The organism is Rahnella rivi (assembly GCF_019049655.1).
In the GTDB taxonomy this organism is placed as follows: domain Bacteria; phylum Pseudomonadota; class Gammaproteobacteria; order Enterobacterales; family Enterobacteriaceae; genus Rahnella; species Rahnella rivi.
In genome coordinates this window covers 1-57671 of sequence record NZ_JAFMOX010000048.1, presented here as the reverse complement: position 1 = coordinate 57671, position 57671 = coordinate 1, and the positions used below count along the sequence as shown (strand labels likewise).

The 57671-nt window shown below is 53.6% G+C and carries 56 protein-coding genes, 6 tRNA genes, 1 rRNA gene and 1 pseudogene (1 of these 64 running past the window's edge); 29 read left to right on the top strand and 35 right to left on the bottom strand.

The genetic code is table 11. The annotated features are described in order from the left end of the window. From J1779_RS04820 to J1779_RS25490, 8 genes and pseudogenes are all read left to right on the top strand, one after another. Positions 1-191, top strand: the 3' portion of a protein-coding gene (locus tag J1779_RS04820) for a tail protein X (RefSeq protein ID WP_217202988.1). 13 nt of this gene lie to the left of the window's left edge; 191 of the gene's 204 nt are visible here — the last part of the coding sequence; the start codon falls outside the window, past its left edge; the stop codon is at positions 189-191. Positions 192-193: 2 nt separating this feature from the next. Further along, positions 194-403 (top strand): HP1 family phage holin, encoded by a 210-nt coding sequence (locus tag J1779_RS04815; protein ID WP_217202987.1) that lies wholly within the window; start codon positions 194-196, stop codon positions 401-403. Further along, on the top strand, positions 387-896 hold the full coding sequence (locus tag J1779_RS04810; RefSeq protein ID WP_217202986.1) for a lysozyme: 510 nt from the start codon (positions 387-389) through the stop codon (positions 894-896). The genes J1779_RS04815 and J1779_RS04810 overlap by 17 nt, the downstream gene beginning before the upstream one ends. Beyond that, a complete protein-coding gene (gene lysB / locus J1779_RS25495; protein ID WP_238485067.1) occupies positions 893-1315 on the top strand; it encodes an Rz-like lysis system protein LysB in 423 nt (140 codons plus the stop codon). Before J1779_RS04810 ends, lysB begins: the two co-directional genes overlap by 4 nt. Beyond that, positions 1200-1442: an Rz1-like lysis system protein LysC gene (gene lysC, locus J1779_RS04805; protein ID WP_238485066.1), complete on the top strand. Its 243-nt coding sequence runs from the start codon at positions 1200-1202 to the stop codon at positions 1440-1442. The genes lysB and lysC overlap by 116 nt, the downstream gene beginning before the upstream one ends. Then, the gene (locus tag J1779_RS04800) at positions 1405-1872 is read left to right on the top strand and encodes a phage tail protein (RefSeq protein ID WP_217203020.1); all 468 of its coding nucleotides are present in this window, start codon (positions 1405-1407) and stop codon (positions 1870-1872) included. Before lysC ends, J1779_RS04800 begins: the two co-directional genes overlap by 38 nt. Then, on the top strand, positions 1865-2314 hold the full coding sequence (locus tag J1779_RS04795) for a phage virion morphogenesis protein (protein ID WP_217202984.1): 450 nt from the start codon (positions 1865-1867) through the stop codon (positions 2312-2314). Before J1779_RS04800 ends, J1779_RS04795 begins: the two co-directional genes overlap by 8 nt. Before the next feature lie 219 nt (positions 2315-2533). Next, positions 2534-2972: pseudogene (locus tag J1779_RS25490) on the top strand (phage virion morphogenesis protein). A 154-nt stretch (positions 2973-3126) separates the two neighbouring features. Here J1779_RS25490 and J1779_RS04785 read toward each other — a convergent pair. Continuing rightward, positions 3127-4368 (bottom strand): hypothetical protein, encoded by a 1242-nt coding sequence (locus tag J1779_RS04785; RefSeq protein WP_217202983.1) that lies wholly within the window; start codon positions 4366-4368, stop codon positions 3127-3129. 186 nt (positions 4369-4554) lie between these two features. Here J1779_RS04785 and J1779_RS04780 point away from each other — a divergent pair, with 186 nt between their 5' ends. From J1779_RS04780 to J1779_RS04705, 15 genes are all read left to right on the top strand, one after another. After that, positions 4555-5196, top strand: a complete 642-nt coding sequence (locus J1779_RS04780) for a phage baseplate assembly protein V (protein WP_217202982.1) — start codon at positions 4555-4557, stop codon at positions 5194-5196. 17 nt (positions 5197-5213) lie between these two features. Further along, a complete protein-coding gene (locus J1779_RS04775; protein ID WP_217202981.1) occupies positions 5214-5564 on the top strand; it encodes a GPW/gp25 family protein in 351 nt (116 codons plus the stop codon). A gap of 4 nt (positions 5565-5568) precedes the next feature. Further along, positions 5569-6477: a baseplate assembly protein gene (locus tag J1779_RS04770; RefSeq protein WP_217202980.1), complete on the top strand. Its 909-nt coding sequence runs from the start codon at positions 5569-5571 to the stop codon at positions 6475-6477. Then, the gene (locus J1779_RS04765) at positions 6470-7000 is read left to right on the top strand and encodes a phage tail protein I (RefSeq protein ID WP_217202979.1); all 531 of its coding nucleotides are present in this window, start codon (positions 6470-6472) and stop codon (positions 6998-7000) included. The genes J1779_RS04770 and J1779_RS04765 overlap by 8 nt, the downstream gene beginning before the upstream one ends. Positions 7001-7014: 14 nt before the next feature. Then, complete coding sequence (locus J1779_RS25485) at positions 7015-9405, top strand: phage tail protein (RefSeq protein ID WP_238485065.1); 2391 nt, start codon at positions 7015-7017, stop codon at positions 9403-9405. 1 nt (position 9406) lies between these two features. Further along, positions 9407-9970 (top strand): tail fiber assembly protein, encoded by a 564-nt coding sequence (locus J1779_RS04750; protein WP_217202978.1) that lies wholly within the window; start codon positions 9407-9409, stop codon positions 9968-9970. A 63-nt stretch (positions 9971-10033) separates the two neighbouring features. Next, on the top strand, positions 10034-10177 hold the full coding sequence (locus J1779_RS04745) for a hypothetical protein (RefSeq protein WP_217202976.1): 144 nt from the start codon (positions 10034-10036) through the stop codon (positions 10175-10177). Between the two features lie 155 nt (positions 10178-10332). Continuing rightward, entirely contained in the window at positions 10333-11520 is a 1188-nt protein-coding gene (locus tag J1779_RS04740) for a phage tail sheath protein (protein ID WP_217202975.1), read from the top strand. Positions 11521-11531: 11 nt separating this feature from the next. Further along, the gene (locus J1779_RS04735) at positions 11532-12050 is read left to right on the top strand and encodes a phage major tail tube protein (protein ID WP_217202974.1); all 519 of its coding nucleotides are present in this window, start codon (positions 11532-11534) and stop codon (positions 12048-12050) included. A 54-nt stretch (positions 12051-12104) separates the two neighbouring features. Continuing rightward, entirely contained in the window at positions 12105-12416 is a 312-nt protein-coding gene (locus J1779_RS04730) for a phage tail assembly protein (RefSeq protein WP_217202973.1), read from the top strand. Further along, complete coding sequence (locus J1779_RS04725) at positions 12413-12568, top strand: GpE family phage tail protein (RefSeq protein WP_238485070.1); 156 nt, start codon at positions 12413-12415, stop codon at positions 12566-12568. Before J1779_RS04730 ends, J1779_RS04725 begins: the two co-directional genes overlap by 4 nt. Continuing rightward, positions 12561-15008 (top strand): phage tail tape measure protein, encoded by a 2448-nt coding sequence (locus tag J1779_RS04720; protein WP_217202971.1) that lies wholly within the window; start codon positions 12561-12563, stop codon positions 15006-15008. Before J1779_RS04725 ends, J1779_RS04720 begins: the two co-directional genes overlap by 8 nt. Positions 15009-15020: 12 nt before the next feature. Beyond that, positions 15021-15485 (top strand): phage tail protein, encoded by a 465-nt coding sequence (locus tag J1779_RS04715; protein WP_217202969.1) that lies wholly within the window; start codon positions 15021-15023, stop codon positions 15483-15485. Further along, positions 15482-16645, top strand: coding sequence for a phage late control D family protein (locus J1779_RS04710; RefSeq protein WP_217202968.1), 1164 nt, complete (start codon positions 15482-15484; stop codon positions 16643-16645). The genes J1779_RS04715 and J1779_RS04710 overlap by 4 nt, the downstream gene beginning before the upstream one ends. Before the next feature lie 85 nt (positions 16646-16730). Beyond that, positions 16731-16949: a DNA-binding transcriptional regulator gene (locus J1779_RS04705; protein WP_095922618.1), complete on the top strand. Its 219-nt coding sequence runs from the start codon at positions 16731-16733 to the stop codon at positions 16947-16949. A gap of 694 nt (positions 16950-17643) precedes the next feature. Here J1779_RS04705 and J1779_RS04700 read toward each other — a convergent pair. From J1779_RS04700 to trxA, 17 genes are all read right to left on the bottom strand, one after another. Next, a tRNA-Pro gene (locus tag J1779_RS04700) sits at positions 17644-17720 on the bottom strand. Positions 17721-17781: 61 nt separating this feature from the next. Then, positions 17782-17867 (bottom strand) — tRNA-Leu (locus tag J1779_RS04695). A gap of 31 nt (positions 17868-17898) precedes the next feature. Next, a tRNA-His gene (locus J1779_RS04690) sits at positions 17899-17974 on the bottom strand. Positions 17975-18046: 72 nt separating this feature from the next. Next, positions 18047-18123: transfer RNA gene (locus J1779_RS04685), tRNA-Arg, on the bottom strand. 143 nt (positions 18124-18266) lie between these two features. Further along, a complete protein-coding gene (gene thrP, locus J1779_RS04680; protein WP_056772293.1) occupies positions 18267-19661 on the bottom strand; it encodes a bifunctional threonine/serine APC transporter ThrP in 1395 nt (464 codons plus the stop codon). A 241-nt stretch (positions 19662-19902) separates the two neighbouring features. Continuing rightward, complete coding sequence (gene wecG, locus J1779_RS04675) at positions 19903-20646, bottom strand: lipopolysaccharide N-acetylmannosaminouronosyltransferase (protein ID WP_217202967.1); 744 nt, start codon at positions 20644-20646, stop codon at positions 19903-19905. Next, positions 20636-22009: an ECA oligosaccharide polymerase gene (gene wzyE, locus J1779_RS04670; RefSeq protein WP_122096511.1), complete on the bottom strand. Its 1374-nt coding sequence runs from the start codon at positions 22007-22009 to the stop codon at positions 20636-20638. The genes wecG and wzyE overlap by 11 nt, the downstream gene beginning before the upstream one ends. Further along, positions 22006-23088, bottom strand: coding sequence for a TDP-N-acetylfucosamine:lipid II N-acetylfucosaminyltransferase (locus tag J1779_RS04665; RefSeq protein ID WP_217202966.1), 1083 nt, complete (start codon positions 23086-23088; stop codon positions 22006-22008). Before J1779_RS04665 ends, wzyE begins: the two co-directional genes overlap by 4 nt. Beyond that, positions 23085-24335: a lipid III flippase WzxE gene (wzxE, locus tag J1779_RS04660; protein ID WP_136375572.1), complete on the bottom strand. Its 1251-nt coding sequence runs from the start codon at positions 24333-24335 to the stop codon at positions 23085-23087. The genes J1779_RS04665 and wzxE overlap by 4 nt, the downstream gene beginning before the upstream one ends. Position 24336: 1 nt before the next feature. Next, positions 24337-25467, bottom strand: coding sequence for a dTDP-4-amino-4,6-dideoxygalactose transaminase (gene rffA, locus J1779_RS04655; RefSeq protein ID WP_217202965.1), 1131 nt, complete (start codon positions 25465-25467; stop codon positions 24337-24339). Positions 25468-25471: 4 nt separating this feature from the next. Next, positions 25472-26197, bottom strand: a complete 726-nt coding sequence (rffC, locus tag J1779_RS04650; protein ID WP_217202964.1) for a dTDP-4-amino-4,6-dideoxy-D-galactose acyltransferase — start codon at positions 26195-26197, stop codon at positions 25472-25474. Then, complete coding sequence (wecC, locus tag J1779_RS04645; protein WP_217202963.1) at positions 26164-27426, bottom strand: UDP-N-acetyl-D-mannosamine dehydrogenase; 1263 nt, start codon at positions 27424-27426, stop codon at positions 26164-26166. Before wecC ends, rffC begins: the two co-directional genes overlap by 34 nt. Next, entirely contained in the window at positions 27423-28553 is a 1131-nt protein-coding gene (gene wecB, locus J1779_RS04640) for a non-hydrolyzing UDP-N-acetylglucosamine 2-epimerase (protein ID WP_056772316.1), read from the bottom strand. The genes wecC and wecB overlap by 4 nt, the downstream gene beginning before the upstream one ends. Next, positions 28550-29602: an ECA polysaccharide chain length modulation protein gene (gene wzzE, locus J1779_RS04635; protein WP_217202962.1), complete on the bottom strand. Its 1053-nt coding sequence runs from the start codon at positions 29600-29602 to the stop codon at positions 28550-28552. The genes wecB and wzzE overlap by 4 nt, the downstream gene beginning before the upstream one ends. Before the next feature lie 42 nt (positions 29603-29644). After that, positions 29645-30730, bottom strand: coding sequence for a UDP-N-acetylglucosamine--undecaprenyl-phosphate N-acetylglucosaminephosphotransferase (wecA, locus tag J1779_RS04630; RefSeq protein ID WP_217202961.1), 1086 nt, complete (start codon positions 30728-30730; stop codon positions 29645-29647). 298 nt (positions 30731-31028) lie between these two features. After that, positions 31029-32288, bottom strand: coding sequence for a transcription termination factor Rho (rho, locus tag J1779_RS04625; RefSeq protein ID WP_056772325.1), 1260 nt, complete (start codon positions 32286-32288; stop codon positions 31029-31031). Positions 32289-32699: 411 nt separating this feature from the next. Further along, positions 32700-33026 carry a thioredoxin TrxA gene (gene trxA / locus J1779_RS04620; RefSeq protein WP_013577537.1) on the bottom strand — a complete coding sequence of 109 codons (327 nt, stop codon included), beginning with the start codon at positions 33024-33026 and terminating at the stop codon, positions 32700-32702. A 118-nt stretch (positions 33027-33144) separates the two neighbouring features. On the opposite strand from trxA, the gene rhlB reads away from it, so the two are divergent. Both rhlB and gppA read left to right on the top strand, forming a co-directional pair. Beyond that, positions 33145-34437, top strand: a complete 1293-nt coding sequence (gene rhlB / locus J1779_RS04615; protein WP_056772328.1) for an ATP-dependent RNA helicase RhlB — start codon at positions 33145-33147, stop codon at positions 34435-34437. A 6-nt stretch (positions 34438-34443) separates the two neighbouring features. After that, positions 34444-35937: a guanosine-5'-triphosphate,3'-diphosphate diphosphatase gene (gene gppA, locus J1779_RS04610; protein ID WP_122096505.1), complete on the top strand. Its 1494-nt coding sequence runs from the start codon at positions 34444-34446 to the stop codon at positions 35935-35937. Between the two features lie 61 nt (positions 35938-35998). Here gppA and rep read toward each other — a convergent pair whose 3' ends face one another. Then, on the bottom strand, positions 35999-38023 hold the full coding sequence (gene rep, locus J1779_RS04605) for a DNA helicase Rep (protein ID WP_183850347.1): 2025 nt from the start codon (positions 38021-38023) through the stop codon (positions 35999-36001). A 175-nt stretch (positions 38024-38198) separates the two neighbouring features. Here rep and ppiC point away from each other — a divergent pair, with 175 nt between their 5' ends. Next, positions 38199-38480: a peptidylprolyl isomerase PpiC gene (gene ppiC / locus J1779_RS04600; protein WP_056772340.1), complete on the top strand. Its 282-nt coding sequence runs from the start codon at positions 38199-38201 to the stop codon at positions 38478-38480. Positions 38481-38569: 89 nt separating this feature from the next. On the opposite strand, the gene ilvC is transcribed toward ppiC, so the two are convergent. Then, positions 38570-40045: a ketol-acid reductoisomerase gene (gene ilvC / locus J1779_RS04595; protein WP_056772344.1), complete on the bottom strand. Its 1476-nt coding sequence runs from the start codon at positions 40043-40045 to the stop codon at positions 38570-38572. A gap of 186 nt (positions 40046-40231) precedes the next feature. On the opposite strand from ilvC, the gene ilvY reads away from it, so the two are divergent. After that, on the top strand, positions 40232-41113 hold the full coding sequence (ilvY, locus tag J1779_RS04590) for an HTH-type transcriptional activator IlvY (protein WP_136375578.1): 882 nt from the start codon (positions 40232-40234) through the stop codon (positions 41111-41113). A gap of 52 nt (positions 41114-41165) precedes the next feature. Here ilvY and ilvA read toward each other — a convergent pair whose 3' ends face one another. The 7 genes from ilvA to J1779_RS04555 all read right to left on the bottom strand — a co-directional run bounded on the left by ilvA (position 41166) and on the right by J1779_RS04555 (position 49114). Next, positions 41166-42710 carry a threonine ammonia-lyase, biosynthetic gene (ilvA, locus tag J1779_RS04585; protein WP_122096503.1) on the bottom strand — a complete coding sequence of 515 codons (1545 nt, stop codon included), beginning with the start codon at positions 42708-42710 and terminating at the stop codon, positions 41166-41168. Positions 42711-42715: 5 nt separating this feature from the next. Continuing rightward, on the bottom strand, positions 42716-44566 hold the full coding sequence (ilvD, locus tag J1779_RS04580) for a dihydroxy-acid dehydratase (protein ID WP_217202960.1): 1851 nt from the start codon (positions 44564-44566) through the stop codon (positions 42716-42718). Between the two features lie 73 nt (positions 44567-44639). Then, positions 44640-45569 (bottom strand): branched-chain amino acid transaminase, encoded by a 930-nt coding sequence (locus J1779_RS04575; RefSeq protein ID WP_056772355.1) that lies wholly within the window; start codon positions 45567-45569, stop codon positions 44640-44642. An 18-nt stretch (positions 45570-45587) separates the two neighbouring features. Further along, entirely contained in the window at positions 45588-45851 is a 264-nt protein-coding gene (ilvM, locus tag J1779_RS04570; protein WP_013577547.1) for an acetolactate synthase 2 small subunit, read from the bottom strand. Further along, positions 45848-47494 (bottom strand): acetolactate synthase 2 catalytic subunit, encoded by a 1647-nt coding sequence (gene ilvG / locus J1779_RS04565; RefSeq protein WP_217202959.1) that lies wholly within the window; start codon positions 47492-47494, stop codon positions 45848-45850. Before ilvG ends, ilvM begins: the two co-directional genes overlap by 4 nt. 147 nt (positions 47495-47641) lie before the next feature. Further along, a complete protein-coding gene (gene ilvL, locus J1779_RS04560) occupies positions 47642-47743 on the bottom strand; it encodes an ilv operon leader peptide (protein ID WP_015699153.1) in 102 nt (33 codons plus the stop codon). 132 nt (positions 47744-47875) lie between these two features. Beyond that, a complete protein-coding gene (locus J1779_RS04555) occupies positions 47876-49114 on the bottom strand; it encodes an MFS transporter (RefSeq protein WP_056772359.1) in 1239 nt (412 codons plus the stop codon). Between the two features lie 365 nt (positions 49115-49479). Between J1779_RS04555 and J1779_RS04550 the strand changes: the two genes are divergently transcribed. After that, positions 49480-51015: a YifB family Mg chelatase-like AAA ATPase gene (locus J1779_RS04550; protein ID WP_217202958.1), complete on the top strand. Its 1536-nt coding sequence runs from the start codon at positions 49480-49482 to the stop codon at positions 51013-51015. Positions 51016-51040: 25 nt separating this feature from the next. On the opposite strand, the gene J1779_RS04545 is transcribed toward J1779_RS04550, so the two are convergent. Beyond that, the gene (locus J1779_RS04545; protein ID WP_056772365.1) at positions 51041-51379 is read right to left on the bottom strand and encodes a MaoP family protein; all 339 of its coding nucleotides are present in this window, start codon (positions 51377-51379) and stop codon (positions 51041-51043) included. Positions 51380-51497: 118 nt separating this feature from the next. Here J1779_RS04545 and hdfR point away from each other — a divergent pair, with 118 nt between their 5' ends. Further along, a complete protein-coding gene (gene hdfR, locus J1779_RS04540) occupies positions 51498-52322 on the top strand; it encodes an HTH-type transcriptional regulator HdfR (RefSeq protein WP_056772412.1) in 825 nt (274 codons plus the stop codon). A gap of 11 nt (positions 52323-52333) precedes the next feature. Here the strand turns inward: hdfR and yjfF are convergent, their stop codons facing one another. From yjfF to rrf, 7 genes are all read right to left on the bottom strand, one after another. Continuing rightward, positions 52334-53320: a galactofuranose ABC transporter, permease protein YjfF gene (gene yjfF, locus J1779_RS04535; protein ID WP_056772370.1), complete on the bottom strand. Its 987-nt coding sequence runs from the start codon at positions 53318-53320 to the stop codon at positions 52334-52336. Further along, on the bottom strand, positions 53320-54339 hold the full coding sequence (gene ytfT / locus J1779_RS04530; protein ID WP_122096498.1) for a galactofuranose ABC transporter, ATP-binding protein YtfT: 1020 nt from the start codon (positions 54337-54339) through the stop codon (positions 53320-53322). The genes yjfF and ytfT overlap by 1 nt, the downstream gene beginning before the upstream one ends. A 10-nt stretch (positions 54340-54349) precedes the next feature. After that, on the bottom strand, positions 54350-55834 hold the full coding sequence (gene ytfR, locus J1779_RS04525; protein WP_056772377.1) for a galactofuranose ABC transporter, ATP-binding protein YtfR: 1485 nt from the start codon (positions 55832-55834) through the stop codon (positions 54350-54352). Positions 55835-55941: 107 nt separating this feature from the next. Further along, positions 55942-56898 (bottom strand): galactofuranose ABC transporter, galactofuranose-binding protein YtfQ, encoded by a 957-nt coding sequence (gene ytfQ, locus J1779_RS04520; RefSeq protein ID WP_056772381.1) that lies wholly within the window; start codon positions 56896-56898, stop codon positions 55942-55944. A 405-nt stretch (positions 56899-57303) separates the two neighbouring features. After that, a tRNA-Trp gene (locus tag J1779_RS04515) sits at positions 57304-57379 on the bottom strand. 52 nt (positions 57380-57431) lie between these two features. After that, positions 57432-57508 (bottom strand) — tRNA-Asp (locus J1779_RS04510). 87 nt (positions 57509-57595) lie between these two features. Continuing rightward, a 5S ribosomal RNA gene (gene rrf / locus J1779_RS25820) occupies positions 57596-57671 on the bottom strand; the annotation flags it as partial.

The window sequence follows — 57671 nt, the reverse complement described above, 5'->3', positions numbered from 1 at the left end:
CGCAGCAGGGCGACACGCTCGACGCCCTGTGTTATCGCCACTACGGGCGCACCGGCGGCGTGGTTGAGTCCGTGCTTGCTGCCAATCTCGGGCTGGCTGAGCTGGGCGAAATTTTGCCACATGGCACCGTGGTGATTTTGCCCGCCGTTGACGCCGCGCCGGTTTCTGAAATCGTCCAGCTATGGGACTGAAAATGGAAAAAATCACATCACAGATTGCCTACGGCCTTGCTATGTCACTGGCGTTTATTGGTGCGCTGACTCCGCAGGATATTGCGTTTCTGGTGGGGGCTCTGGTGGCCGTAGGGACATTCTTTGTTAACTGGTATTACCGCCGCAAAAGCTACAAGTTGCTGGAGCGTAACGGCCTGAGCCGGAGGGTTTTCGATGAGCTCAATCGCTAAGCGTTGCAGCGTGGCCGCAGTGCTGGCTCTGGCCGCATTGATGCCCGATTACCGTTATGTAAAAACCTCCGATGAGGGGCTGGCACTGATTGCTGACCTTGAGGGGTGTCGCCTGAGTCCGTACCAGTGCAGCGCAGGCGTATGGACATCAGGTATCGGCCACACTGCGGGGGTGAAACCGGCAAATAACATCACTGAACATGACGCCGCCCGCAATCTGATCGCCGACGTCATCATGACCGAACGCGCCGTGGATAAGTGTATGCCGGTGGCCATGCCGCAGCCGGTATATGACGCGGTGGCCAGTTTTGCGTTTAACGTCGGCACCGGCGCAGCCTGTCAATCCACACTGGCCAACTTCATCAGGCTTGGTGATTGGGCGAAAGCCTGCCAGCAGCTCCCGCGCTGGGTGTATGTCAACGGCGTGAAAAATACGGGGCTGGAAAACCGGCGCGCGCGCGAGCTGAAACATTGCCTGAAGGGGGTGCCATGAAATTTATCATTGCCGCGTTACTGCTCTCTCTGGTGGCATCCCTTGCCGGTTGGCGATGGGCGAATAATAGGGTCACTGAGGCAAGCCGCACCATTGCGCAAATGCAGGGGGCGCTTGCGGCCAACGCTGCGACCATCAGCAAGCTGCAAGCCAGCGGTCAGCGTAACGAGCGGGCGCAGGTGGTACTGCGTCAGCAAATCACCGCAGCGGGTCAGCTTGCCAGCCGTCGTAATCAAACCATCACGAGGTTACTGAATGAAAATGAAACCCTGCGCCGCTGGTATCAGTCTGCTTTGCCTGACGATGTTGTCCGGCTGCACACGCGATCCGAATTTACCAACCCCGGCGATTATTTACGTTGGCTGTCCGAAAGTCAGCAGTTGCCCGATACCGGCCAGTCGCCCGAAAACCAACGGTGATTTAAGTGAAGACAATCGCCAGCTTGAGGGCGCGCTGGTGAACTGTGCGCTGCAAGTCGAGGCCGTTAAACAGTGTCAGGAGTCCCATGATGTTAAAGCCCGCCAGCCTGAGAAAGGCGCTTTTTAAATCCGTGCCGTTGCTGCGAGATAACCCGGACATGTTGCACATGTTTGTGGACGGCGGCGTTATTAACGCCACGCTGGCCGCGTCGCTATCATTTGAGAACCGCTATACGTTGGATATTGTGGTAACGGATTACACCGGTGATATCAACCTGCTGATTGTGCCAGTCAACGTCTGGTTGCGTGAGCATCAGCCGGACATTATGACCACCGAGGAAGGGAAAAAACGCGGCTTCACCTTCGTAGCGGATATTAACAGTGACGACAGCAAAGACGTCCGCATGAGCCTGCAACTGACCGAGCGCACAATCGTCAAAGAGGTTGACCGCAGGATAAACGTTACGCCACTGGACGAGCCCCCGCCGCCGGTGCCGGTACACAGGCCTATGGAGTTGTATGTGCATGGCGAGCTGGTGAGTAAATGGGATGAATGAGCTCAAGCCTTTTGACGATAAGTTATCCGGGCTGCTGGAAAGCCTGTCACCGGCTGGCCGTCGCAAGATGGCCACAGAGATTGCCAAGAAACTGAGAGCCAGCCAGCAGCAGCGCATCAAACGACAAAAAGCCCCGGACGGTACGCCGTATGCATCCCGAAAGCGTCAGCCTATAAAGGCTAAAAAGGGACGGGTAAAGCGCGAAATGTTTGCCAAGCTGCGCACAGCCCGGTACCTCAAGGCCAAAGGCTCGGGGGATGCGGCGACGGTGGAGTTTGCCGGAAAGGTGCAACGCATTGCGCGCATCCATCAGGAGGGGCTGCGTGACAAACCAAACCGTCATAGTAAGCCTGTGCAATACAATTCCCGACCACTCTTAGGGTTTAGCGGAGCTGATAGCCAGATTATTGAGGATGTGATCATGTCTCACCTTAGCCAGTAAAACACGCTGTTGTACAGCCCGCCATCCTGCGTCGTTGCACTGTCGCCGGTTAACTCCGGCGGCATCCTTTCTGGTATGAAAACACGTCGTTATTATTCGAGAACCGTTGCACGCTGGATATTGTGGTAACGGATTACACCGGTGATTTAAACCTACTGATCGTGCCGGTTAACCGACCTATGGAATTGTATGTGCATGGACAACTTGTGAGTAAATGGGATGAATGAGCTTAAGCCTTTTGACGACAGGTTCACGGGATTGCTGGCCAGCCTTTCCCCCGCTGGCCGTCGCGATTGCTAAAAAACTGCGTGCCAGCCAGCAGCATATTAAGCAATAAGAATCACCGAACGGCTCGCCCTATGCCAAGCGAAAGCGTCAGCCTGTCAGTGGGCAGCGCGGGAGGGTCATGCGGGGAATGTTCGCCAAATTGCGTAAGGCTCGATACCTTAAGGCGAATGGCAGCAGTGGTCGGATTTGCTAGGAGGGTGCAGCGGATTGCTCGTATTCATAAGAAAGGGTTGCCGGATAAACCAAAAAATATAGTGATTCAATGAGATACGAAGCCCGTCAGTTGTTAGGGTTCAATGAGGCTGAACAACAACTTATTAAAGAAACTTCTTTACACTTTATTTTTACTCATAGCAGTATAACGCATTAAAATATCACCCCCCCTCTAGAGGAGGATGATTGATATTTTAGATTCGCCCGCATCACCTAACCACGAGGAGTTCAACACCCTTCTTTTACACGCCAAAAATAAGTCGACTTACTTAGGTGAGAAATAACAATAAAGCCGTCATCTAAAAAATCAATTAATAATCCACCCTATCCCTTAGGATTTTATCTTTAAATCTTTTGAAGTAATGTGATCCATACCGTTCGAATTCATCAACGTGATAAGGCAATATCTCATTTAAGAAATGCCCTGTTACTTGATCAATATATTGTTTGGTTTTGTCTAAATACTCCCTGCTGATACCGCAAGAGCTTTTCAAATGACTTCTTAAGTGGCGCATTCTATCTAGTGCATACGGATGTGTTTTTGCATGAGATTTCCCTTGTGGAGAAAAATATTCACCAACTTGCTCTAGTACGTAAAAAAAATAAAAGCATGTAAATGCTGCGTCTGCAAGGCTACTTCTATAATTATTATCCCCTTTAATGTTTTTTATTGAATGCCAGTCAGCATCGTACTCTTCCTTGAATCTATGTTTGTAATGAGGAAAAATACTAGAGTTATCTGAATTAAGTAAATATTCATCTACAAGTTTACTTTCTTTAAGGTGTCCAAGTAAATGATGCGCGTACTCATGGCCCAAAATAAAATTATATTGCATGGTTGTGATTTCTTGAAGATGGTTTTCAATATATTCAGGGAAATCACCTCTTGGGTCTAAGTCGAAATCGAGGGACTCATGTCCATAGTAAACCCTCAGTGCTATGACATACGCAGTAAAGCATTCTTGATCAGTGAAATCTAAACTTTGACCAAATAGGAATATATTGAAAAAATACAATGCATAGATAAGCTTTTCAGAAACAATTATAATATTTCCTTTATCAACTGGCATGCAAATAGCATTGGCTCGACTTATCATAGCAGTCCCTACAGGGACCTTGAATAATTTATCATGATTGCCCTTTGAAACGTTATTTATATAAAGGTTTTGTCTGTCATTCCTATTATACCATTTTGATAAGGTCATGCCCTCTGAGTTGTTGAATCTCTTCTGAAAAACACGAATCAATCTAGGATTATCTAATATTGATTCGGCTCTAATTTTCAACAAGTAATCATCTAGTGCCGATGGTTTTACTATCCTATCTAAATCGGCTTCGTTGCATATTACTTTATACACTCCCCACAAATCACCAAACTTTTGATCTTCAGCTGTATTTATGGGGCCAAAATCTGTCACGTGAAAAATCCCACCCTTATCATCAATAGGTATTATTACGCCTGTTTTTGTTCTTATGGCGCCGGGTATTTTTGCCGCCATTTTATCAAATGTATCTTTCTTTTCTTTAATCGTTATTTTTTTCATCGTTGTCATACGAGTATCCACTCCGCGTGGTTTTATATGAATAAACTAAGGGGTTTAATGTGATTTCTTGTTAATTATGTATTTTTCTAATACTGGTATTTTGATGATAATTTAACTCGATTACATTGTTGTATCAATGACTATCATACGCGCGAACTCTGTTTTTTGATTTTATTCTAGTGCACCCTTCCTCTCATGAAAACACTCGAAACCCTTTCCGAACTTTCCCGCGCCGTGCGCGACATTATCCGCATTGGCGTAGTTGCCGAAGTGAATACAACGCTGGGTGTATGCCGCGTCCAGTCCGGTGAACTTGTGACGGACTGGCTGCGCTGGCTGACGCCCCGCGCTGGTGGTGCGCGCACGTGGTGGGCTCCCTCCGTGGGTGAGCAAGTTTTGCTGCTTTCCCTAGGGGGTGAGCTTGATATCGGATTCGTGCTGCCGGGCATTTACAGCGATGACTTTCCCCCTCCGTCCGTTTCCGCAGAGGCGTATCACGTCAGCTTTTCTGACGGCGCTCAATTCCAGTATGAACCGGCCAGCGGTGCGCTGACGGTGAGTGGTATTCAGACCGCTGATGTATCCGCCACAAAATCTATTCAGGCTACCGCGCCCAATGTGACGGTGACGGCCAGCAGCAAAATCACGCTCGATACGCCGGAGGTGGTGTGTACCAACAAACTGACTACCGGCTCATTAGAGGTGAAAAAAGGCGGTGCTATGAAAGGCAATATCTCGCACAGCGGCGGCGCATTAACCTCCAACGGTGTGCAGGTTGATACCCACACACACGGCGGCGTCCAGACCGGTGGCGGAAACACCGGTAAACCGAATTGATAGCTGAGGTTTTGATAATGACTAACGCGAAATATCTCGGCATGTCACGCCAGTCAGGGCGTTCGGTTGAAGACATGGCGCACATCAATCAGTCAGTCAGTGACATCTTGCGAACGCCGTTAGGCTCTCGGGTCATGCGCCGAAATTATGGCTCGCTGCTTTCCGCGCTGACCGACCAGCCGCAAAACGCGGCGCTGCGGCTGCAAATCATGGCCGCGTGTTATTCGGCGATCCTTCGCTGGGAACCGCGCGTCAGCCTGACCGGCATCACCTTTGAAACCACTTACAGCGGGGAAATGGTGGTCAATATTACCGGCAACCGCACTGATTCCCCCGGCGGTTTCTCTTCTTCCATCTCACTGAGTTAACGCTATGGCCACGATTGATTTAAGCCTGCTCCCCGCGCCGGATGTGGTCGAGGAGTTGGACTATGAAACCTTGCTGGAAGAACGCAAAGCCACGTTGCTGTCACTTTATGACGAGAGCGAACGGGAGGCCGTCGCCCGCACCTTGGCGCTGGAATCTGAGCCTATCGTCAAACTGTTGCAGGAGAACGCTTACCGCGAGGTGATTTTGCGTCAGCGTGTCAACGAGGCGGCGCGCGCCAATATGCTGGCCTACGCCACCGGCGCTGACCTCGACCAGCTCGGCGCAAACTATAACGTTGCGCGGCTGGTTATCACGGAGGCTGATGATACGGTGCTGCCGCCGGTTGCCGAGGTACTGGAAAGTGACAGTGATTTTCGTGTGCGTATTCAGCAGGCTTTCGAGGGGCTGAGCGTGGCCGGTTCAACGGGCGCTTATCAGTTCCATGGCCGCAGTGCTGACGGTCGGGTTGCGGATGTGTCAGTGATTAGCCCGGGACCTGCCAGCGTGACGATTTCTGTGCTTTCGCGTGAGGGTGACGGCACGGCCAGCGCGGAGCTTATCGCGATTGTGAATGCGGCGCTCAACGCCGAAGACGTGCGCCCGGTTGCTGACCGCGTGACCGTACAGTCAGCAAAGATTGTGCCTTATCAGATTATTGCCGAGCTCTACGTTTATCCGGGGCCGGAATTAGAGCCCGTTAGGCTGGCCGCGCTGGATAAGCTTAACGCTTACACGCAGGCACAGCACCGGCTGGGGCGTGATATTCGTCTCTCTGCGATTTATGCCGCGCTGCACGTTGAGGGCGTTCAGCGTGTCGAGCTTACGCAACCGGTGGCCGATCTCGTACTGGACGACACGCAGGCGTCATTTTGCACCGAATCCTCCATCACTATCGGAGGGACTGATGAGTAATGCAAGGCTCTTGCCCGTCGGTTCATCGCCGCTTGAGGTTGCCGCCGCTGCGGCCTGCGCCGAGCTGACCGCTGTCCCCGTCCCGCTGCGCGATTTATGGAACCCGCAAACCTGCCCGGCGAAATTCTTACCCTATCTGGCGTGGGCATTTTCCGTTGACCGGTGGGATGAGAAATGGCCGGAGGCGACCAAGCGCAGCGTTATCCAGTCGGCTTATTTCATCCATACCCATAAAGGCACCATTAGCGCGATCCGTCGGGTGGTTGAGCCGTTGGGATACGTCATTAACATTTCTGAATGGTGGGAAACCAGCAGCCCGCCCGGGACGTTTCGCCTCGATATCGGCGTGCTGGAAAGTGGCATTACCGAAGAAATGTATCAGGAGATGGAGCGGTTGATAGCCGACGCCAAACCGGCCAGCCGCCACCTTGAAACGCTGACCATCATTCAGGATATCCCCGGCCATATTTTTGTTGGTGCGCTTTCTTACGACGGCGACGTCATCACCGTTTATCCGGCCTAAGCAGAGGACAACTCATGGCGACTTATAAAGCATTACTGACTACCGCCGGCGCGGCCAAAATCGCCGCCGCCACGGCAGGCGGAACGCAGGTCAAAATCACGCGCATGGCCGTCGGTGACGGGGGCGGAAAACTCCCGACGCCTGACCCAAAACAGGCCAAACTTGTTAATGAAGTTTATCGCGCCAATCTCAACCGGCTAAGCATCGACGCCAAAAACAGTAATTATCTGGTGGCCGAACTGGTGATCCAGCCAGATGTCGGCGGCTTCTGGATGCGTGAAATGGGCTTATACGATGCTGACGGCGTGCTGATTGCTGTCAGCAATATGGCGGAAAGCTATAAACCCAAGCTTGCCGAAGGGTCAGGCCGGTTGCAGACCCTGCGCATGGTGCTCATCGTTAGCGAAATTGAGTCCGTCGCGCTGAGCATTGACGGCTCGACGGTCATGGCGACAAAAGATTATGTAGACGACAAGCTGACAGAGCATGAGAAATCACGCAACCACCCCGACGGCACCACGACGGCAAAAGGTTTTGTGCAGCTTAACAGCTCGGTCAGCAGTGCCAGCGAAACGCTGGCGGCGACGCCAAAGGCGGTGAAAGCCGCGAATGACAACGCCAATACCCGCGTTCCCAGCACCCGAAAGGTGAATAACAAGCCGCTGACGGCTGATATCACCCTGTTACCGGCGGACGTCGGGGCGTTTAGTAACACATTGCCTATTGTCGATAACACCAAAGTCACCAGACTCACCGACCCGTCACTGGTCGCAAAATCAGGGGCTGTCACGCTGGCAGGGTATTTTGATGATCATCCACTCGGTGGTAAGCCCAATCAGGCCGCTGATACGCTGGTGACTTTTCGCCGTGCGTACAACGCCGGGGCTGCGGTGACTCAGTATCTTCACAGCACCAACGGTACTATCTACGTTCGTACAGGCGCTGTAAGTGCCGCCGAGGAAAGCGGCTGGCTATGGAAGCAGGCCGGTGCAACAACGCTGCCATTCGGTTGGCGTAAGGTATTTGACTCAGCCAACCCGCCGACGGCGGCGGATGTGGGCGCACTTGCTTCAACCGGCGGCGTGGTTACTGGCGAAATTAAAGGCACCTCTGCGGTATTTTCAGGGTCGCTAACACAACGGGAAAACATCGTAGGTTATCGGCAATTGATCTCCAGACGAGATGCGTTTTCAGCTTACACAACTTATAACCGGCTTGATCAGGTGGAAGGTGTGCGGCCTAGCTCAGTGATCGCTGTTGGTGATATTACCGCCCGCCTTACAACAGCGGCGGGCGATCCATACGGTCGCATTCTCGCCGGGGTAAGTTTTCAGTACAACACCACCGGTGGCGGAAGGTTAGTGCTCAATGCCAGAAATGACGCTGGGTTGGTTAAATCCTCTATCACCTTAGATGGTGATACCTCCAACACAACAATCGCCGGTGATGTCGATTTCAACGGGCTGGTGAAATTCAACCGGCATGACGCAGCATGCCAATTTAGCTCGGCGAATGCGGTACATCCGTTAATGAATGTCAGCTACTCCAATGCAGGAAACTTTGGCTTTTGGGATGCCACTAACGGTAAGTGGGCTCTTCGTAAAAGAGCGTCAAACCTGACAGACGGCACTGCGGATAATTGGGTGATGGATGGCGGTCTTGAAGTCACCGGTTCCTATGGCCTGACATTATCAACGGCGCTGCCTGTAAGCAGTGGCGGCACCGGTGCCAAAACAGCAGCTGATGCAGTAAAAAATCTTGGCGCACTCCCTGCAAACGGTACTGCTGTAGCAGCGACTAAACTCGCCACCGCCCGCAAAATTGCCGGTGTAGCCTTTGACGGCACCAAAGACATCAATCTCACCAACTCGAGTGTCGGGCTTGGGAATGTCGGGAATTTTGCCGCCGTTCAGCAAGGCGGCGGTGTCGGTATGGGTACAAATAAAATCTATATCGGCTGGACGGGTGCGAAGGTAAAAATTCAGGTAGACGCCTCTGATATGGGGGAGGTTTACACAACGCAGAACAAACCGCCTTTTGTTGATGCTTATTCTAAGACTGAAAGTAATGCGCATTATATTGCGCGTGATAGCGTTAAAACTGCCGGATTTGCGAGCGGAAACGTGGCTAATCCCTATATGCGGCATGAGGCAAGTGACGTGGTGGTTTATCTTGCGGATCGGAACTGGTCGGATAGTCGTTTTGTTTACGACGTGCAGCGTGGCAGTCAGGCGCTAGAGAATGCGGGCTGGACTGCTCAGCAGAACTGGGAAGCGCCGACGGGTTGTTTCATGACGGGGTTAAATATCAGACCGGACATGGGCGACTGCCGAATGATGGGGAAATACTACCGCGCGTTAATGATTAGATCGGCCAGTGGAAGCTGGCGACAGGTGGGGAACTAATATGATTACGTTCAAAAATATCAAAATCTCTAAGCAAGTTTTTGAGGAAGGTTTGGCAGTCCCCGTTGTCTATTTCGAAGATGAAGACGGTAATGATTGGTACACATTACGCGACGAGAAATGGGCGGGTAAAAACGCATTTATTGCCGTGGGTCAGGATGGGTTTATTAATACATGGTCGGAGAACCCGAACTTTTTAACGCTATCAGAAGGTGTGAGTGTTTATGAAGTTTCAGCTAAAAATTTACCGGCAGATATTGGAGAGCAAACCTACAGCTATCAGGACGGGAAATTTATTAAGTTTGAGCCGGTAGCGTCAGAAGTGGCTGAGCAGAAAAGAAATAACTTGCTGAGCAACGCGACCACCGCCATTACGCCGTTACAGGATGCTGTAGATATTGATGACGCCACAGACGCTGAACTGCTCCAGCTCAAAGCATGGAAAACGTATCGGGTTGCCCTTAACAGGCTGGATTTAACCACTGCACCTAATATCGCTTGGCCAGAAATGCCGTCGTTAGCAACGATCGGTGAAAACGATCAGTCTGCACTTATTGATCAGTAATAACTATTTGAAAGGTGTGGGTATTAAATCAACAATCCCTTAATAGTTAATTAAGGGGTGAACGTGGAATTAAGTAAAGAAGAGGCCGAATTGCTGGCGTGGTTCATTGGTCTGCACTGGATTGAATTTTCTGAACGTGCAGAGGAAATGGTCAGCGTCTGCGCACTGCATCGGTTGGCTGAGAAATTAGGCCTGAATAATACGTAATTCATCAATAACAACCTAGCCCGGCAATTGCCGGGCTTTTTAATGCCGCGCTTTTTATATGTGCTGTTGTACTAACCCCCTCCCAACGCTCACGCCTCGCCCTGCCCACCGTTAAACAACAAAATTGATTTGCCTATTTTAACGGAGCTAACCCGATGAGTGATTTTCACCACGGCGTGCAGGTCGTCGAAATTAACGACGGAACGCGCGTTATTACCACCGTATCCACGGCCATTATCGGCATGGTCTGCACGGCCAACGACGCTGACGAAAAAGTCTTCCCACTCAATACGCCAGTCCTTATCACCGATGTGATCGCCGCGCAGGGCAAGGCGGGAAAAACCGGCACCCTGTTACCGGCGCTGACGGCCATTGGCGACCAGTGCAAACCGGTCACGGTCGTGGTGCGCGTTGCTGAATCAGAAGAGGAAGATACTGATGATGCCGCTGCCGAAACGCTGTCTAACATCATCGGCGGTGCGGATGAACGCGGGCAGTACACCGGCATGAAAGCCCTGCTTACCGCCGAAGCAGTCACCGGCGTAAAACCGCGCATTCTCGGCGTGCCCGGTCTGGACTCGCAGGAAGTGGCCACGGCACTGGCCACCGTCTGCCAGTCGCTGCGCGCATTCAGTTACATCAGCGCATGGGAATGCAAAACCATTTCCGACGCCATTAAGTACCGTGACAACTTTAGCCAGCGCGAACTGATGCTCATCTGGCCGGACTTTATTGCATGGGATACCACAGCGAACGCCAGCACTACGGCCTACGCCACCGCCCGCGCCTTGGGGCTGCGCGCCAAGATTGACCAAGACACCGGCTGGCACAAAACCCTGTCAAACGTCGGCGTTAATGGCGTGACCGGTATCAGCGCCTCGGTGTTTTGGGATTTGCAGGCGTCGGGGACTGACGCTGACCTGCTCAACGAGGCCGGAGTCACTACGCTTGTGCGCAAAGACGGCTTCCGCTTTTGGGGAAACCGTACCTGCTCTGATGACCCGCTTTTCCTGTTTGAGAACTACACCCGCACGGCGCAGGTGCTGGCCGACACGATGGCCGAAGCGCACATGTGGGCAGTGGATAAACCGATGACCGCCTCACTTATCCGCGACATCATCGACGGCATTAACGCCAAATTCCGCGAGCTCAAGTCTAACGGCTACATCATCGACGGCAGTTGCTGGTTTGATGAATCCGCTAACGATAAAGACACCCTGAAAGCCGGGAAACTCTATATCGACTATGACTATACGCCGGTGCCGCCGCTGGAAAGTCTGACACTGCGTCAGCGCATCACCGACACCTACCTTGTGAATCTGGCCGCATCCATTAACAGCTAAGGGCAATCAATATGGCACTTCCTCGCAAACTGAAATATCTCAACCTGTTTAACGACGGCCTGAGTTACATGGGCGTGGTGCAGTCGGTCACGCTGCCAAAGCTGACCCGCAAGCTTGAGAACTATCGCGGCGGCGGGATGAACGGCTCCGCGCCGGTGGATTTTGGGCTGGATGACGACGCTCTCACCGTTGAATGGTCAATTGGTGGGCTCCCGGACAGCGCTCTGTGGGCGCAGTATGCCGCCGCCGGTGCTGCGGATATTCCGTTGCGGTTTGCCGGGTCTTTCCAGCGTGACGACACCGGCGACGTCTCCGCCGTGGAAATTGTTATGCGTGGCCGTCACAAAGAAATCGATACCGGCGACATGAAACAGGGCGAAGACACCGAAAGCAAAATCACCACGCAGTGTACGTATTACAAGCTGGTGGTTGACGGAAATACGCTGATTGAAATCGACACCGTGAACATGGTCGAAATCGTCAACGGTACCGACATGCTGGAAAAACACCGCCGCAATATCGGGCTGTAATGTTTTGGTGGCCGGTGCGCTGGCCACGTTCCCTTACCAACTCTGAGAAAAACCATGAAAAAGACCGACACCGTTACCGCAGACAATACCCAAGAAAACGCCAACGTCGTTACGCTGGATACGCCAATCAAACGCGGCGACACCCTGATCACCGAAGTAAACGTGATCCGCCCGAACGCCGGTGCGCTGCGCGGCGTCAGTCTGGCCGACGTGGCCAGCTCAAACGTGGACGCGCTGCTGATGGTTCTGCCGCGTATAACCTACCCGACGCTGACAAAAGAGGAGTGCGCCGCGCTGTCGCTGCCGGATATGGTCGGGCTGGCCGGAAAGGTGATTAATTTTTTGTTGCCGAATTCGGAACGCTGACGTTTCCACCGCGGCTGTCGGTTGATGACCTGATGGCCGACGTGGCGGTGGTCTTTCACTGGCCACCGTCAGAACTCTATCCGCTGAGCCTTCCCGAGCTCGTCACATGGCGCGCTAAAGCGCACGAACGAAGTGGACACGCCAATGAGTAACAATGTGACATTGCAGGTTTTACTCAAGGCTGTTGACCAAGCGACCCGCCCGTTTAAATCCATCCAGACAGCGAGCAAGTCGCTGTCTCAGGAAATCCGAACCACCCAACAGTCCATCAGGCAGCTAAACGCCCAAGCCGGGCAGATTGAGGGGTTTCGAAAAACGAGCGCACAGCTTGCCGTCACCGGCCAGTCACTTAAAAACGCCAAGCAGGAAGCCGCCGCGCTTGCCCTCCAGTTTAGAAACACCGCCAATCCGACGCGCGCGCAGACGCAGGCAATGGAAGCGGCCAAGCGTACGGCCTCCGAACTTCAGCTCAAATACAACGGCCTGCGGCAGTCCGTTCAGCGTCAGCGACAGGAGCTGTCGCAGGCGGGTATCAATACCCGTGATTTGTCAGCCGACGAGCGCCGACTGCGCACCTCGCTGAGTGAGACTAACGCACAGCTTAATCGTCAGCGGGAGGCGCTGGCTCGGGTCAGCGCGCAGCAGGCAAAACTCAACGCGGTAAAAAATCGTTATGAGTCGGGTCAGCGGCTGGCCTCCGGGGCGCGCAGTGCGGGGATGGCCGGTGTGGGCGTTGCCGCCGCCGGTCTGTACGGTGAGGCTAAATTTATTGCGCCGGGTATCGGCTTTGACAAACAAATGTCAGGAACGCAGGCCATTCTCGGTTTGAATAAGGGCGAGGAAAAGCTCGGCCAAATCCGCAAACAGGCGCGCGATATTGGTGCGACAACGGCGTTTTCTCCGGGCGACGTTGCCCGTACGCAGACCACGCTTGCCCGCTCCGGGTATGACGCTGATTCGGTGCTGGCGGCGACGGGTTCGACGGTTAACCTCAGCCTAGCGGCAGATGTCGATATTGCCGAGGCAGCGGACATCATCACCAATATGCAGTCTGCGTTTAACCTGCCGACCACGCAGATTGAGCGTGTCGCAGACGTCATGACCAAAGGCTTTACCTCATCCAACACCGGCCTGATTGAGCTGGGCGAAGCAATGAAATATGTCGCCCCTATCGCGGAGGCGGCGGGTGCCAGCATCGAGGACACCACCGCCTTGCTCGGCATTCTTGCGGATAACGGCATCAAAGGCTCAATGGCCGGTACCGGCGCGAGTGCCATTTTCAGCCGATTACAGGCACCGGTGGGACAGTCTCCGGCGGCGCTCAACGAGCTGGGGGTGAAAACGCGCGACGGCAAAGGGGACATGCTCCCGGTCGAGAAAATCCTTAAATCCATCAACCAGTCGTTTAAGAAAAATAAGCTCGGTACGGCGCAGAAAGCGCAATACCTGAAAGTCATCTTCGGTGAAGAAGCCATGAAAGGCGCGGTCAAGCTGGTGGCCGCAGCCGGAAACGGCAGTCTCGACGCGAAGCGCAATGCGATACAAAACTCATCCGGCACTACGGAGCGTATTGCAAAAGTCCAGACCGACAACCTCGACGGCGATTTAAAAAACCTCGCTTCGGCGTGGGAAGATTTGCAGATTGAGGTTTTCGAAAAACAGGACACCGCGCTGCGACGCCTGACCACCTCTGCGACCGAGTGGCTTGGCAAGGTCGGCCAATGGACGAAGGAAAACCCGGAGCTGACAAAAACCCTATTTGCCGTCACCACCGGTGCGCTGGCGATCCTTGGCGTGCTGGGTGGTATTGGCCTCATCGCGTGGCCGGTCATTGCCGGGGTAAACGCGATTATCGCCGTTGCCGGAACGCTGGGCGTGGCGTTCAGCACGGCGGGAGCAACCATTGTGACCGCGCTGGGGGCGATCACCTGGCCTGTCGTTGCCGTCGGTCTGGCCATCGTGGCCGGCGCGCTGCTCATCCGCAAATATTGGGAACCTATCAGCGCCTTTTTCGCCGGTGTGGTTGAGGGGCTGGGCGTAGCATTTGCGCCGGTAAAAGAGCTCTTTGCCCCGCTTAAACCGGTCTTTGAATGGCTGGGTGAGAAGCTCAAAGCGATCTGGCAATGGTTCAAAGATTTGGTTGCGCCGGTGAAGTCCACGAAGGAAACCCTCGACGGCTGCAAAAATGCCGGTGTGCTGTTCGGACAGGCGGTAGCCAATGCGCTTACCGCGCCGCTGCGGGCGTTCAACAAACTTCGGGAGGGCGTGGACTGGCTGCTAAACAAGCTTGGCCTCATCAAAGATGAATCTGCCGATCTGGATAAGAACGCTGACAAAGCACAGCAGCGCGCGAAATATGATGCCGGGCGCGAGCCGCAGTCTTTGCCGCCGGGTGGCCTGCTCGGCGGCGGTTATGCACCGGTATCCGCAGGCGGTGGCCGAAGCTATACCGACAACAGCAAAAACAACTACCAGATTTCCGTGGGCGCCGGAATGGGTGCGCAGGATACCAGCCGCCAAGTTATCGACGCACTGGACGCCCGCGAACGTCAGCGCCGGGCAGAGCTGCGCTCCCGCCTTGGATACGATTAAGGAGAATTTCGCATGATGTTAGCGCTTGGGTTATTTGTGTTTCAGCTACAAACCGTCCCTTATCAGAGCCTGCAACGCAGCGTTGATTACCGCTGGCCGTCAAACAGCCGTATTGGCCAGCGTCCCGCGCTGCAATTTCTGGGCGTGAACGAGGAAAAAATCACCCTGTCAGGCGTACTGATGCCTGAAATCACCGGCGGAAGACTGTCCCTGCTGGTACTCAACCAGATGGCCAATGAGGGTAAGGCGTGGCCGCTGCTGGAGGGTTCGGGCACAATTTATGGGATGTTCGTCGTTGAGAGCCTCAGTGAAACCCGCAGTGAATTCTTTGCCGACGGCAGCGCGCGCAGCATTGAGTTTACGCTGACGCTCACGCGCGTGGATGAGTCACTGACCGCCATGTTTGGTGATTTGCAGCAGCAGGCTGATGGATTGCTGAATAAGGCCAGTGCGGCCACGCAGGGAGTGCTGTCATGATAACGGGGCTGACGGTGGACGCCGGGGCAACGATGGCACCGGCATTTATGCTGACGCAGGCGGGCAATGATATTACGCAGGATATCAGCGCCCGGCTGTTGTCGCTGACGCTGACCGATAATCGCGGATTTGAGGCTGACCAGCTCGATATCGAACTCGACGACAGCGACGGACAGGTAGAAATGCCGCCGCGCGGTGCGGTGCTCTCCCTGTTCTTGGGCTGGCAGGGCTCGGCGCTGCTGGGTAAGGGAGAATTTACGGTGGATGAGATTGAACACCGTGGCGCGCCGGATACGCTGACTATCCGGGCGCGCAGCGCTGACTTTCGCGGCACCCTGAATTCACGGCGTGAAATGTCCTACCACGACACCACGCTCGGTCAGGTGGTTGAGCAAATCGCCGCGCGCAATAAGCTGACGGCCAGCGTGGCCACGCAACTGAACGCCATCAGTATTCCGCACATCGACCAGTCTCAGGAATCTGACGCCAAGTTTTTAACCCGTCTGGCCACGCGCAACGGGGCTGAGGTCTCAGTGAAAGCCGGTAAGTTACTTTTTCTGAAAGCAGGGAGCGGCACCACCGCCAGCGGTAAACCTATACCGGCCATGACGATTGAACGCGCCGACGGTGACCGGCATCAGTTCGCCATTGCTGACCGGGGTGCATACACCGGCGTAACGGCTAAATGGCTGCATACCAAAGACCCTAAGCCCAAAAAGCAAAAGGTTAAAATTCAGCGAAAGCCCAAGTTTAAACAGCTGCGCGCACTGCAACATCCCAAAGCCAAACCGGTTAAAGCCAAAGCATCGGCAGTCAAAACACCCGAAGCCAAAGAAGGTGAATACATGGCCGGTGAAGCGGATAACGTTTTTGCACTGACCACCATCTATGCCAGCAAAGCGCAGGCCATGCGCGCAGCGGCGGCAAAGTGGGATAAGTTGCAACGCGGTGTGGCGGAGTTCTCCATTAGTCTCGCCATGGGGCGCGCGGATTTATATCCTGAAACGCCGGTGCGGGTTAAAGGGTTTAAGCACGTCATAGACGAGCAGTCATGGATTATTGCTAAGGTGGTTCACTCACTCAGTAATAGTGGCTACACGACGTCACTAGACCTTGAGGTGAGGCTTTCAGACGTAGCGTTTGATACACAGGAGGAATAACAGCTTAATCACTTAACTGTTTGTTTTAAATGAATTTAATGGTTAAAATCAACGCATCTTAAAGTGATTCATTGAGGTGGTGATCATGTTCCATTGTCCAATCTGCAAATACGCCGCACATACCCGTTCCAGCCGTTACCTGAGTGAGAACACCAAGGAACGTTATAACCAATGCCAGAACATAAATTGTGGCCATACCTTCAAGACAATGGAGTCATTCGACGGCTCAATTATGAAGCCGGGGCATATCAACGCAGTGATGCCCCACCCAACCTCACATGGTCAACAAAACTTCCTGATGTAGCATGAAAAAGCCCCGCAATGCGGGGCTTTTTTTCTTAACGTGGTCAATGCGTGGACATTGAAAGAAATAAATCCTTTTATTTCAATTAACTAAAAACATATAAATGGCCCCTTCGGGAGCCTTTTTTATGCCTGCGCTAAATTTCAGGCAAAAAAAACACTTGTCTGAAGGACAAGTGTCTAAAAACAATCAGGTCTAGGACAACAGATTTAGTGCCTCACTCAACGTTTTGCCTTCTGGGTGATAGCGCTTGCGCGTTATCGGTCAGGATGACAATAGGCACTGTAAATTGGCTCTGCATCATTCCCAGGTTTATGAAGCCGGAGCAAACATAATGGGTGGAATGAGCATCTACGGCGGGAATATTGCAGGACGCGTGCCAGAATGGCAAGCATCTGTTTATAATTTTTTATGACACTGATAATTAACAACTTTATTTTTATAACACACCGGTACTCTGTTTCTCAGAAGGCGGATACGCTCCGGCAATCCCCTATTCTGTCGCCAGTGAACGACGCAGGAATGTCAGCTTCGATGAGTCTTTATTTATCAATAAGATAAGTGTCTCCTGAAAGAGACAGAGAAAAGTGCGTATGTCGCAGATAAACAACAAGACCAGGAAGAGACGTGAGAGCAGTTTTTTAAAAGCAGAAAACAAAAAGCCCTGCATTTCTGCAGGGCTCTTTATTTGAATTGGTCGGCGAGAGAGGATTCGAACCTCCGACCCACTGGTCCCAAACCAGTTGCGCTACCAAGCTGCGCTACTCGCCGATGTCGTGCATCTTACTACTTCTTGACGCTAACTGCATCATTTAAATGCATTTTGTGTGTGTGGTGCGAAGGGAGGGACTCGAACCCTCACATCCAAAGGACACTAACACCTGAAGCTAGCGCGTCTACCAATTCCGCCACCATCGCATGTCACATTCACAAAATCATTTAAAAAATTTGGGGTGGCTAATGGGGCTCGAACCCACGACAACTGGAATCACAATCCAGGGCTCTACCAACTGAGCTATAGCCACCATTTCAAACTTTTCTACATCGTGGACTGCTTAACTTCAAACAAGACCACCGCAACTCTAGCGCAAACTTAATGGTGCGCCCGACAGGATTCGAACCTGAGACCTCTGCCTCCGGAGGGCAGCGCTCTATCCAGCTGAGCTACGGGCGCTTAGCGCCGTTGCGGGTGGGGATACTACGGTTTTAACGCATGGCTGTCTAGTGCTTTTTTTCAGAAATATTGCGTTTGATTACGCTTTGTCCAATACGCATTAAAAGTAAGCGCCCAACCTCCCCCACCCATGACTTAAGACGTTATTTTGCCTTTTCTGCCGTCAGCGCAGCACGCTTATGCATGCCGAGGCCGAAGTATATCAGTGACACTCCCGCGATGAAAATCCCGCCTACCAGCAAAGAAATTCGCGTATCCGGGTTAATTGCCATACCCACGAGCACGCAGGCCAGGAAAATCAGCGTCAGATAATTGGTATAAGGGAAGAGAATCGATTTAAACGGGTGGTTCTTCAATTTCTCTTTATGCGCTTCACGAAAACGCAACTGACTAATCAGTACCACAAACCACGGCACCATTCCCGGCAGAACACTGGCGCTGTAAACGTAAACAAAGACTTTCTCCGGATTCGGGATCAGGTAATTCAGGCACGAACCGACCAGCAAACACAAAATCGTGATCGCGATACCGTAAACAGGGACGCCGCTTTTTGAGACGTTGCTCAGGAATGCGGGCAGTTGGCGATTCTTCGACAACGCATAGAGCATGCGCCCGCAGCTGTACATTCCGCTGTTACAGCCGGAGAGCGCCGCCGTCAGCACCACAAAGTTGATGATACCTGCCGCCGAGGCAATGCCTATCTTCGCGAACGTCAGGACGAACGGGCTGCCGTGCGTGCCCATTTCGTTCCACGGGAAGATGGTGATGATGACGAAAATGGCACCGACGTAGAAAATCAGGATCCGCCACAGGATGTTATTGATGGCGCGTTTAAGCGTCACCTGTGGATTTTTCGCTTCACCGGCGGTAATTCCCACCAGTTCGACGCCCTGATAGGACGCCACGACGATACACAGCGCAAACAGGAAACCTTTCCAGCCTCCGGCGAAGAAGCCGCCGTGCGCAGTCAGATTCGCAAAGCCTACCGGCTCACCGTGATTACCGAAGCCGAAGAAGATCACCGCCAGACCGACCACAATCATCACAATAATGGTGGTGATTTTGATCAGCGCAAACCAGAACTCCATCTCACCGTAGAGTTTCACCGCGGCCAGGTTGGCCGCTGCGACAATCGCCACGGCCATCAGCGCCGGGATCCACTGCGGTAATTCCGGGAACCAGTATTGTGCATAAACGCCGATCGCGGTGATTTCAGAAATCCCCACCGCAATCCACATAAACCAGTAACTCCACGCAGTCAGATAGCCATAGTAAGGCCCGAGGTATTTATGTGCGTAGACCGCAAACGAACCGGCCACCGGCTCCAGATGCAGCATTTCGCCCATCGAACGCATGATAAAGAAGACAAAAATACCGGCCAGAATGTACGCCAGTAAAACAGAAGGCCCCGCCCATTTCAGGGTGCTCGCCGCGCCCATAAAGAGCCCGACACCGATGGTACCGCCCAGGGCAATCAGCTCAATGTGTCTGGCTTCCAGCCCCCGGTGTAGCCCACCCTTTTCTTCTTGATTCGCCATAATTCCTCTGTTTCTCAGTGTTGTGTTTGCCTTCCGGAATGACCGGAATGTTATTTTTTTATTGTGATAATGCCCGCATGGGGCGGAAAAACGGCGTTATGGTTCCGCATTTCAGGATGAGTTGCAAACCACAATTGAGAAAGATACGCATCAGTAGACACGGAGGGATGTAAGAGAGGGTAAGCGAAGGTGAGAAATGAGAGGTAAAACGCCGCGCTGAAAATCAGTCGCGGCGCAAGTTTTACAGACGGCCTGTGTAGTAATAACGGACGAATTTGAGGAGTTTCAGTTGACGGCGCAGACGGCTGGGTTGGGAAATCAGGCGATACAGCCACTCGAGCCCCATCTTCTGCCAGATCTTAGGGGCACGCTTCACATGGCCGGTAAACACATCATAAGTGCCACCGATGCCCATATACAGCGCATCCGGATGAACCCGGCGGCAATCACGCATCAGGATTTCTTGTTTCGGCGAGCCCATTGCCACCGTCACAATGGCCGCCCCGCTGGCTTTGACTCTTTCGAATAACGCCTCGCGCTGGTCGGGAGTGAAATATCCGTTCTGGCTGCCCGCAATATTAACGTTCCACTGCGCACGCAGTTTGTCTTCGGTTTGTTGCAGGATCTCCGGTTTGCCGCCGATCAGAAACACCGGCGTACCTTCCGCGCCTGCACGCTGCATCAGGCCTTCCCACAAGTCTGCCCCGGCAATGCGCGACACCCTGGCCTGCGGATATTTCTTGCGGATAGCGCGGACGATGCTGATACCGTCGGCGTATTTGTATTCGGCTTCACCTATCAGCGTGCTGAGCTCCGGATTACTTTCAATGGTCAGCACTTTTTCAGCATTTATCGCCACCAGCGCACCGGTTTTCACCTGACGACCGGCAAACAAATAATCAATGAAATGCGCCATATCGCGAAAGCCCCAGAGGCGTATCCCGCGAATGTCATAGTGTGGAATAGTATTATTTTCAGAGTTCATTAGCTTTCCCTACAGCGACCGTCGCGACACGGTGTTCCCGGCGCGGCATCTTGGCGCGGATAAGCCCTGCGGCGTCCAGCATCCAGTACAACATTTTGGCCGCGACCAGACAGGCCCCGAACACGACACAGAAAAAGACCACACGGGAAAAGAACGAGTCCACCCCTTCCCTGGCCAGCACGATAATATTGAAAACGGCACCGAAACAGAAACTTTGCAAAATGGCTGCTTTATATATGTTGGTGTCGGCTTTGCCTTTCTCATACAACCAGTCAAACCATTTGATGATCATCCCCACTGCGACAGCCCCCAGCGGAATAAACCATACGCCGCCCATGACGACCAGTGAACCAATCAGCGTCGGGGAGATCGCCAGGCCGGAATGGTTATCCAGCACTTCCCAGGTGAAATAGTTGGCGGAGTTGAGAACAATGCTCGGGCGGTCATGCCATAACCAGCTTGGGATAAACACGTAGAAATCTCGCACGATAGGCGCCAGCCCCTGGAAGCTGATTTTGTCGTAATTCTGCAACAGCAGCCCCAGGTTTTCCCACGGTGAGAACGTATCGCGCGTCAGGTACAGGAAAGTATAAAACGCCTCCGGCCCGCTGACGTTCAGACCGTAGCGCTTCAGCGCCAGCCAGAACATCCCGACAATTCCGAGCACGCCTGCCGCCGCCAGCATCCACAACGATATCCATCCACGGACAATGCCGATAAACAGAAACAGCGCGAAGGCGATGATGATATTGGCTCGCGTGCCGCCCACGATCACATACGTGAGGAAACCAAAGGCAACGGTGCTGGCGAGGAAAAACAGCCAGCGGCGGACGTCGGGTTTGAGGAAAAACAGCACCAGCATGGCCGGAATGAAGAAATAGAAGAAGCGTTTGAGCGCCACGCCCGAGACGTCACTGGAGAAAATCTGGCTGTACGACTTCAGCTTAAACAGTAAAAAACCGTTATGCATGAAGAAGATCGACACCGTCACCACGGCAATCAGCGCCAGCAAAATCCAGGTCAGGTGAGTTTCCACCCGGTTCATGGTAAATATCGGGCGCGACGGGCCGTCATGTTTCGCCTTCAGCCGCGTTTTATAGCAGACATAGTAAATGCCGTAGAAGCAGGTCGCGGCCAGCATGGCTTGCAACAAGTTTTCCACCGGCACCACTTTGACGTCAAACTGGAAAACCAGCAGGCAGGTCAGCGGAAATCCGAAGTAAAACGTCAGCAGATACAGCAGCGAAAACAGGACGTTGAAATTGAACCGCACCCGGCGAAATTCTTTGTAGGTCAGCGTCAGTATAAACAGCAGCGAAAGCGCATAAACCACAGACAGGCCGCCTAACTGTGCCAGCGTCATGATGCTTCCCCCGCCGCCAGCAACAACGCCTGTTGCCAGCCCGTGACGTAGTTTGGATTGAAGAAAGCGATGTTCTGCCGGTCAGTATTGAGCAACTGCCTGCGTGCCTCTGCCACGGTTTTCGCATCCAGAGCATCACCGTAGAACAGCACCGGAAGATGCTGTTCCGCCAGATCCTGCCAGAACGGGTTCTGGCGGCTGACCACAAAGGGTACGCCGAACTGAATCAGTAAACACTGCGTACCAATCGCCTGCTGACGATCGAAAATAAAATAGCCCAGCGAGCAGCGGCGCAGCACGTTGAGGTAATCCTCAAAGGCCATCGCATCCGTCAGCAGTTCCACCTGAGCAGGGGCAAACAGTGTCAGCGCTTCGGCCCGCACCTGTTCGATATAAGTCTGATTATTGGCCGGATAGCCCATCGGGATAATCACGCGGATATCTGCGCCGAACTGCTGATGCAGCGAACGCAGCGCTTCAATGTGGCGATTACTGCGATCGCCGGAATTCCCGACCAGCACCGTCATCGGCCCTTCGGGCTCCGGGATGTCAGACGGCTGCGTCAGCGCAGGATCCATCCGGGTCGGGAAGTAGAGCAACGACGACGGCACCCGCGGGTGACGTTGATGAAAATGAATCAGGTCACCGCGCGTACCGAAAACATGTCCAATACGGCCCTGAGCCAGACGGCGCAGAAGATAGAACAGACGGAATTTCAGGCTACCCGCAGATTCATACAAATCTGCGCCCCAGATATGCCAGGTGACCTGCTGCGATTTGATTTTGCCGGTCAGAATAGCCAGCCAGAGCGTCGGGTTAAATTGCCCGTGAAAGAAAAAATGGTGCATCCGTTCTTGCGCGCGGGTGATCACCGCGGCCGCCAGCGATTTTTTATCCGGATAAACGCGGATATCCAGACGCGAGAATTCAGCAAACGCTGACGCATCTTTCGCGGCCACCATAAAATGGCAGATCAGTTTTTCAGGCGCGCACTCAGCCAGTACGTCATTAAAGAAGCGCAGTACGGTGACATTATGGTGGGGAATGTCAGATCCCAAAACGTGAATCAGCGTTGTCATGCTCGTCTACGATAAAGAAGGAATACGGTGCAACACAGGGCAAAATAGACGATGTAAGTCGCCATATAGGCCTGAGCCGCGCCCAGAGAACCGTGAATCGGGATCAGCCAGTGTGAAAATCCGGTCAGTAATGCGAACTGGCTGATTTCAGTCAGCACGTAAAAACGCAACGACGCACGGGCAATCACCAGATAACCAAACACATACGAGCCGACTTTCAGCACATCACCGACCAGCTGCCAGGCAAACAAATCGCGCATGGCCATAAACTGTTTGGAGAACAGCAACCAGATGGCGAAATCGCGCAACAGCCAGACCGAAAAACTGACGGCGGCCACGGCGGGCAGCACGAATTTCAGCGACCTGACGATCTCCTGAGAAATCGCCTGCTTATCCTTGAGTCGCGACAGCGTCGGCAACAAATAAACGCTGAAAGAGGCGGTGATAAATTGCAGGTACGCATCAGAAATACTGCTGACACCCTGCCAGATCCCCACTTCTTTCCAGCTGTAATGCTCCGCGAGAAGATTTCGCATCATCACGTACGCCACCGGAATAGTGACAGAGGTGATCAGCGCCATCAGCGTAAATTTGCCCAGATGGCTGGCGATAAAGCGATCCCAGCCCGGTTTCAGATACCGCAGCGGAAAGGGTTTACGCCGCCACAGCATGCCGCCGGCAGGCAGAATCACCAGCGCAGGCACCAGCGCCAGCCCGGCCAGCGCGCCCTCATAGCCACCCAGTTTGAAACACAGGGCGAAGGCCAGTAACCCGATCAGGCTGCCGCCGATCACGGCCAGCGCGTTGCCTGCCGCATCGCGATAGCCTTTGAGGATCGCCTGAAAATAGTTGGCGTAGGCGATGCCCATCTGGATAAAAGCCACGGCGCGAACCACGGCCTGATAGCGATCGTGCCCGAACAGGCCAACGCTGACCGGCGCCGCGGCCAGCAAAAAAACCGCGGCCAGCAGCGTCGAAAACCCTAAAATCAGTGATGACGACGTGCCCAGCACGGCATTGAGGCGCTCAGGATTTTCATGGTGTTCGGCGACGTATTTGGTGACGCCATTGAAAATTCCGGCGCCGGACAATACACCGAGCACCGTGACCATCTGACGGAAATTGCCTGCCTGACCGACGCCCTCAGGGCCGAATGCTACCGCCAGCAGTTTCACCACCAGCAGCCCGGCACCGATTTTGATGAGCGTGGAACCGGCGGTCCAGACCGATGCTTTTGCCAGCGACATATCAGGCGAAGTATTGCAGCAAGGCCGCAATCACCGTGCGCTGCGTGTCATCGCTCATGTTGTAGAACAACGGCAGGCGCACCAGACGTTCGCTTTCCTGGGTGGTGAAGCGATCGGTGCCGTTAAAACGGCCAAAATCTTCCCCCGCCGGACAGGCGTGCAGCGGAATGTAATGGAATACCGTCAGAATATCCGCGGCCTTCATGTGGCGGATAAAGGCATCGCGATCCTCAATATCTTTCAGACGCAGATAGAACATGTGGGCGTTTTGCACACAATCCTGCGGAATACTCGGCAACTGGACGCGGCCGGCATCAGCCAGATCCTGCAATGCCTCGTAATATTCATTCCAGACACAAAGGCGGCGCTGATTAATCTTTTCGGCAGCGTCCAGGTTTCCCCACAAATACGCCGCCTGCAAATCGGACATCAGATAGCTGGAGCCGATATCGCGCCATGTGTATTTATCCACCTGTCCGCGGAAGAACTGGCTGCGGTTAGTGCCTTTTTCGCGGATGATTTCTGCACGGTCAATCAGCGCCGGATCGTTAATCAGCGTTGCACCGCCTTCCCCGCCTGCCGTGTAATTCTTGGTTTCGTGGAAACTGAAACAGCCAATATGGCCGATGGTGCCCAGCGCTTTGCCCTTGTAAGTCGACATGACGCCCTGCGCCGCATCCTCCACCACAAACAGACGGTGTTTCTCAGCCAGCGCCATAATCGTGTCCATTTCACAAGCCACGCCGGCGTAATGCACGGGCACAATCACTTTAGTTTTGTCGGTGATCGCCGCTTCAATCAGGCTTTCGTCAATGTTCATGGTATCGGGGCGGATATCCACAAAGACGATTTTTGCGCCGCGCAGCACAAACGCATTGGCGGTAGAAACGAAGGTGAAACTCGGCATGATGACTTCGTCGCCGGGCTGGATATCCAGCAGAAGCGCGGCCATTTCAAGCGAGGCGGTACAGGACGGCGTCAGCAACACTTTCGGGCAATTAAAACGCTGCTCAAACCATTTCTGGCAACGCAGGGTAAACCCGCCATCGCCGCACAATTTGCCGCTGCTCATTGCCTCACGCATAAAATCAATTTCAGTACCGACGATCGGCGGCGCATTAAAAGGGATCATTGTTTCACCTGTACAGCCAGTACGCCGCGCGGGTGATTTTGCCACCGCTGGCGAGATATAGGTTTAAGGCCGCGAGGTTGCCGGTCTGGGTGGCGACGTGTAAACGCGACACTCCCTGTTCAGCACACCACTGTTTCGCAGCCGCCATTAATATTCTGCCCACTCCCCGCCCCTGACACTCAGGTCTGACGGCCAGCAGGCCAATTCTTGCTTCATCTGTCGACAGCTTTCGCAGCGTCACAAATCCGGCGTCCTTCCCCTGATCCTCCGCCCACAGGCAAAGATGATCAAAGTTGCCGAGCACCGCTTTTTCCGCCCACATCGCATAGAAACGGGCGCTGTCATCCGGCTGATACCAGGGTGCGCGAAAACGGCTGAGGTGAAACGCCTGGCGGGCGATCGCCACCACATCGTGGATCTCTTCCGGCACTGCCGGGCGCCCTGCGGCCAGCGCGCTATCCTGCGCCACCACATCGATACACACATCAGTTTCGCCTTCCGCCAGACGAAAGCCCAGCGCAGAGAGCGCATCCAGCGTGGGCAGCTGGTCGGCGGCAACTTTCACCTGCACCAGCGCATACGCTGCCAGAGCCTGCGCCGTGACGTCGCCCGCAGAATCATCGAGCGTCAGCTTCGCGCTCTGCAACCGGAAGAATTCACTCTCCCAGCTGAGGGGGTCAAGCGTGCCGCGCAGGCTTATCGCCATACGCCTTTTGTATCCACGATCCATGCCTGATCAACCTGAGCAGCGGGGATCGCTTTAAAGGACGCATGATCAACCAGCATGACCAGCAGATCAGCACTTTCCAGCGCCTCTTCCAGAGAATGCAGGGTGACTTTTTCGGCCAGGGAAACGGGAAGCTGATGAACATTCGGTTCGACAGCCCAGGTTTCGCCGGCATGCCAGTCAGCAATCAGATGCGTAACTTCAACCGCAGGGCTTTCGCGCAAATCGTCGATATTGGGTTTAAATGCCAGGCCAAAGCAGGCGATTTTCACATCGGCGGCACGTTTTCCGGTGGCGGTCAGGCAATCTGCCAGCGCCGCTTTCACGCGATCGACCACCCAGTGCGGTTTACTGTCGTTCACTTCGCGGGCGGTGCGGATAATCCGCGCCAGCTCAGGGTTTTGCGCGACGATAAACCACGGATCAACGGCGATACAGTGACCGCCCACGCCAGGGCCTGGCTGCAAAATATTCACGCGTGGATGGCGGTTCGCCAGCGCAATCAGCTCCCAGACGTTAATCCCCTGCGCATCGCAAATCAGCGATAACTCATTGGCAAAAGCGATATTCACATCGCGGAAGCTGTTTTCAGTCAGCTTGCACATTTCGGCGGTGCGGGAATTGGTAACGACACATTCCCCTTTGAGGAAAATGTTATACAGCTCGCTGGCACGCTGCGAACATCGCGCCGTCATGCCACCGATAACACGATCGTTTTTGATAAGCTCGACCATCACCTGCCCTGGCAATACACGCTCCGGACAATACGCAATGCTGATATCTGCCTGCTCACCCGCCTGTTGCGGGAAACTCAGGTCAGTACGCGCTTCTGCCAGCCATGCGGCCATCTGCTCCGTCGCGCCAACCGGCGATGTCGATTCCAGAATGATCAGGTCGCCTTTCTTCAGCACCGGTGCCAGTGAGCGCGCGGCAGATTCGACGAATTTCATATCCGGCTGATGATCGCCTTTGAATGGCGTCGGCACGGCAATCAGGAAAGCGTCTGCGGGTTCCGGTTGGGTCACGGCACGCAGGAATCCCCCGTCGACTGCCTGCTTCACCAGCAGATCAAGATCGGGCTCAACAATATGAATGGCGCCACGGTTAATGGTGTCGACCGCGTGCTGATTGATGTCCACGCCCACCACTTTTTTCTGGTGCGAAGCAAAAGCAGCGGCAGTAGGCAGACCGATGTAACCCAGTCCGATAACAGAGATCGTGTTAAAGCTCATTGCGATACCCAATGATTTTTCAATGCGTCAAGAATGTGGTGACACGCATGTCCGTCACCGTAAGGATTGTGCGCCCGGCTCATGCTGTCGTACTCATCTTCATCCGTCAGCAGGCGGGTCACTTCCTCTACAATTTTAGCGGTATCCGTGCCAACCAGCCGGACTGTTTTGGCATCAACGGCTTCGGGACGCTCTGTCGTTTCCCGCATCACCAGCACCGGTTTACCCAGCGACGGCGCTTCTTCCTGCACGCCGCCGGAATCCGTCAGGATCAGATAGGCTTTGTCCATCAGGTAGACAAACGGCAGGTAGTCCTGAGGGTCGATAAGCACAATGTTATCGATGCCATGCAGAATGCGATTCACCGGCTCGGTGACGTTAGGATTGAGGTGCACCGGATACACAATTTGGACATCCGGGTGCTGGCGGGCGATGTCAGCAAGCGCAGTGCAAATCCTCTCGAACCCGCCACCAAAGCTTTCACGGCGGTGACCGGTGACCAGAATCAGCTTTTTATCTGCGTCCAGGAAGGGATAACTGGCGGCGAGTTGTTGCGCCAGTGAATCATCGCTGCTGAAGCGATCCCTGACCCACAGCAAGGCATCAATCACCGTATTGCCGGTAACGTAAATCCCCTGCGCGGGGATGTTTTCCCTGAGCAAATTCGCTTTGGCATTTTCCGTCGGCGCGAAATGCCATTTGGCCAGATGCCCCGTCAGCAGACGGTTCGCTTCTTCCGGCCACGGCGACGAGAGATCGCCAGTGCGCAATCCGGCTTCAACGTGACCCACCGGGATTTGATGATAAAACGCCGCCAGACTGGCGGACAGCGTGGTCGTGGTATCGCCATGAACCAGCACGACGTCAGGTTTGAAATCATCCAGCACGGGTTTCAGCCCGGCCAGAATCCGGCAGGTAATTTCAGTCAATCCCTGTCCCGGCTTCATGATATTGAGATCATAATCCGGTGTAATTTCAAAGAGACGCAATACCTGGTCGAGCATTTCACGGTGCTGTGCCGTGACACAAACTTTGGATTCAAATGCCGCATCCTGCGACAAAGCATGCACCAGCGGCGCCATTTTTATGGCTTCCGGACGGGTGCCGAAGATCGTCAACACTTTCACAATGTGTTTCTCTTATTTTTACGACGCGTCAGGGCAACGCCTGCTCCGATCAGACCACCGACAATACCCCACATGATCATCAGGAATACGCGGCGCGGGCTGTCACGTTTTACAGGCTCTTCAGGCGTACGGAGATAACGGTAAGTCTGAAACTTCGCGGTCAGTGTCGGGCCAACATTTAGCGTCGAAAGCATCGCGCGGTTCTGATCATACTCCAGATCGTAGCCAGGGCCTGAAGCTTGTAACAGTTCAAGGCGCGCTTTTAGCATCGGTACACCGAGCAGGAACATGTCGGAGTCCGGCAGTTCTTCAGCGGGGGTTTCCGTCACACTCTTATTAATATTCTGCTGCTGAGCAATTTTCAGCGCCTGCTCGGTGTTATTCGCAGTACGTTTGAAAATGGTTTGTGCGACTTCTTCCTGGCGCTTTACCTGCGCTTTCATCGACTGCGTACGTGCGGCCCATGCGCCCTGAAGTTCATCGTAAAGATACTGAGAGGCGCGGGCGCTGGCAAAATTCACGTACTGGCGCAGCAGCTTGTTAGCATCGGCGGAGTTTTCAGCGGTCAGTTTGACAATATCGTTCGGCACTTTGATGCCGTCGCGTGCGGTGAACTGGATATCGTTAATCAGTTCATCCAGCAAGACGGCATCCGCACGCGCATCACCTTCCTTACGCTGCTTGTAGTAAGGAGATTGCTGCCAGAAATCCCGGCGGGTGTCATAAGCCGCCAGTTGCATCACAAACTCGTTGTAAGCTTCATCTGAAATCGGTGGCCGGCTCGCATCAGTCTGCGGCGCAGTACGCATATCCAGATTGCGCAGGAACTGCGCCTGAGAGAAATAGGAAGACAAGTTGTTTACCGTCGGGCGGTCGGTGATCGCCGTTGAACTCCACTCTTGTTTCATCAGATAGGAGGAGCCGAGAGCGACAAGTGCGAACAGTATTGCCAGACCCGCGATCCAGAATTTACCTTTCCATAAAGTGCAGCACAGGCCGCGGATATCGAGTTCGTTTTCGATGGCGCGTTCATTCTGGTTACTTGTCATTTCTGATTTATCCACAGCCAGTAAGCCTCGGGTTAAAATTGATCAGTGAACGGAGGAGCGGCGTAAACGCCTTTTTACCCGTCTAATAAACCGTGCAACCCGCCAGGCGCGTTTAATGCACACGCCGTAAAGCAGGAATGCGAGGAAGAATAAAACCAACATCAGCCATTCAGGCACCAGCGGCTGATGTTCTCCAATTACGCCAATAACCGCAAGGATTGCAGCCGCAAGGGTGATCAAAACAAAGGCCTGCCGGGAAGTAAAACCGGCGCGCATGATCAAATGATGAATATGCTGACGGTCAGCCGAGAACGGGCTCATGCCTTTGCGCAGCCGACGATACATAATAGCAATCATATCCATCAGCGGGATGGCAATGAGCCACAGCGCGGTCACCGGATTCATTGGATGTGATTCGCCTTGCGTGCTTTGCAGCAGGATCCAAATCACCGTGAAGCCAATCAGCGTACTGCCCGCATCGCCCATGAAGACTTTGTAGCGGTGGCCCAAAACACCCAGATTAAGCAGGATGTAAGGTAACGTCGCCGCAATCATCGCGAAGCACCACAATGCCAGCTCCATGTGTCCGCTGTCGTACATGATGATGCCCATCGCACCAAAGCTGACGCAGGAAAGTCCGCCCAGTAAACCGTCTATGCCGTCGACCATGTTAAAAGCATTGATCGCAGCCCAGACAGCAAACAGCGTGAAGAGATAGCCAAACGGCCCGAGCACCATTTCCCACGGGCCGATCAGATGGCCGAGATTACGCAGCGTGAGGTTCGCAAAACTCATCATGATGACCGCGACCGTCGCCTGCACCAGCGCACGGATTTTTACGCTGATGTCATAGCGATCGTCCAGCGCACCGACGAGCACTAGCAAGCCTGCGCAGACCAGATAAAGTTGACCGTGGGGGATTCGATAATCGGTAATGAAGAAGGTGAAGCAGATCCCTGCATAAACGGAGATACCGCCGACCAGTGGAACCATACCCTGATGGCGTTTGCGGAAATTGGGTTTATCTACCAGCCCGATTTTATACGCAACCTTCCTGGCAACAAATAAAAACAGGAATGAAAATAAGAAAACGACGACGAGTTCAGTACTCATATTGAGTAAGTTCACAGTTAAGAGATCTCTGCAAAAATAAGGTGCGTGGAGTTGAGCGCAAGAACATCATAAACCTCACAGTCTTATATCTAATCATGGGGTGACAGTGATGGTTTGTCTCAGGCAATACCTTATCTGTTGCCCTTTCTTTATGTCATCAGACAGTCCGCCGACAAAATAAAGAAAGGGCAATGGAAAAACCATCAGTTATTATCCGAATAATCTGACTATTTCTCCGAAGTTGCATTATGGTAGCCACCAAATGCAAAAAACGCCACGGCTTAGCGTGGCGTTAGCTGACTTTTACACCAAATTACGAACGCTTCATCATGTCGAAGAAATCGTCATTGGTTTTGGTCATGGCGAGCTTGTTAATGAGGAATTCCATCGCGTCAATTTCACCCATTGGATGGATGATTTTACGCAGGATCCACATTTTTTGCAGCTCTTCAGACGTGGTCAACAGCTCTTCTTTACGGGTACCAGAACGGTTGTAATCGATGGCCGGGAACACACGTTTCTCAGCGATTTTACGCGCCAGATGCAGTTCCATGTTGCCGGTACCTTTAAATTCTTCATAGATAACTTCATCCATTTTAGAACCGGTATCGACCAGCGCGGTCGCGATGATGGTCAGGCTTCCGCCCTCTTCCACGTTACGTGCTGCACCGAAGAAACGTTTTGGACGGTGTAAGGCGTTGGCATCAACACCACCGGTCAGGACTTTACCTGACGCCGGAACCACGGTGTTGTAAGCACGAGCAAGACGAGTGATGGAGTCCAGCAAGATGATGACGTCTTTCTTATGCTCAACCAGGCGTTTCGCTTTTTCGATAACCATTTCGGCTACCTGAACGTGGCGGGAAGCCGGTTCGTCAAAGGTGGATGCGATAACTTCGCCTTTCACCAGACGTTGCATCTCGGTCACTTCTTCCGGACGTTCATCAATCAGCAGAACCATCAGCACACAGTCAGGATGGTTGTACGCAATGCTGGTAGCGATGTTTTGCAGCAGCATGGTTTTACCGGCTTTCGGCGGAGCAACAATCAGACCACGTTGACCGCGACCAATTGGAGAAGCCAGATCCAGTACACGTGCCGTTAAATCTTCGGTTGAACCGTTACCACGTTCCATGCGCAGACGTGAATTTGCGTGCAGAGGGGTTAAGTTTTCAAACAGGATTTTGTTGCGGGCGTTTTCTGGTTTGTCGAAGTTAACTTCATTAACTTTCAACAGGGCAAAATAGCGTTCACCTTCTTTAGGTGGGCGGATTTTACCGGAAATGGTGTCGCCAGTGCGAAGGTTGAAGCGGCGGATTTGGCTTGGAGATACGTAGATGTCGTCGGGGCCTGCGAGGTAGGAACTGTCTCCGGAGCGGAGGAAACCAAATCCATCCTGCAATATCTCGAGGACGCCATCACCGAAGATATCTTCTCCGCTTTTAGCATGCTGCTTCAATATTGAAAAGATAATGTCTTGCTTGCGCATGCGGGCCTGGTTTTCCAGTCCCATATTTTCGCCGAGTGCAATCAGGTCAGAGACCGGCGTATTCTTTAATTCGGTAAGATTCATAATGGTGGGTTCTTAAACTCGGGGTATGTCTCGAACATCTGTCGTGAATGGGTATGGCAGGGTCATCCATGCCTGTTTGTGTAGAACACTCAAGTAACAGCTTAAAAATCCAGCCGCAGGCAGCCGCCAGCGAGCGATTCTAGAGGGGCAAACTGATATTGAGGTGTCTTAAAGCCGATTTTTTCAAAACCGTTAGATGGTCAAGCACAGTGCCAGTTCAATTTAATTTTTATTCAAAGAAACTATCAGGCAGATGTTTTTGACACAACAGAGTAAAACGTAAGAATCAAACTACAGGTAAGCTCTATTTGCAGTAAGCGTAAACTTAGCACGCTTCTTGACAGGCGTCTAGCGGACATTGTGAAAAACACGGCAGCCCGCTAAACACCTGGCTTGGGTCATCCCGACCGCTTACAGATTAGCTGTTAAGAACTCTTTCAGCTGACCTTTCGACAGTGCGCCAACTTTAGTTGCTGCGACTTCGCCGCCTTTAAATAACAGCAGGGTAGGAATACCACGGATGCCGTATTTAGGTGCAGTACCTGGGTTTTCGTCGATGTTCAACTTCGCGATGGTTAGCTTGCCTTCGAACTCAGTGGCAATTTCATCCAGAATCGGAGCGATCATTTTACATGGTCCGCACCACTCAGCCCAGAAATCGACCAGCACCAGCCCTTCGGCTTTCAATACGTCGTTGTCGAAACTGTCATCGGTCAGGTGAATAATTTTATCGCTCATGTTCTACTCCAAAGGATTATCTTTACCTTGTTGATGTAGCATTAACCAACATTAGGTTGACTTTATTTCACCGGATACGCTTTCGTAAAGCAATAGTTAGCTGATATTCTACCACACTATGAGCAAAACACACTTGACCGAAAAGAAGTTTTCCGACTTCGCCCTGCACCCGCTTGCAGTGGAAGCCCTTGAAAAGAAAGGCTTCCATTACTGCACACCTATCCAGGCATTAGCATTGCCAATCACGCTCGCTGGGCGTGATGTTGCAGGTCAGGCGCAAACCGGTACCGGCAAGACGCTGGCTTTTCTAGCGTCTACTTTCCATTATCTGCTTTCTCACCCTGCTGCGGAGGGTCGTAAGACCAACCAGCCGCGTGCCTTGATCATGGCACCTACACGTGAACTCGCGGTGCAGATCCACTCCGATGCCGAAGCATTATCCGAGTCTACCGGCCTGAAATTAGGTCTGGCATACGGCGGTGACGGCTACGACAAACAGCTTAAAGTTCTGGAAAGCGGCGTGGACATCCTGATTGGGACCACTGGCCGTCTTATCGATTACGCAAAACAGAACCACATCGACCTGGGCGCGATTCAGGTGGTGGTACTGGATGAAGCAGACCGCATGTTCGATCTGGGCTTCATCAAAGATATCCGCTGGATCTTCCGCCGGATGCCGCCTGCTACTGAACGTCTGAACATGCTGTTCTCAGCAACGCTGTCCTATCGCGTGAAAGAACTGGCGTTTGAAAACATGAATAATGCCGAGTCGATTGAGATCGAACCGGAGCAAAAAACGGGTCACCGTATTCAGGAAGAGCTGTTCTATCCTTCCAATGAAGAAAAGATGCGCCTGTTGCAGACGCTGATTGAAGAAGAATGGCCAGACCGCTGCATTATTTTCGCCAATACCAAGCACCGCTGTGAAGACGTCTGGGGCCATCTGGCTGCCGATGGTCATCGCGTCGGTTTGCTGACCGGTGACGTGCCTCAGAAAAAACGCCTGCGCGTTCTGGAAGACTTCACCAAAGGCACGCTGGATATTCTGGTCGCCACCGACGTGGCTGCGCGCGGCTTGCACATTCCTGCCGTGACACACGTCTTCAACTATGACTTACCTGATGACTGTGAAGATTACGTTCACCGCATCGGTCGTACCGGCCGTGCTGGCCTGAGCGGTCATTCCATCAGCCTGGCATGTGAAGAATATGCCCTGAACCTGACGGCGATCGAAACCTATACCGGCCACAGTATTCCGGTCAGCAAATACAGCAGCGAAGCACTGTTGACTGATTTGCCTGCGCCAAAACGTCTGGCACGTTCACGCACCGGCAATGGTCCGCGTCGTAACAGCAATTCGTCTTCGCGTCGCAGCAGTGCACCGCGCAGCAACCGTAAACGTCCGGGCTGATAACCTATGCTAAGCTCCACCTCACTCTACGCAGCAATCGATCTGGGCTCTAACAGCTTTCATATGCTGGTTGTTCGTGAGGTGGCAGGCAGTATCCAGACCCTCGCCAGAATCAAGCGCAAAGTGCGTCTGGCTGCCGGTCTGGATAAGCAGAACCTGCTTTCTCAGGAAGCCATGCAACGCGGCTGGCAATGCCTGAAGCTGTTTTCTGAAAGATTGCAGGATATCCCACGCGCACAAATCCGCGTGGTCGCCACGGCGACGCTGCGGCTTGCCAGTAATGCCGATGAATTTCTCATCAAAGCGCAGGAAATCCTTGGCTGCCCGATTCAGGTGATTACCGGTGAAGAGGAAGCCCGCCTGATTTATCACGGCGTCGCCCATACCACGGGTGGTCCGGATAAACGTCTGGTGGTGGATATTGGCGGCGGCAGCACCGAATTAGTGACCGGTGTCGGCGCACAGGCGATTACCCTTTTCAGCATGCCAATGGGGTGTGTGACCTGGCTGGAGCGCTATTTTACCGACCGCAATCTGGCAAAGGAAAACTTCGATCAGGCCGAACAGGCTGCGATTGAGATGATCCTGCCGGTGGCACCGGATCTTATCGCGAACGGCTGGCAAATCTGCGTCGGTGCTTCCGGCACCGTCCAGGCTTTGCAGGAAATCATGGTCGCGCAAGGCATGGATGAGCGCATCACTCTGCCAAAACTTCAGCAGCTCAAACAGCGCGCGATTCAGTGCGGCAAACTGGAAGAGCTGGAAATTGAAGGCCTGACTCTCGAACGTGCGCTGGTTTTCCCAAGCGGACTGTCCATTCTGATCGCCATTTTCAAAACGCTGAACATCGAAACGATGACACTGGCCGGCGGCGCGCTGCGCGAAGGTCTGGTGTACGGCATGCTGCATTTGCCGATCGAGCACGATATTCGCCAGCGTACATTGCGGAATCTGCAACGTCGCTATCTGCTGGATAACGAGCAGGCGCAACGCGTGGCACAGCTGGCGGAGAACTTCTCGCTGCAGGTGGCACAGGAATGGAAGCTGGATGCCCGCGCCCGTGAGTTACTTAACAGCGCCTGTCTGATCCACGAAATAGGTTTGAGCGTCGATTTCAAAAAGGCCCCGCAACACGCGGCTTATCTGATCCGGCATTTAGACTTACCGGGTTTCACTCCGGCACAGAAAAAACTGCTGGCGACCCTTCTGCAGAACCAGAACAGCACACTCGATTTGCCGTTGCTGAATGAGCAAAATGCTTTGCCGCCGCGTCTGGCGCAGCGCCTTTGCCGAATTCTGCGCCTGGCGATTATCTTTGCCAGCCGTCGTCGCGACGACACATTGCCTGCCGTGCGTTTACGCGCTAACGATGATGAGCTGAGTGTGATTGTGCCGCAGGGCTGGCTGGAACAGCATCCGCTGCGGGCCGAAGAGTTAGAACAGGAAAGTCACTGGCAGAGCTATGTCCACTGGCCGCTGTTTGTCGAAGAGCAGAGCTGAATTTTTCGACACACCGTCATACTACCAGGGCAGGGTTTATCCCCTGCCTTTTCTTTGTCTGTCAGTTTCCGCCTTTGGCTTTCGCCAGTTGCTCACGGATTTTTTCCAGATGGCTCTGCCCTTTCACCATGCGTTCCTGCGCGCTCACCACTTTACGTTCACTTTCCCACGCCAGATCGTCCTGCGGTAATTCCATCAGGAAACGGCTCGGTTCCGGGCGGATCAGCTCACCATATTGGCGACGCTCACGGCAAAGGGTAAACGTCAGCTCTTTCTGCGCACGGGTAATTCCCACATAAGCCAGACGCCGCTCTTCATCCACGTTATCTTCATCAATGCTGCTCTGGTGTGGCAACAGCCCCTCTTCCATACCGACCAGATAGACATACGGGAACTCAAGGCCTTTTGAGGCGTGCAGCGTCATCAGCTGGACCTGATCCAACTCTTCGTCGTTTTCACCGCGCTCCATCATGTCACGCAGCGTAAAGCGCGTGACCACCTGCGTGAGCGTCATCGGCTCATCCAGATCGGTGCCTTCGAGCATTTCGGTCATCCAGCTGAACAGCTGATTGACGTTTTTCATGCGCATCTCGGCGGCTTTCGGGCTCGGCGACGTTTCGAACAGCCAGCTTTCGTAATCAACGCCGTGGATCAAATCCCGCACGGCGGCGACCGGTTCACGTTCTGCCAGCTCGGAAATATTGCCCATCCAGTGGGTGAAACGTTGCAAAGATTCCAGCCCGCGACCGGTCAGGGACTGGCTCAGCCCCATATCAAAACTGGCTTTGAACAACCCTTTGTTACGCTGATTCGCCCACTCACCCAGTTTCTGTAAGGTGGCGGCACCGATTTCGCGACGCGGCGTATTCACGATACGCAGGAAAGCGCTGTCGTCGTCCGGGTTGGTCAGCACGCGCAGATACGCCAGCAGGTCTTTAATCTCCGGGCGTGAGAAGAAAGAGGTGCCGCCGGAAATCCGGTACGGAATGCGGTTCTGCATCAGCATTTTTTCAAACAGACGCGACTGGTGATTACCGCGGTACAAAATCGCGTAATCGCCGTAAGCGGTTTTATTGATGAAGTGATGAGCGATCAGCTCGCCCACGACGCGTTCCGCTTCATGGTCTTCATTATTTGCCGTCACAACTTTCAGTGATTCGCCGTAAGCCAGCTCAGAGAACAAACGCTTCTCGAACACATGCGGGTTATTGGCGATCAGGATGTTGGCGGCTTTCAGGATGCGTTGCGTGGAACGGTAGTTCTGCTCCAGCTTGATCACCTGCAACTGCGGGAAATCTTCTTTCAGCAGCACCAGGTTTTGCGGTCGTGCACCGCGCCAGGAGTAAATCGACTGGTCATCGTCCCCTACCACCGTAAAGCGCGCGCGGTTACCCACCAACAGTTTCACCATCATGTACTGGCTGGTGTTGGTGTCCTGATATTCATCGACCAGCAGATAACGCAGCTTGTTCTGCCAGCGCTCGCGCACTTCTTCATTCTTCTGCAACAGCAGCGTCGGCAGCAGGATCAGATCATCGAAATCGAGAATATTACAGGCGCGCATGTGGTCGTGATAAAGGCTGTAGCAATGCGCGAAAATCTGATCGCGTTCCGAACGCGCCAGTCCGGCGGCATGAGAAGGATCCACCAGATCATTTTTCCAGTTTGAGATCGTGGAAACCAGCTGCTGCAATAACGTTTTGTCGTTCTCCAGCCACTTCTCGCTCAGCTCTTTGAGCAGCGCCAGCTGGTCCTGATCGTCAAACAGAGAAAAGTTAGATTTCATGCCCAGCGCAGCAAATTCGCGTTTGATGATTTCCAGCCCCAACGTATGGAAGGTGGCAATCAGCAGCCCCCGCGCTTCTTTGCGCCCGAGGGTTTGTCCGACACGCTCTTTCATTTCGCGCGCGGCTTTGTTGGTAAAGGTCACGGCCGCAATGTGACGTGCCTGATAGCCACATTCACGGATCAGGTGTGCGATTTTATTGGTAATCACCCTGGTTTTGCCGGAGCCGGCACCCGCCAGAACCAGGCAGGGTCCGGTGACAGATTCGACGGCGTGTTGTTGGCTGGGGTTTAATCGCATGGCGTATTTTTGCTCACCTGATAGACAAGGACGGCGATTGTAGCAGAAACGTCGGCTGAGATTGACAGGCTTTACCGTGCAATTTGTTATCCCGGAACGCAGGCCGGATTCCCCATGCGCCGTTGCAGATGTTACATTACGCGTCTGGAAACACTCTCGCAAAAAGGTCTACATCATGGCAAAAACTGCTGCAGCAATGCATATCCTGGTAAAGGAAGAAGCACAGGCACTGGAACTTCTGGAACAACTGAAGAACGGTGGCGATTTTGAGAAGCTGGCTAAAAAGCACTCTACCTGCCCGTCAGGTAAGAAAGGCGGCCATTTAGGTGAATTCAAGCAAGGCGCAATGGTGCCGGCTTTCGATAAAGTGGTTTTCTCTGCACCGCTGATCGAGCCACAAGGCCCGCTGCACACTCAGTTCGGTTACCACATCATTAAGATTTTGTACCGCAACTAAGTTCTGCCTCTGTCAGAACCAAAAGAAAGGGCACCGCATTTTCATGCAGTGCCCTTTTTATTTCTATTTCATACCTGAGGGTTAACGAATTAACTCGCTACCGCAATGCGTTTCATATCTGTCATATAACCGCGCAGAGTGCGGCCAATTGACTCGATCGGGTGATTGCGAATCGCTTCGTTAACATCACGCAGCTGTGCGTTATCAACCTGCGTTTCAGCCACTGATTTGCCCAAATCGCCCGCCTGCAGCGTGGTCATGAACTCTTTCAGCAACGGTACGGCGGCGTTAGCGAACAGGTAGTTACCGTATTCAGCGGTATCAGAGATAACCACGTTCATTTCGTACAGACGCTTACGTGCAACGGTGTTGGCGATCAGCGGCAGCTCGTGCAGTGATTCGTAGTAAGCAGATTCTTCGATGATGCCGGAAGCCACCATGGTTTCGAAGGCCAGCTCAACGCCCGCTTTCACCATCGCAATCATCACAACGCCGTGATCGAAGTATTCCTGCTCGGAGATTTTACCGTCGAACTGAGGTGCGTTTTCGAACGCGGTGGCGCCCGTTTCTTCACGCCAGGTCAGCAGGTTTTTGTCGTCGTTCGCCCAGTCAGCCATCATGCCGCTGGAGAATTCGCCGGAGATGATGTCGTCCATGTGTTTCTGGAACAGTGGCGCCATGATCTCTTTCAGTTGTTCGGACAGCGCATAAGCACGCAGTTTCGCCGGGTTGGACAGACGATCCATCATCAGCGTGATGCCGCCTTGTTTCAGCGCTTCGGTGATGGTTTCCCAGCCGAACTGCAGCAGTTTTTCTGCGTAAGCTTCATCAACGCCGTCAGCAACCAGTTTGTCGAAGCACAGCAGAGAACCGGCCTGCAACATACCGCACAGGATAGTCTGCTCGCCCATCAGGTCAGATTTCACTTCGGCAACGAAGGAAGACTGCAGAACGCCCGCACGGTGGCCACCGGTGGCTGCTGCCCAGGCTTTAGCAATCGCCATGCCTTCGCCTTTCGGATCGTTTTCCGGGTGAACTGCGATCAGCGTCGGTACACCGAAACCGCGTTTGTATTCTTCACGTACTTCGGTACCCGGACATTTTGGCGCAACCATCACCACGGTGATGTCTTTACGGATTTGCTCGCCCACTTCAACGATGTTGAAACCGTGGGAATAGCCCAGGGTTGCGCCATCTTTCATCAGAGGCTGGACGGCTTTTACTACCGCGCTATGCTGTTTGTCTGGCGTCAGGTTAACCACCAGATCGGCCTGCGGGATCAGTTCTTCGTAGGTGCCGACTTTAAAGCCGTTTTCAGTCGCTTTACGCCATGAAGCGCGCTTCTCGGCAATCGCTTCTGCACGCAGGGTATATGACACATCCAGGCCAGAATCACGCATGTTCAGACCCTGGTTCAAACCTTGTGCGCCACAGCCCACGATCACCACTTTTTTACCTTTGAGGTAGCTGGCTTCGTCAGCGAATTCATCGCGACCCATGAAGCGGCATTTGCCCAGTTGTGCCAGCTGCTGACGCAGGTTCAGTGTGTTGAAATAGTTAGCCATGTCTTGCTCCGTTCTTTCGAGGTAAGTGCTGTTATTTTTTGTTTCACCGGTGAGCCGGTGAACGCCGTGAATTCACTATATGTCATGCGACATATTGCTTAAATTGATATATTACGAAGATGACGTTGCAGATTATGCAATACTCATGAACAGCCATCTTTAATGCGAGAAAACCGGGTAATCGTTATGGACTTACGTGATCTGAAACTGTTTTTACATCTGGCGGAAAGCCGCCATTTTGGCCGTTCATCGAAGGCGATGCATGTCAGCCCGTCCACGCTTTCGCGCCAGATCCAGCGGCTGGAAGAGGAGCTCGGCCAGCCATTGTTTCAGCGTGATAACCGCACCGTGCAGCTGACCAGCGCGGGCGAACAGCTCAGAAACTTTGCCCAGCAGACGCTGCTGCATTACCAGCAACTGCGCAGCGGGCTGGATCAGCATGGCCCGACGCTGAGCGGCGAACTGCGTCTGTTTTGCTCGGTGACCGCCGCCTACAGCCACCTGCCGCCGATTCTGGACCGCTTCCGCGCACAGCATCCGCTGGTCGAAATCAAACTGACCACCGGCGATGCCGCCGATGCGGTCGAAAAAGTGCAGTCTACCGACGCGGACTTAGGTATCGCCGGACATCCTGAAAGTCTGCCGGGCAGCGTCGATTTCGCAAAGATTGGCGAAATCTCAATGATCCTGATTTCGCCTTCCCTGCCCTGCGCGGTACGCACCCAGGTCAGCGAACCTCATCCCGACTGGTCGCGGATCCCGTTTATTCTTCCCGAGCATGGCCCGGCGCGAAAACGTATCGACATCTGGTTCAAACGCAACCGTCTGACTAATCCGCTGATTTACGCCACGGTGTCCGGCCATGAAGCGATTGTCTCGATGGTCGCGCTTGGCTGCGGCATTGCGCTGATCCCGTCGGTCGTGGTCGACAACAGCCCGGAATCCATCCGCAACCGCATTACCATTCTGGATAACGTTGCGGCCGGCGCACCGCTGGAGCTGGGCGTCTGCGTGCAGAAAAAACGCCTCAACGAACCGCTGATTGACGCGTTCTGGCAGTTACTCTGAGCCTTTCAGGCAATAAAAAACGGGACGCTTTTCAGGCGTCCCGTTTTCGTTATCAGCCCGCTAAGAAGAAGCGGAATGCCGGATTATCACTTTCGTTGTGACAGTCATAACCCAACGCCTTCAGGTTCTGTTCGAACTCCGGCTCTTCCTCGTTCAGCTCAAACGCTGCCAGCACGCGACCAAAATCGGTGCCGTGGCTGCGATAATGGAATAGCGAAATATTCCAGTGCGTACCCAGCGTGTGCAGGAATTTCAGCAAAGCGCCGGGGGATTCCGGGAACTCAAAGCTGTAAAGCCGCTCACGCAGAGGCTTGGTGGGACGCCCGCCCACCATGTAACGCACATGCAGTTTCGCCATTTCATCATCAGAAAGATCGACCACCTGATAACCGTCGTGATTCAGTTCGTCGATGATTTCCAGACGTTCCGCATGTCCGCGCGTCAGACGCACGCCGACAAAAATGCAGGCGTTGTCGGCATCGGCATAACGGTAATTGAACTCCGTTACCGAACGGCCACCCAACAGCTGACAGAATTTCAGGAAGCTGCCTTTGCGCTCAGGAATGGTCACCGCCAGCAGCGCTTCGCGTTGCTCGCCCAGCTCGCAGCGTTCTGACACATAACGCAGACCGTGGAAATTCACGTTCGCGCCGGAAAGCACATGCGCCAGACGCTCGCCCTGAATGTTGTGCTGCTGAACATATTTCTTCAGTCCCGCCAGCGCCAGCGCGCCGGAAGGTTCAGCAATCGCACGCACATCTTCGAACAAATCTTTCACGGCCGCGCAGATGGAATCACTGTCAACGGTGATCACATCATCCAGATATTCACGACACAGGCGGAAGGTTTCCGTCCCGATGCGCTTCACGGCCACGCCTTCGGCGAACAACCCGACACGCGCCAGATCAACCGGTTCACCGGCATCGAGCGCCGCGCGCAGACAAGCCGAATCTTCCGCTTCAACGCCGATCACCTGAATCTGCGGCATCAGCTGTTTGATCAGTACTGCGACACCCGCCGCAAGCCCACCGCCGCCGACGGGCACGAAGACGCGGTCCAGATGCGCATCCTGTTGCAGCAGTTCCATCGCCAGCGTGCCCTGTCCGGCGATCACTGCCGGATGGTCAAACGGCGGCACAAAGGTCATGCCCTGTTCCTGCGACAGCGTTATCGCTTTGGCTTTCGCCTCATCGAAATTCGCGCCATGCAGCAGCACTTCGCCGCCGAAATTACGCACGGCATCGACCTTGATGTCAGCGGTCGCCACCGGCATCACGATCAGCGATTTAATGCCTTTTTTGGTCGCCGAAAGCGCAACGCCCTGTGCGTGGTTACCGGCAGAAGCCGTAATCACGCCGCGCGCGGCCTGCTCTTCGGTCAGGCTGGCGATCATGGAATACGCACCGCGCAGTTTAAAACTGTGAACAGCCTGGCGGTCCTCCCTCTTCACCAGAATGGTGTTACCCAGCCGGGAAGAGATCTTTTCCATGACCTGCAAAGGCGTCACCTGTGCGACTTCATAAACCGGCGCACGCAGCACGGCGCGCAGATATTCGGCACCACCCGGTTGATCGGGCAGAGGTTGAGATACCGCCATGGCCTTTAGCCTCCCAGCTTAGACTTGTCGCGAACGGCGCCTTTATCGGCACTGGTCGCCAGCAATGCGTAAGCACGCAGCGCCAGAGACACCACGCGTTCGCGGTTCTTCGGCGTCCAGGCTTTTTCGCCGCGCGCCAGTTCGGCCTCGTGACGGGCAGCCAGTTCAGCCGCAGGAACGTCCAGTACCATTTTGCGGTTCGGAATATCGATATCAATGATGTCGCCATCTTCCACCAGCGCAATCATGCCGCCGCTGCCCGCTTCCGGAGAAACGTGGCCGATGGACAGGCCGGAAGTGCCGCCGGAGAAACGACCGTCGGTGATCAGCGCACACTCTTTGCCCAGACCCATGGATTTCAGGTAGGTGGTCGGATACAGCATTTCCTGCATGCCCGGACCGCCTTTTGGCCCTTCGTAGCGGATAACCACGACGTCGCCGGACACGACTTTGCCACCGAGGATTGCGGAAACCGCATCATCCTGGCTTTCGTACACTTTGGCCGGGCCACGGAAAGTCAGGTTGGATTTATCCACGCCTGCGGTTTTCACGATACTGCCCGCTTCGGCGATGTTGCCGTAAAGCACGGCCAGACCGCCGTCTTTGCTGAACGCATGTCCCAGCGAGCGGATACACCCTTCCGCGCGGTCATCATCCAGCGTGTCCCAGCGGCAATCCTGAGAGAATGCCTGCGTGGTACGGATACCTGCCGGGCCTGCGCGGAACATTTTTTTCACCGCTTCGTCTTTGGTCAGCATGATGTCGTACTGTTCAAGCGTCTGCGTCAGATTCAGGCCCAGGATGTTTTTCACGTCGCGGTTCAGCAGGTTCGCACGATCCAGCTCGCCCAGAATTGCCAGCACGCCACCGGCGCGGTGAACGTCTTCCATATGGTATTTCGGCGTGCTCGGTGCCACTTTACACAGGTGTGGTACAACGCGTGACAGACGGTCGATGTCGATCATATCGAACTCGATGCCGCCTTCCTGCGCCGCAGCCAGCAGGTGAAGAACGGTGTTAGTGGAACCGCCCATGGCGATATCCAGCGTCATGGCATTTTCGAATGCCGCTTTGCTGGCGATGTTGCGTGGCAACGCGGATTCATCATCTTTTTCGTAATAACGTTTGGTCAGCTCAACGATACGACGACCGGCATTCAGGAACAGATCCCGGCGGTCGGCGTGGGTCGCCAGCAATGAACCGTTACCCGGCTGAGACAGGCCCAGCGCTTCGGTCAGACAGTTCATGGAGTTGGCGGTGAACATACCGGAACAGGAACCACAGGTCGGACAGGCAGAACGCTCGATCTGTTCGCTGTCAGCATCACTGACGTTCGGATTTGCGCCCTGAATCATCGCATCGACCAGGTCGAGTTTGATGATTTTGTCGGACAGCTTGGTTTTACCGGCTTCCATCGGACCGCCGGAAACGAAGATCACCGGAATGTTCAGGCGCAGTGACGCCATCAGCATTCCCGGGGTGATTTTGTCGCAGTTGGAAATACACACCATGGCATCGGCGCAGTGCGCGTTCACCATGTATTCCACGGAATCCGCGATCAGTTCGCGCGAAGGCAATGAATACAGCATGCCGCCATGACCCATGGCGATCCCGTCATCCACGGCGATGGTGTTAAATTCTTTCGCTACGCCGCCGGACGCTTCGATTTGCTCGGCAACCAGTTTACCCAGATCGCGCAAGTGAACGTGGCCCGGTACGAACTGGGTAAAGGAGTTGACGACGGCAATAATGGGCTTACCGAAATCGTCATCGGTCATGCCGGTGGCACGCCATAATGCGCGGGCGCCAGCCATGTTGCGGCCATGAGTCGTGGTGTGGGAACGGTACTTAGGCATGCTCTGTTCACTCCAAATCATTTCTGTTTAGCAGGCAGCGAAATCGCTACCTGCGCAATTCTTATTCTTGTGACTACTGTGGATTGATAGGATCCAGCCAACCCCATTTGTCTTCGGTTTTGCCGGTGAACAGGCCGAAGAACGCATCCTGAATTTGTTTGGTCACCGGACCACGTTTGCCGATGCCAACCTGAATGCCGTCCACGCTGCGTACTGGCGTGATTTCTGCGGCGGTGCCGGACATGAAGACTTCATCTGCCAGATACAGGGATTCACGGGACAATACCTGCTCACGCACTTCCAGACCCATATCTTTCGCCAGTTTAATAATAGCGTCACGGGTGATACCCGGCAGCGCGGAAGAGGTAAACGGAGGCGTGAACAGAATGCCTTCTTTCACTTCAAACAGGTTTTCGCCTGCACCTTCAGAGACATAACCGTGAACATCCAGCGCGATACCTTCCTGATAACCGTGGCGACGCGCTTCGCTGCCGACCAGCAATGAGGACAGGTAGTTACCACCGGCTTTCGCGGCAGTGGGAATGGTGTTGGCGGCAACGCGGTTCCAGGAAGACACCATCGCGTCGATGCCCTGTTCCAGCGCTTCTTCACCCAGATAGGCGCCCCACGGGAAGGCGGCAATGATCACGTCAGTTTTGTAGCCATCCGGTGGATTCACGCCCATGCCGACATCGCCCACAAACACCAGCGGACGGATATAGGCGCTGACCAGATTGTTTTTGCGCAGGGTTTCGCGGCAGGCTTCCATCAGCTCATCAACACTCTGAGAAACCGGCATGCGGTAGATTTTGGCGGAATCGCGCAGACGCTGCATATGTTCACGGTGGCGGAAGACGACCGGACCTTTATGGGAGTCGTAGCAACGTACGCCTTCAAAAACAGACGTGCCGTAATGCAACGCGTGTGACATCACGTGAACCTTCGCGTCTGCCCACGGAACCATCTCACCATTGAACCAAATGTAATCAGCTTTCTTCGTCATTCTTATCGTCCCTATTACTCACGCATTCGCGCGTATTTGTTGTGATGTGTGTTGCTGGATCTCGACACAGGCGACATCCATAAGTTTGCGTAACTGTGAAGACAGTAAATCTACCGGCCGCTGGCTGGCAACGGTCAATTCGATATTTATGTTTTCCGCATTGACCATCGGGGTCATGTTCATCGCGCATACCTGAAAACCACGGTGGCGAACAACGCGTAGTACGCGTTCCAACATTTCAGGGCGGAAACGGGCCTGGATTGAGACGTTATGCTGCATCATGACATTTTCTCCAACATGGTTTCGTTGCCTGCGCCCGGTGGCACCAGAGGCCAGACATTTTCATTTTCGTCGATGGAAACCTGAAGCAAATACGGACCTTCGCTGTTGAAGAAGGCGTCCAGAGCGGCATCGACTTGGTCTTTACGGTGAATGCGTTGGCCGGGGATGTTAAATGCGCTGGCCAGCGTCACAAAATCGGGGTTATCGGAGAGGTTGGTTTCACTGAAGCGTCCGTCGAAGAACAATTCCTGCCACTGTCGAACCATCCCTAACCGCTGGTTATCCAGCAGCAGGATTTTGACGGGCAACTGTTTTCGCTTGATGGTGCCCAGCTCCTGAACATTCATCATGAAGGAACCGTCACCGGAAACGCAGATCACCATGTCATCCGGGCGGGCAACCTGTGCGCCGACGGCTGCCGGAACGCCAAAGCCCATCGTGCCCAGACCGCTGGAGGTGATGAAGTTTTCCGGGCGGGTGAACTGCATATGTTGCGCGGTCCACATCTGATGCTGGCCGACGTCAGTCGTCACCACGGTATTCGCCGATTTACGATCGGAGATTTGTTTCAGCAGCAGCGGCGCATAAATCGCTTCGCCCGGATGGTCGTAGCGCCATTCGCCCTGCGCTTTCAGCGTCATCACTTCATCACGCCATGCATTGATCTTCAGTGGCTGTTGCAGCGCCGGTAACAGCGCATTCAGATCACCCTGCAACGCCACGTGCGCCTGACGCAGTTTGTTCAGCTCAGCCGGATCGATATCCATATGGATAACCGCTGCGTGCGGCGCAAAGGTGTTCAGTTTTCCGGTCACACGGTCATCGAAGCGAGCCCCAACGGCGATCAGTAAGTCAGAAGACTGCACCGCCAGATTCGCCGCTTTGGTGCCGTGCATTCCCAACATGCCCAGATAGCAGGGGTCAGTGGCCTCCGGCGCGCCCAGGCCTTTCAGCGTAGCCACCGCAGGAATGCCGGTGGCCGAGATAAAATCGCGTAATGCAGGAACCGCCTGCGCCATACCGACACCGCCGCCGATGTACAGCATCGGTTTTTGCGCGGCGGCAATCATGGCGCGGGCCTGTTCCAGTTCAGCGACCGGGTGCGGGAAAGATTCTTCCACCGCCAGCAGATGGGGTGGCAGTTCGCCGGTCGCCAGCTGGATGTCTTTCGGGATATCGATCAGCACCGGGCCCGGACGGCCGGAGCTGGCGATGGCAAACGCTTCGGCCATGATTTCCGGCAATGCGTCCAGCGATTCCACCAGGAAACTGTGTTTGGTGCAGGCCAGGGACAAACCTAAAACGTCGATCTCCTGGAAAGCGTCGGTGCCGATAAAGGCGGAGCCGACCTGACCGGTGATGGCCACCAGCGGAACGGAATCTAACAGCGCATCGGCCAGACCGGTGATCAGGTTGGTCGCACCAGGCCCGGAAGTGGCAATACACACGCCGACTTTTCCGGTTGAACGGGCATAGCCGATGGCGGCCATTGCGGCACCTTGCTCGTGCCGGCACAACAGGTGTTCCACGCCGCCGTCATACAGTGCATCGTATACCGGCATGATTGCCCCGCCGGGATAACCAAACACCATATCTACCCCCTGCGCACGCAACGCTTGTACTACCCACTGTGCTCCGTTCATCCTTATTCTCCTGCCTTTTTGCGACAAGTGCAGAACATTATGCTGTTGCTCATTTTCCGACCCCGCTTCACTGTTCTCTGAAATTCCTGACCCAAAAAAAAACCCCGGACCTTTCGGTGCGGGGTTTCTTTTCAGGTTCAGGCTTGTTTAATAAGCCTTTCTTCGTCCAAGTGCAGCCCCGCACGGTGGGATAATAATCACCACCACGCTAATCACGACTAGGCTAACTACGAGGAGAAGGGCTTTCATTTTTCGGTTTCTATAATTCATATTGCGAACGATTGCCTACAGAGTTATCACAGTAATGCATTTAATGACAACATTTTTCTTGCGTTATTAATTGCGGCCCGTCGCAGCATCAGCGAAAAATTCAGTGAAAAATCAAACCTTAGCGGGTTGATCGGTCGCCTGATTATTTATTGCTCCTGTTATCGCTTTTCCGCGCGTATCCCGGCCAAATGCCACCAGCACAGAAATCACGATCGCCACCGTCCCGGCCACAATGGCCATCGCCAGCCCGTAGTTATGTCCGTGACTTTCAGCAATGCTTGCCTGCAACGTGGCATTGACCGACGCCAGCAGATTCCCAAGCTGATAAACAAAACCGGGCAGCACGGCGCGGGTATTGGCTGGCACCAGCTCGGTGAGATAAGACGGAATAACGCCCCACGCGCCCTGCACCATAAACTGCATCAGGAAAGCCCCCAGCCCGATGGTCCAGGTTCCACTGGAGAAAGCCCACAGAGGGATCACCGGTAATGAGAGTAAGGCCGCGATAATAATGGCTTTTTTCCGCCCGATTTTCTCTGACAGCGTGCCAAAGAAGATACCGCCGATGATCGAGGCTATGGTGTAACTGATGGCGATCAGGCTGACCGTATGTGCATCAAAACCATGCTGAACTTTCAGGAATGAGGGGTAAAGATCCTGCGTTCCGTGGCTGAAGAAATTGAACGCCGCCATCAGCACCACCAGATAGACGCAGAGTTTCCAGTGCGATTTCAGCACCGGCAGCAACGCTGTACTTTCTTTTCGCTCACGGGCGGCCAGCCAGACCGGGGATTCCTGCACTTTGAACCAGATGAACGGCAGCAGGAAAACGGGCACCGCACCGATCACAAACATTCCGCGCCAGCCAACCAGTTCTGAGAACAGCCCGTACACCACCGCCGCCAGCAGATAACCAAACGGATAACCGGCCTGGAAAATCCCCGACATCATGCCGCGTGAACGGTCGGGGATGGTTTCCATCGCCAGTGATGACGCCACGCCCCAGACACCGCCCATCGCGATCCCGTAAATCACACGCAGGATCAGGAAAATGGTCAGCGACGGTGCTGCTGCCGTACACAGTTCAAAAATGGAAAAGCAGGCAATGTTCACCATCAGCACCGGCTTACGCCCGTATTTTTCCGCTGCCCGCCCAAACACCAGCGCGCCAATTGGCCGCACTGCCAGCGTCAGTAAAATAGCCAGCGTGACCTCTTTGATATCCACCTGAAATGCGGTCGCTATATCACTGAGAAGAAAGACTAAAATAAAGAAATCGAAGGCGTCGAGAGTCCAGCTCAAAAAACTGGCGATGGCAACGTTTCGCTGCCGTGAAGTCCAACCAAACATGGGTGTATCCCTATTCCGGAAAGATGCAGGCAATGCGCTCAACGAGCCGATACGGAAAATCCTCGGTGAGGCAGAGAGATGTTAATTAATAATTGGTATTTGTTTGTTTATTGTTAAATACATTCAAATTAAACACCGCTGATGCACAAACCAGCAACTTAATTAGCCCGCTAATTTGTTTCCAGACACCACAAGCTGTTAGAGGATGTTGCGACTTATGCGAGACGCCGCACAGCCCTCTGATTTCATTTGCTAAATTCATGAGATTTTTTGCGTAACGTTGCGCAGGGCTGAGATCTTATTTCCGCAACCGTCGGGCATTACGGCATGCTGTTGTCAGGAATTTTCACCGCAAAGGAAAAAGCATGTCATTAGCCGTGGTATTTACGCGCGCATCGCTGGGCGTTCAGGCACCCGGCGTCTCTGTCGAAGTGCATATCAGCAACGGCTTACCCGCGCTGACGCTGGTCGGATTGCCTGAAACCACCGTTAAAGAAGCCAGGGACCGTGTGCGCAGCGCAATCATTAACTGCGGATTCACTTTTCCGGCAAAGCGCATCACCGTGAACCTCGCGCCCGCAGATTTACCCAAGGAAGGCGGCCGCTACGATCTGTCGATAGCCCTGGCGATTCTGGTGGCCTCTGAGCAATTGCAGGGAGATAAGCTGAATGAATATGAATTCTTAGGTGAACTCGGGCTTTCAGGCGCATTGCGCAGCGTTAACGGCGCGATCCCGGCCGCACTTGAGGCGCAAAAAGAGGGGCGCATCCTGATCCTCCCGCAAAACAATCAGGCGGAAATGACGCTGCTGGATCCCGGCGTCGCGCGCATCGCCGGACATTTGCTACAGGTTTGCGCCTTTCTTCAGGGCGAAAACAACCTGCCGACCATCGAATACCCGGCGCAGTCTTCCGCTCAGGCGAATCCGCCCGACATTGCGGAAATCATCGGTCAGGAGCAGTCCAAGCGAGCGCTGGAAGTCGCCGCTGCAGGCGGCCATAACTTACTGCTGATTGGCCCGCCTGGCACAGGCAAAACCATGCTCGCCAGCCGGTTACCCGGATTGCTGCCGCCCCTGAGCAATGAAGAAAAACTGGAAACCGCGGCCATCGCCAGCCTGGTGTATAACCCGGAGGAAGATGGCGAGTTTTCCCGCGTTCGCCCGTTTCGCGCGCCGCATCACAGCACGTCGATGAGTGCGCTGGTTGGCGGCGGTTCATTGCCCAGACCGGGAGAAATTTCTCTGGCCCACAACGGCGTTCTGTTTCTTGATGAGCTGCCTGAATTTCAGCGTCAGGTTTTGGATGCTCTGCGCCAGCCAATGGAGTCCGGCGAAATCACCATTTCCCGCGCCCGGGCGAAAGTACGCTATCCGGCAAGAGCACAACTGATTGCCGCGATGAATCCCAGCCCGACCGGACATTATCAGGGCGTCCATAACCGCACGCCGCCACAGCAGGTCTTACGCTATCTGAGCCGGCTATCAGGGCCTTTCCTGGACCGTTTCGATTTATCGATTGAAGTACCGCTTTTACCGCCGGGTATTTTGAGCCAGCAAAATCATGCGCCTGTCGTGAGGGAAAGTAGCGCAGAAGTGCGGGAGCGGGTGTTGATCGCCAGGGACATTCAGTTAAACCGGGCGGGGAAAATTAACGCCCATCTCAAAAGTAGTGAAGTTGAGTTGTATTGTGTTTTAACCAAAGCGGATGCGGAATTTCTGGAAGAGGTACTGCATAAACTGGGATTGTCGGTGAGAGCCTGGCATCGCATTCTTAAAGTCGCGAGAACGCTGGCCGATTTGGGGGGCTGTGAAGCCATTGAACGCAAACATATTGCGGAGGCGCTGAGCTATCGCAGCATGGATAGGCTATTGTTAACGCTGCATAAGAGTCTGGCATAAAAAAACGGGGCAGAGCCCCGTTTCATTAGTCGTCGCTTTCCGTGTAGTCTTCTACAGCGTCAGCCTGCGGCTTACCGCCAGACAACGTGTGGAATTTCTTCGGACGACGCGTGCGGACAATGTATTTGTTCCACACTTTTTCTGCATCCGTTACCGGTTCACGCGTACCGCGGCAAACCTCAAGGAACAGCTTTTCTTCGTCGGTTGCTGGCTCGCGTTTTCCCAAATCCAGTTCGTTAAAGGCAAAGCCGTAACGTTCTAGCATTTGCGCTTCTTTAATGGTGAAATCGCCATGCCGGGAGAACCCGCGAGGGTAATGTTTATTATCAAAAAAACGACTTGTCGTGGTGAAGCTTTCCGCCATCTGACACGCTCCTAATTCTCTCATGGTCGTGCTGTTATGGCGCGGAGTATTAGTTAGGCTTGACATTGTGTAAAACAAAACATTTAAATCTTAACGACAAAAATAATTGGAGATGGTTTTGGACACGGAATTACTGAAAACCTTTTTGGAGGTCAGTAGAACTCGCCACTTTGGTCGGGCGGCGGAATCTCTCTATCTTACGCAATCCGCTGTCAGCTTTCGTATCCGGCAACTGGAAACTCAACTTGGTGCGAATTTATTCACCCGCCATCGAAATAATATCCGCTTAACGCCCGCAGGAGAGCGCCTGCTGCCTTACGCCGAAAATCTGATGTCTACCTGGCAACTGGCGAAAAAAGAGGTGATACGCTCGTTACAGCACACAGAATTGTCGATTGGTGCCACTGCATCGCTCTGGGAAGCGTATCTGACCCCCTGGATGCAGTCTCTCTATGTGCAACGTGACACGTTACGGCTGGAAGCGCGCATCGCGTTACGCCAGTCACTGGTGAAGCAATTGCATGAAAGACAACTGGATTTGCTGATCACTACCGAGCCGCCAAAGATGGATGAACTCTCAAGCCAGTTGCTGGGTAATTTCTCGTTACGACTTTTTTCATCGCAGAAAACGGTCAGAAGCGAGCATTCGCCTTACGTGAAGCTGGAATGGGGTGCAGATTTTCCACAGCAGGAAAAATTGCAGAACAGCGATCAGGAGCCGGTGCTGACAACAACCTCGGCACATCTGACGCGTCAGTTGCTTGAACAAACCGGTGGTTGTGCTTTCCTGCCTGCACACTGGGCAAAAGAATACCCACAACTTGCGGTGCATGAAGACGTTCCACCGGTGATCCGCCCGCTCTATGCGGTGTGGCTGCAAAACAGCGATCAGCAGGTTTTGATCCGTCAGTTACTCAAAACACCGCTGATCACTCATCTCTGAGCCTGCCGCGATCAGGTTGGCTCAGGGCGCGGGTGACGTGCTCTTCTGGCGGTCCAGAATGACCCCATGCCCTTCTGCAAGCCGATAAAGACAAACAGCAGGATGCCCATGACGATTTTGGTCCACCAGGAGCTGAGCGTGCCGTCGAAGGTGATGTAGGTTTGTATTAAACCCTGAATCAGCACGCCGAAAAGGCTTCCGAGCACGGTGCCTACACCGCCGCTGAGTAACGTACCGCCAATCACCACCGAGGCGATAGCATCCAGCTCTACGCCGCTGGCAGCCAGTGCGTAGCCCGCAGAGGTGTAGAGTGAGAACACAATGCCGGAAAGAACTGCCAGCGTACTCGACAGCATGTAGATATAAATCGTGGTACGTCTGACCGGAACGCCCATCAGCGCTGCCGAAACATTACTGCCACCGACCGCATAAACGTTGTTACCAAAGCGGGTACGGTGCGCCAGAATAATCCCCACGAAAACCACCATGAGCATGACCAGCGCCAACAGAGTAAAGCGGCCTCCTCCCGGCATTTTCCACGCGAAATTGGCGAGAAAATCATAAACAGGATGATTGATGGGCAGCGACTCTTCCGACACGATAAAACTCATCCCGCGCACAAAAAACATACCGGCAAGGGTGATGATAAACGCCGGGAGCTTTAAGGTGTCGATAATCCAGCCCATCAGCGCGCCAAACATCGCCCCCATCAGCAGGACAATCACAAACGCATAACCCGGCGCGACACCGTATTCACCAATCAGTTTTGCCAGCAACACGCCGGTAAAGGCAATGACAGAGCCCACGGAAAGGTCGATACCACCAGAGAGAATGACGAACGTCATACCGACGGCGACAATCCCAAGAAACGCGTTGTCGGTCAGTAAATCAAAGAAGACCCGCGTGGAGGCGAATCCGGGAAATTGCGTGAAGCAATAACCATATCCGGCAAGGAACACCACGATAGTAATCAGCAGGGGCAAATTTCTTTTCAGCATTATCCCTTCCTCCGGAACAGATTACTGAGCGATACCCGTGGCGACTGCACCACCAGGACGGCCAGTACCACCAGCGCTTTCAGCACCAGATTAAATTCAGGCTTAAAACCTGAGAGCAGGATGCCAGTATTCATACCCTGAATGATGAGCGCCCCAATGACCGAGAGAAGCAGATTGAAGCGCCCCCCGAGCAACGACCCACCGCCAATGACCACGGCCAAAATTGCGTCCAGCTCCAGCCACAACCCCGCATTATTGGCATCCGCACCGCGAATATCGGCGGTCACAATCACGCCGGCAACCGCCGCGCAGATCCCGCAAATCACATAAGTGGAAATCAGCACCAGACGCGCATTCACACCCGCGTTATAAGCCGAACGGATGTTTATCCCAACCGACTCAATAAACAAGCCAAGCGCCGTTTTCCTCGTCAGCGCCCACACCAGGAACAGCATCACGACCACAATGATGACCGGCATCGGCAGGTAAAACAGAGAGCCGCTGCCGAACTGCGATAAGCCATTATGTTCGAAGGTAACGATTTGCCCTTCAGTGATAAGCTGTGCAATACCGCGCCCGGCCACCATCAGCATCAATGTTGCGACAATCGGCTGAATCTGCAGAACGGCAACCAGAAAACCATTCCACAGGCCACACACGGCGCCGACCCCCACAGAAGCCAGCAGCACCATCATCAGCGGATAACCCTGAACCGTCATGGTGGCTGCCGTCGCACCGGCGATAGCCATGACGGCACCGACGGAGAGATCGATACCCCCGGTCGCAATCACCAGCGTCATTCCAAGTGCAAGCAGCGCCACCGGTGCACCACGATTGAAGATATCAACCAGACTGCCGAACAGGCGGCCATCCTGAATGTGGATGGAGAAAAAGCCCGGTGCCACCAGGCTGTCGATCAATAATATTGCGATGAACGCCCCGATTTGAGTGGCGCCCTTAGGAAATACCCATCGAACTTTGCGCGGTGTTCCTGTCATCGGCAGACTCCTGTTACTCATCGCTATCTCCTCACTGAGCCGCAATGGCTTTCATAATGGCTGGCACGGAGATCTCAGCCTGCTCAATTTCGGCGACATGACGACGATCGCGCAGTACCACGATCCGATCGGCATAACCCGCCAGCTCTTCCAGTTCAGAAGAAATCACCAGCAACGCCAGCCCCTCATCGCACAGTTTTTCAATCAGACGAATGATTTCAGCATGCGCACCCACATCAATACCGCGGGTGGGTTCATCAAGGATAAGAAAGCGGGGATTGGTCGCCAGCCAGCGGGACAGCAACACTTTTTGTTGATTCCCGCCGGAGAGATACTGGATTTCCTGCTCGGTTCCGGGAGTACGAATACCAAGAAGTTTGATGAATTTTTCAGAGATCTGATGCTGTTCTTTCAACGGTAAAGGACGTAACCAACCGCGCTGAGCCTGTAAAGCAAGAATGATGTTTTCCCTCACCGTGGCCGCGCCAATAATACCGTCAGTTTTGCGATCCTCCGGGCAATAACCAAACCCCAGCTTTGCGGCTTTGCGCGGCGTACTGATGGTTTCTGCACGCCCATTGACCTGCGCTTTACCGCTGTCATGACCTTTTATGCCAAAAATCAGCTGAGCGGTTTCTGTCCGTCCGGATCCAAGTAATCCTGCCAGACCGACAATTTCGCCACGACGAACGTGAAGATCAAAATTCTCAACCACACCACGGCGGCCGTAATCTTTAAAATCGACCAGCGGTTCGCCAGTGACATTTCTGTGTTCCGTACGTTTGAGCAGGCTTTCATCAAAGCTGTGGCCCAGCATCATCGGAACAAGATCGATACGCGGTAAATCCACGGTACGCTCGGAACCCACACGTTTGCCGTTTCGCAACACCGTGATGCGATCGCTGATGCGGTAAACCTGATCAAGAAAATGGGTCACAAAGATCATCCCCACGCCTTTGTCCCGAAGCTGGACAAGAATATCGAGCAGCATGCTGACTTCTTTTGCATCAAGGCTGGCGGTGGGTTCATCAAGGATTAAGACCTGCGCAGAAAGGTCAACGGCGCGGGCAATTGCCACAATTTGCTGAATCGCAATAGAGTAAGTTGAGAGTGGCTGACTGACATCCAGATGCAGCCCGTAGCCTTCCAGAAGCGCCCCGGCCTGCTGTTCCATCTTGCGCTGATTCACCAGACCAAAACGGGTAGGTTCGCGCCCGATGAAAAGATTAGCTGCAACGGAGATATTGGGCAGGAGATTCACTTCCTGATAAACCGTACCAATTCCCAATGATTGGGCATGCGCGGTATTAACAGGCTCGATGGATGTACCATTCAAAAATACCTGTCCGGCAGAGCGTTTATAGACGCCAGTTAGGGCTTTAATCATTGTAGATTTACCGGCACCGTTCTCGCCTAAAAGAGCAACTATTTCACCACGTTCAAGGGTAAAGTCGACATTTTCCAGCGCCTTAACGCCGGGGAATTCTACAGAGAGGCCGCGCACATCGAGCAGCATTGCTGAACCTGGATTATCCGTCACGTCACTACTCCTGCTGCATCCGCCATCGGCGGAAAGGGAATAATTTCTACCGGCCTGCCATCAGACAGACCGGTAAAATCGGCTTAATAACCCATGTCTTTTTTCATGTCGTATTCTTTCTGAGCCATATCCGGCAAGATCAAAGCGGACTGAGTCTGAATAAATTTCTTCGGTTGAGTACCGTCTTTTTTCATGGCGATTAATGCATCGAATGCAGGACCGGCCATGTTAGGTGTCAGCTCGACAGAAGCATTGGCTTCGCCATTCAGCATGGCTTTATAGATATCAGGAACGCCGTCGATCGAGACGATTTTGATCTGCGAACCCGGTTTCAGACCCGCTTCTTTGATGGCCTGAATTGCACCGATTGCCATGTCATCGTTATGTGCATAGACGGCACAAATGTTTTTACCGTTTTGTTCAGCTTTGATGAAGCTTTCCATGACCTCTTTACCCTTGCTACGGGTAAAGTCACCAGACTGTGAGCGGATGATTTTTACATTTGGTGCCGCTTTAAGCGCATCCGCAAACCCTTTTTTACGGTTTAACGCGACGCTCGCACCGACGGTTCCCTGAAGTTCGACCACGTTACAAGGCTTACCCGCGACATCTTTCACCAGCCAGTCACCGGCAACTTTACCTTCGTAAACGCTGTCAGACGCGACGGCGGCGGTGTACAGAGAAGGATCGCTGACTTCAATAGTTCGGTCCAACAGGAATACGGGGATCTTCGCCTCTTTAGCTTCTGTCAGAACAGGAGCCCAGCCGGTTGCGACTACCGGTGCAATAAAGATGGCATCTACGCCTTGCGCAATAAACGAACGTATTGCTTTAATTTGGTTCTCTTGTTTTTGCTGAGCATCCGCAATTTTCAGTGTGATCCCGCGTTTTTCCGCCTCTGACTTAGACACTTTAGTCTCTGCTGAACGCCAACCAGACTCTGAGCCGATCTGAGAAAAACCCACAACCAGCGGAGCTGCCTGTGCCGCACCGCAAAGTGCTGTTGCTACTGCTGCTGCCACAAATAAGCGTTTGTACATGTTTCTTTCCTCGCGTGTAGTCTGAGCTACTTTTTGTTATGACTCGTTGGGTACGGCCAGAACATGCACCTGATATACGCATTCCCCCGTCACGACAATTACGTCGTAAAAAGGGGGAAAAGAGTCATATCAGGTTCTGGTTGTCGTCATAAGACGATGATTAGGTTTAGTACACAGGGAAAAAGGGAGCATGAGCGGGGTCACATATGGGGATAACAATCATTTAGTGCATGTATTTAGCCAAAATATGACCAGAAATAACCGGAAATAGCGGCGGTATTGCGCTTAAAGTGTGCAAATGTCTGCAATGAAAGGTGTGTGCATTGAGGAGTAATGTGTTTGCGAGGAACAGTCAGGGAATTTTAGATAAAAAAAAGCCCCTCGCTTTCGCGAAGGGCTCTGATATGGCAGGGGCGGAGAGACTCGAACTCGCGACACCCGGTTTTGGAGACCGGTGCTCTACCAACTGAGCTACGCCCCTAAATTACGCTTAACATTATGCCTGCTAAAATTAGCAGGCATAATCAAATAAGTGGCGGAACGGACGGGGCTCGAACCCGCGACCCCCTGCGTGACAGGCAGGTATTCTAACCAACTGAACTACCGCTCCACCGGTTCTTTCACACCCATCAGAAATCGTCTGATGCGCGTTTGTTCCTGTTATTTTCCTTGTCAGGGGAAAAGGAACTAATTTGATGCCTGGCAGTTCCCTACTCTCGCATGGGGAGACCCCACACTACCATCGGCGCTACGGCGTTTCACTTCTGAGTTCG

Bases quoted from the DNA above. Each gene is read 5' to 3' on its own strand.
- J1779_RS04785 (WP_217202983.1), bottom strand. From the start codon at position 4,368: ATGACAACGATGAAAAAAATAACGATTAAAGAAAAGAAAGATACATTT.
- ytfR (WP_056772377.1), bottom strand. From the start codon at position 55,834: ATGCTGCTCGATGTGCGCGGCCTCTCTGTAGAATTCCCCGGCGTTAAG.
- J1779_RS04740 (WP_217202975.1), top strand. From the start codon at position 10,333: ATGAGTGATTTTCACCACGGCGTGCAGGTCGTCGAAATTAACGACGGA.
- rffA (WP_217202965.1), bottom strand. From the start codon at position 25,467: ATGATCCCTTTTAATGCGCCGCCGATCGTCGGTACTGAAATTGATTTT.
- ytfQ (WP_056772381.1), bottom strand. From the start codon at position 56,898: ATGTACAAACGCTTATTTGTGGCAGCAGCAGTAGCAACAGCACTTTGC.
- J1779_RS04780 (WP_217202982.1), top strand. From the start codon at position 4,555: ATGAAAACACTCGAAACCCTTTCCGAACTTTCCCGCGCCGTGCGCGAC.
- gppA (WP_122096505.1), top strand. From the start codon at position 34,444: ATGCTAAGCTCCACCTCACTCTACGCAGCAATCGATCTGGGCTCTAAC.
- J1779_RS04770 (WP_217202980.1), top strand. From the start codon at position 5,569: ATGGCCACGATTGATTTAAGCCTGCTCCCCGCGCCGGATGTGGTCGAG.
- rho (WP_056772325.1), bottom strand. From the start codon at position 32,288: ATGAATCTTACCGAATTAAAGAATACGCCGGTCTCTGACCTGATTGCA.
- J1779_RS04775 (WP_217202981.1), top strand. From the start codon at position 5,214: ATGACTAACGCGAAATATCTCGGCATGTCACGCCAGTCAGGGCGTTCG.
- wzyE (WP_122096511.1), bottom strand. From the start codon at position 22,009: ATGACGCTGGCACAGTTAGGCGGCCTGTCTGTGGTTTATGCGCTTTCG.
- J1779_RS25485 (WP_238485065.1), top strand. From the start codon at position 7,015: ATGGCGACTTATAAAGCATTACTGACTACCGCCGGCGCGGCCAAAATC.
- yjfF (WP_056772370.1), bottom strand. From the start codon at position 53,320: ATGCTGAAAAGAAATTTGCCCCTGCTGATTACTATCGTGGTGTTCCTT.
- ytfT (WP_122096498.1), bottom strand. From the start codon at position 54,339: ATGAGTAACAGGAGTCTGCCGATGACAGGAACACCGCGCAAAGTTCGA.
- ilvD (WP_217202960.1), bottom strand. From the start codon at position 44,566: ATGCCTAAGTACCGTTCCCACACCACGACTCATGGCCGCAACATGGCT.
- J1779_RS04715 (WP_217202969.1), top strand. From the start codon at position 15,021: ATGATGTTAGCGCTTGGGTTATTTGTGTTTCAGCTACAAACCGTCCCT.
- rffC (WP_217202964.1), bottom strand. From the start codon at position 26,197: ATGGATCGTGGATACAAAAGGCGTATGGCGATAAGCCTGCGCGGCACG.
- J1779_RS04550 (WP_217202958.1), top strand. From the start codon at position 49,480: ATGTCATTAGCCGTGGTATTTACGCGCGCATCGCTGGGCGTTCAGGCA.
- J1779_RS04810 (WP_217202986.1), top strand. From the start codon at position 387: ATGAGCTCAATCGCTAAGCGTTGCAGCGTGGCCGCAGTGCTGGCTCTG.
- rhlB (WP_056772328.1), top strand. From the start codon at position 33,145: ATGAGCAAAACACACTTGACCGAAAAGAAGTTTTCCGACTTCGCCCTG.
- lysB (WP_238485067.1), top strand. From the start codon at position 893: ATGAAATTTATCATTGCCGCGTTACTGCTCTCTCTGGTGGCATCCCTT.
- J1779_RS04720 (WP_217202971.1), top strand. From the start codon at position 12,561: ATGAGTAACAATGTGACATTGCAGGTTTTACTCAAGGCTGTTGACCAA.
- J1779_RS04765 (WP_217202979.1), top strand. From the start codon at position 6,470: ATGAGTAATGCAAGGCTCTTGCCCGTCGGTTCATCGCCGCTTGAGGTT.
- ilvY (WP_136375578.1), top strand. From the start codon at position 40,232: ATGGACTTACGTGATCTGAAACTGTTTTTACATCTGGCGGAAAGCCGC.
- J1779_RS04800 (WP_217203020.1), top strand. From the start codon at position 1,405: ATGTTAAAGCCCGCCAGCCTGAGAAAGGCGCTTTTTAAATCCGTGCCG.
- J1779_RS04735 (WP_217202974.1), top strand. From the start codon at position 11,532: ATGGCACTTCCTCGCAAACTGAAATATCTCAACCTGTTTAACGACGGC.
- J1779_RS04705 (WP_095922618.1), top strand. From the start codon at position 16,731: ATGTTCCATTGTCCAATCTGCAAATACGCCGCACATACCCGTTCCAGC.
- wzzE (WP_217202962.1), bottom strand. From the start codon at position 29,602: ATGACAAGTAACCAGAATGAACGCGCCATCGAAAACGAACTCGATATC.
- J1779_RS04545 (WP_056772365.1), bottom strand. From the start codon at position 51,379: ATGGCGGAAAGCTTCACCACGACAAGTCGTTTTTTTGATAATAAACAT.
- rep (WP_183850347.1), bottom strand. From the start codon at position 38,023: ATGCGATTAAACCCCAGCCAACAACACGCCGTCGAATCTGTCACCGGA.
- J1779_RS04575 (WP_056772355.1), bottom strand. From the start codon at position 45,569: ATGACGAAGAAAGCTGATTACATTTGGTTCAATGGTGAGATGGTTCCG.
- J1779_RS04750 (WP_217202978.1), top strand. From the start codon at position 9,407: ATGATTACGTTCAAAAATATCAAAATCTCTAAGCAAGTTTTTGAGGAA.
- thrP (WP_056772293.1), bottom strand. From the start codon at position 19,661: ATGGCGAATCAAGAAGAAAAGGGTGGGCTACACCGGGGGCTGGAAGCC.
- ilvL (WP_015699153.1), bottom strand. From the start codon at position 47,743: ATGAAAGCCCTTCTCCTCGTAGTTAGCCTAGTCGTGATTAGCGTGGTG.
- ppiC (WP_056772340.1), top strand. From the start codon at position 38,199: ATGGCAAAAACTGCTGCAGCAATGCATATCCTGGTAAAGGAAGAAGCA.
- ilvM (WP_013577547.1), bottom strand. From the start codon at position 45,851: ATGATGCAGCATAACGTCTCAATCCAGGCCCGTTTCCGCCCTGAAATG.
- J1779_RS04665 (WP_217202966.1), bottom strand. From the start codon at position 23,088: ATGACAACGCTGATTCACGTTTTGGGATCTGACATTCCCCACCATAAT.
- wecC (WP_217202963.1), bottom strand. From the start codon at position 27,426: ATGAGCTTTAACACGATCTCTGTTATCGGACTGGGTTACATCGGTCTG.
- ilvC (WP_056772344.1), bottom strand. From the start codon at position 40,045: ATGGCTAACTATTTCAACACACTGAACCTGCGTCAGCAGCTGGCACAA.
- wzxE (WP_136375572.1), bottom strand. From the start codon at position 24,335: ATGTCGCTGGCAAAAGCATCGGTCTGGACCGCCGGTTCCACGCTCATC.
- lysC (WP_238485066.1), top strand. From the start codon at position 1,200: ATGTTGTCCGGCTGCACACGCGATCCGAATTTACCAACCCCGGCGATT.
- J1779_RS04795 (WP_217202984.1), top strand. From the start codon at position 1,865: ATGAATGAGCTCAAGCCTTTTGACGATAAGTTATCCGGGCTGCTGGAA.
- J1779_RS04555 (WP_056772359.1), bottom strand. From the start codon at position 49,114: ATGTTTGGTTGGACTTCACGGCAGCGAAACGTTGCCATCGCCAGTTTT.
- ilvG (WP_217202959.1), bottom strand. From the start codon at position 47,494: ATGAACGGAGCACAGTGGGTAGTACAAGCGTTGCGTGCGCAGGGGGTA.
- trxA (WP_013577537.1), bottom strand. From the start codon at position 33,026: ATGAGCGATAAAATTATTCACCTGACCGATGACAGTTTCGACAACGAC.
- J1779_RS04815 (WP_217202987.1), top strand. From the start codon at position 194: ATGGAAAAAATCACATCACAGATTGCCTACGGCCTTGCTATGTCACTG.
- J1779_RS04730 (WP_217202973.1), top strand. From the start codon at position 12,105: ATGAAAAAGACCGACACCGTTACCGCAGACAATACCCAAGAAAACGCC.
- ilvA (WP_122096503.1), bottom strand. From the start codon at position 42,710: ATGGCGGTATCTCAACCTCTGCCCGATCAACCGGGTGGTGCCGAATAT.
- J1779_RS04710 (WP_217202968.1), top strand. From the start codon at position 15,482: ATGATAACGGGGCTGACGGTGGACGCCGGGGCAACGATGGCACCGGCA.
- wecG (WP_217202967.1), bottom strand. From the start codon at position 20,646: ATGAACTCTGAAAATAATACTATTCCACACTATGACATTCGCGGGATA.